This window comes from Pseudomonas sp. GM21, from assembly GCF_000282215.1.
Classification (GTDB): domain Bacteria; phylum Pseudomonadota; class Gammaproteobacteria; order Pseudomonadales; family Pseudomonadaceae; genus Aquipseudomonas.
In genome coordinates this window covers 1-56,544 of record NZ_AKJS01000138.1, presented here as the reverse complement: position 1 = coordinate 56,544, position 56,544 = coordinate 1, and the positions used below count along the sequence as shown (strand labels likewise).

Below are 56,544 nucleotides of genomic sequence, written 5' to 3'. Positions count from 1 at the left end.
AAACTGCGCGCTAAGTGAACACCTGATCCCAATTGCGCCACCTTTTGGCGCGTCGCTTACAGATAAGCGCCTTTCCCGAGATCAGGGATCCAAAACAACCCTGACCACCCGTCACCCGTGCCTGCGGTGACACTCGTTCCCGGCAGCTCGCAGCCCTGTTCCCACAAGTGCTACCGATTTGCTCACCGCCAACGGGGCGGGGCGCTTGCCTCGCCTAATGGCACTTTTATCCTCTGCTCCACGCATGTCATATGCAGACACATTCCGACGTCGTTTTCAGGAGTTATTGAACGCGCATTCAATTTTAGGCATGGCAATTGCTCTGTCATTACAAAGCCCGTCTCCCACCCGAGAACGATGGCAATAAAAAGAGCCTCCGCCTGAGGCCATCACCCGCTTTGTGTGAGGAGATACCGCGATGACGACGTTCAACTCCGGGGCCCAACCCCAGAACCGTGCGCCTCAATCCATTGGCTTTTTGCTGCTGGACAATTTCACGCTGATTTCTCTGGCCTCCGCAGTAGAACCCCTGCGCATGGCCAACCAATTGTCCGGACGCGAGCTGTATCGCTGGACCACTATGACAGTCGATGGCGGCCAGGTCTGGGCCAGTGACGGCCTGCAGATCACCCCCGACTGCTCCATGCATAAAGCGCCGGCCCTGGACACCATCATCGTCTGCGGCGGTATCGGTATCCAACGCACTGTTACCCGTGAGCACGTGTCATGGCTGCAAAGCCAGGCACGTCAGTCCCGTCGTCTGGGCGCGGTCTGTACCGGCAGTTGGGCCCTGGCCTGTGCCGGCCTGCTGGACGGTTTTGATTGCAGCGTGCATTGGGAATGCCTGGCCTCGATGCAGGAAGCCTTCCCGCGGGTGGTCATGAGCACGCGTTTGTTCACCCTGGACCGTAACCGTTTCACCAGTTCCGGCGGCACCGCGCCACTGGACATGATGCTGCACCTGATCAGCCGCGATCACGGCCGTGAACTGTCCGCCGCGATCTCGGAAATGTTTGTCTACGAACGTATCCGCAACGAGCAGGATCACCAGCGCGTGCCGCTCAAGCACATGCTCGGGACCAACCAGCCGAAGTTGCAGGAAATCGTGGCGCTGATGGAGGCCAACCTCGAAGAGCCGATTGACCTTGATGAATTGGCGGTGTACGTCGCTGTTTCGCGTCGACAGCTTGAGCGGTTGTTCCAGAAATACCTGCACTGCTCGCCTTCGCGTTACTACCTGAAACTGCGCCTGATCCGCGCCCGGCAGTTGCTCAAGCAAACGCCGATGTCGATCATCGAAGTGGCGTCGGTGTGCGGCTTTGTTTCCACGCCGCACTTCTCCAAGTGCTACCGCGAATACTTCGGCATTCCACCGCGTGACGAACGTGTAGGTTCCAACACCACGCAACAGGTGGCGATGATGCCGCTGCCGCAAGCACTGGTGCTGTCACCTCTGTCCGGGCCGTTGTCGGCGTTGAGTCAGGCGCGGAACGAGTCGACTTTCGCTAGCGTACGGCTTTAAACCGAGCGGGCTTCATCGCGAGCAGGCTCACTCCCACATTGACCGAGTTCTCTCAAAGGAATGCGGTCAACTGTGGGAGCGAGCCTGCTCGCGATTGGATCTATCAGGCACTGCGACTCTGCTGATACTCCGCCAATGCCGGCAGCAATTGCCTATCGATGGCCTGACGCACCGCCGGCAGGATGGTCGCGCTGCTGGTGTACATCTGCTTGACCATGGTCCGCAGCTCAATTGCCCTTTCGTTATTCAGGCCCCGTACCGCGCATTCGCAAGCTTGCTCGGCGGTGGCCCCCGGGGGCACTGCAAATCCCAACGCCTTGAGCTGGCCCAACAGGTCTTCCTGGTCGATCAAATCGGCGTACATCATGACGCAATCCTTCTTCAGGGAACGGTGTCTTGGCTCGATTCTCGTAGGGGGATGCGGTGGCGGCAAGGGCGATTTGTCGCAATGGCCGCAATACCTATGAGCATGTCGTTTTCGGCTAACTCGCGAGTCAAGGGAGTGGGCACACTGGACTCAGCTGGCAACACGAAGGTTTGGTCACCCTCGCGCAACGGCTCCTCGACAGTACCCTCCTCAGCCCCGATCTTGTCACGGCTTGATCGGGGTTTTTTTTGCCTGTAAATCAGTTGGGAATATGTTGTCTGGACGGACGCCATCGCGAGCAGGCTCACTCCCACACTCAACCGCACTCCTCTGAAAGAACTCGGTCAATTGTGGGAGCGAGCCTGCTCGCGATGAACGATGACGCGGTCTAGCGTTGCAGCACAAGGATCCGCGACAACAACTCATCACGGTCAACGTAGCAGCCTTGGAAATGCCGGGCGCCGCTGGCGGGGTCGAACGCATTGCGGGCATGCAGCGTGCGGCGATTATCAAAGCACCACAGTTCGCCGGGATTGAGCCGCGTCATCACCCGGTACCGCGCTTCTCGGGTCATCGCAATGAAACGCCGGTAGGCGTGATACAACTTGGGCATCTGCTCCACGGAGGCATCAAACGGCCCGCGCAGAAAATTCGCCATGCGGATTTCCGATACCTGTCCCAACGCATCCAGCGCAATGATCGGCGCCAGGCAGCGGTAGTCGCTGTGACGGTCCTTGTTGCGGAATTCCACAGGGATTTCGCAAAGACTGTTAAACGCCTCTGGATCCTCTTCACGCAGGGCGTCGGCAATGGCAAAACCGTCGACAAAAATACTCTCGCCACCGTCGGCGTCATTGACCAGGCAATGCAGAAATTGCAACCCCGGTTGCAGCTCCCGGGTGGGCAGATCGCTGTGCAACGGCAGGTTGAAAGCGGTGTAGGCATTGCTGTCGGCATCGGCCTTGGATTGCACGTTGAACAGCACACCGAAATTGCTCTCGCGGATGAAGGAAATTCGCTGGGCAATCAGTTTCAGCGAGCCCGGCTCAGTCGGTACACCGCGAACCTGGGTCAGACCGACATCGCGCACCGCCAGCAGCCATTGCAGCAGGGCGTTGTTGTCGTTCATCAACGCCTGGTAATCGAACACCGGCAACTGCAAATCGCTGCGCCAAAGCCGTGCTTTGGGTTTGCCGGCCTGGCGTTCGGCGCGGGATTCATCGTCATAGGCATGGGCGCGCAACCAGCCCGGGTCGTAGCGGCTGAGATGGCCATCTTCCCACTCGACGCTGAGACAACCTTCAATATCGACGCTAGCCCCGCTCGGTATCAGGTTTTGCGCGACATCGACGATTTCCAGCACTTGCTCGCGGGTCACGGTATAGACGCATTTCGGGCACGGGCAATTGTCCCGCAACCATTGGTGATGAAAGGGGCTGACGCGATGATCGGCCCACTTCACCAGAATTCGGTCCGCCAAGGATTGCACGCCTACGAGCGCGCTGATCAACGGATAAGTACGGAAGTCGGCAAAAGCAGCGGCGGTGTTCAATGGCGATCTCCTTGTTATTTTTTTTTGGGTAAAGCGATCACTCGGCCAATGTACTCAGGGGCAGGCAGGTCGGCTTGCTCGGCAACGATGGCTTGCAGCTTGCTCAGTGACAGTTCGCTGAACGGTGCGGATCGTGGCCCGGCGAGCTCGACGTGAAGCAGCATCTGCTCATTGCCGGCCAGTTCCTTGTCATCTCCCACAAGATGGAGGCTGTGATAGAGGTGCAAGCGTTTGCTGTCGTGGCCAATGATCTGCGTATGCACTTCGACGTCGGCGTCGAGCTTCACTTCGTGCAGGTAATTGAGGTGCAGTTCCAAGGTAAACAGCGAGTGGCCGCTGGCTTCGCGGTTATTGCTGTCCATGCCGAGGCGATCCATCAGCGCGTCGGTAGCGTAGCTGAAAATCAGCAGGTAGAACGCGTCGCGCAAGTGGCCGTTATAGTCGACCCAGTCGGGGATGATGCGGGTCTGGTAGGTGGTGAGGGTGGGCATGTTTCTCTCCAGGCATGATCGGGATGATCGTCCCCACGCTCCGCGTGGGGATGCAGCCCGGGACGCTCTGCGTCCCAAGAGCGGACGCAGAGCGTCCATTGAGGCATTCCCGCGCGGAGCGTAGGAACGATCAGTGCGGCGGGTTACTCGCTGAAGGTCATCCCATGCTTCTCTTTGGTGGTCTTCACCGCCTCAAGCACCGCCAGCAAACAATCATCACGATAGCGCTCCAGCGCCGAAATACTGTGGGTCCCCAGCTGATCAGTGGTGCCATCCACCACATCATCAATCAATTTGTCGGTCAGCTCCGGCGCGGGCAGGTAGGTCCACGGCAACTGCAAGGCCGGCCCGAACTGTGCCATGAAGTGGCGCATCCCGGCATCGCCACCCGCCAGGGTGTAGGTCAGGAACGTGCCCATGAACGACCAGCGCAAGCCCGCGCCAAAACGAATCGCGTCATCGATTTCACCGGTGGTCGCCACACCGTCGTTTACCAGATGCAGCGCCTCCCGCCAGAGCGCTTCGAGCAAGCGGTCGGCGATAAATCCGGGGACTTCCTTGCGCACATGCAGCGGACGCATGCCCAAGGATTCATACACTTTCATTGCCGCTTGAATCGCTTCAGGCGCGGTGTTTTTGCCGCCGACCACTTCCACCAGCGGCAGCAGGTAAACCGGATTGAACGGGTGCCCGACCACGCAGCGTTCAGGGTGTGTCGCACTTTCGTAGAACTCGCTCGGCAACAGGCCCGATGTGCTGGAGCCGATCAAGGTATTGGGCTTGGCCGCCGCGCTGATTTTGCTGTGAAGTTCCAGTTTCAGCTCGAGACGCTCGGGGGCGCTTTCCTGAATGAAGTCGGCATCGCGCACGCATTCTTCAATCGTCGCGACAAAGCGCAAGCGATCCTGGGAAGCGCCCGGTGCCAGGCCTTGTTTCTCCAGTGCGCCCCAGGCATTGGCGACGCGTTTGCGCAGGGCGGCTTCGGCACCCGGCGCGGGGTCCCAGGCGACGACGTCGAGACCATGGGCGAGGGCGCGGGACACCCAGCCGCTGCCGATGACACCGCTGCCCAGGGCTGCGAAGGTTTTGATTTCGGTGATGAAGGTCATGGCGACGTCCTGAAAGTATTCGGTGATCCCCTGTGTGAGCGAGCCTGATCGCGATTGCGCAGTGTCAGTCGGCAGAGATGCCGGATGTGACGGCCCCATCGCGAGCAGGCTTGCTCCCACAGTTGGAAAGAGTTGTTAGCAGTTAACCGCGCTTGGTCAGCCCCATTTTTATGCGACCTTCCGCCGGGGTCAGCACGCGGGCACCAAGTCGGCTGAGAATTTCGCTGGCACGCTCGACCAGTTGGCCGTTGGTCGCCAGTACGCCTTTGTCCAGCCAGATGTTGTCTTCCAGGCCGACCCGCACGTTGCCGCCGAGCAACACCGCTTGCGCGGCCATTGGCATCTGCATGCGACCAATGCCGAACCCTGCCCACACCGCATTGGCCGGCAGGTTGTCGACCATGGCTTTCATGGTCGTGGTGTCCGCCGGCGCGCCCCACGGGATGCCCAGGCACAGCTGGAACAGCGGGTCGTCGAGCAGGCCTTCCTTGATCAACTGTTTGGCGAACCACAGGTGACCGGTGTCGAAAATTTCCAGCTCGGCTTTCACGCCCAGCTCTTGAATGCGTTTGGCGCCGGCACGCAGCTGGGCCGGGGTGGACACGTAAATAGTGTCGCCATCGCCGAAGTTCAGGGTGCCGCAATCGAGGGTGCAGATTTCCGGCAGCAGTTCTTCGACATGCGCCAGACGGGTCAGCGGGCCGACCAGGTCGGTGTTCGGGCCGAACTCCATCGGGTTCTCGCCGGCGCCGATTTCCAGGTCGCCGCCCATCCCAGCGGTAAGGTTGACGATGATGTCGACGTCGGCCTCGCGGATGCGCTCCATCACTTCACGGTACAGCGCCACGTCGCGGCTGAACTTGCCGGTTTCGGGGTTACGCACGTGGCAGTGGACCACGGTGGCGCCAGCCTTGGCGGCTTCCACGGCGGCGGCGGCGATTTGTTTCGGGGTGACCGGCACGTGTGGGCTCTTGCTGGTCGTGTCGCCAGCACCGGTGAGTGCGCAGGTGATGATGACGTCGTGGTTCATTGGGCGGTTCCTTACAGGCAAGTGCTTTTTAGGAGAAAGGCAGGGCGTAATGACCCCGTTCGCAGCCCGGTCGGGCTGCGAATCGGTGGTTCGATTCAGGTTTATTTACTGGTCAGTTTCAGGTTTTCAGCCGCCGGTTTGCCGTCGAAGGTGGTGACGCCTTCGAGCCAGCGCTGTTTGTCTTGCGGGTGATCTTTCAGCCATTGCCTGGCCGATTCGAAGGCGTCCTTGTGATCCAGCAGTGGCTGCATCATCCGGCTCTCGTCTTCGGCGGTATAGGTCAGGTTGCTCAGCAAGCGGCCGATGTTCGGGCATTGCTCGGCGTATTTCGGTGCAGTGACGGTCCAGACGGTGGCCATGCCTTCGTTCGGGCCCAGGGCGTCGTCGCTGCCGGTGAGATAGGTCATCTTGACGTTGACGTTCATCGGGTGTGGCGCCCAGCCGAAGAACACCACGGCCTCGTTACGGCGCACGGCGCGATCCACTGCCGCGAGCATGCCGGCTTCGCTGGACTCGACCAGCTGGAACTTGCCCAGGCCAAACTGGTTCTTGGCGATCATCGCCTTGATCTGGGTGTTGGCGCCCGAGCCTGGTTCGATGCCGTAGATCTTGCCGCCCAGTTCTTTCTCGAACTTGGCGATGTCGGCGAAGGTTTTCAGGCCCTTGTCGGCGAGGTAAGTCGGTACGGCGAGGGTGGCGCGGGCGTCTTTGAGGCTTGGCGCTTCAAGCACTTTGACCTGGTTGCCATCGACGAACGGTGTGATGGTCTGGGTCATCAGCGGGTTCCAGTAACCGAGGAACAAGTCCAGACGCTGGTCGCGGATCCCGGCGAAGATGATTTGCTGCGACGCACTGGTTTGTTTGGTGTTATAGCCGAGGCCGTCGAGCAGGACCTGGGTCATGGCGCTGGTGGCGATTACGTCAGTCCAGTTCACTACGCCCATGCGCACGTTCTGGCACGACGCGGGTTCGGCGGCCATGACACTGGCGCTCAGCAAAGCGGTACCGCTGAGTGCAAGAACACAGCTGCTGATCAGTCGTTTCATCTCAGGTTCCTCGGCAGTTCGTTATTGTGGGTCCGGTCATCTTTGCGCGCCGGTGATGCCACGTTACGCAGCTCAGGCCCTATGAACACGCACTACGGCGACCAGCTATTGCACTGCAGCGACCTGTCCTCTTGAATGCCTGTTGCAAGTGGGGTATCAACGTCCCTACGCTGCCCGCCCTCTCGTTACCTGGCCTCTTGTTACCTGCTAAGCGAGTGCGCTCCATGTCCCAGGATTTCTACTTCTTGTTGATGCCGGGTTTCTCGGCCATTGGATTTATTTCGGCCATCGAACCGCTGCGGGTCGCCAACCGCTTTCGCGGCGAGCTGTATCGCTGGCACGTATTGAGTGCTGACGGTGGGGCGGTGCTGGCCAGCAACGGTATGTCGGTCAACGCCGACGCGACGCTGGAGCCACTGAAGAAAGGCGCGATCCTGCTAGTCGTGGCAGGTTTCGAACCACTGAAATTTGCCACCCCGGCGCTGGAGCACTGGTTGCGTCGCCTCGACAACGAAGGCGTGACCCTCGGCGCCATCGACACCGGCAGTTTTATCCTCGCCGAAGCCGGTCTGCTCGACGGCCATCGCCTGACCCTGCACTGGGAAGCCATCGACGCGTTCAAGGAATCCTATCCGCAGCTCAGCGTCACCCAGGAGCTGTTCGAAATCGACCGCCGCCGCATCACCTCGGCTGGCGGCACCGCCTCCATCGACCTGATGCTCGACCTCATCGCCCAGGCCCACGGCCCGGAACTGGCGATCCAGGTCAGCGAACAATTCGTGCTCGGCCGCATCCGCCCACGCAAAGACCACCAACGCATGGAAGTCGCCACGCGCTATGGCATCCGCAACAAGAAGCTGGTGCACGTCATCGGCGAGATGGAACAGCACAGCGAGCCACCACTGAGCACGCTTGCGCTGGCGGAATCGATCAAGGTGACGCGGCGACAGCTGGAGCGATTGTTTCGGCTGCACCTGAACGATACGCCGAGCAATTTTTACCTGCGTTTACGGTTGGAAAAGGCGCGGCAGTTGCTGCGGCAGACGGATATGAGTGTGCTGGAGGTAAGCATTGCGTGCGGGTTTGAATCGCCGTCGTATTTCACGCGTAGCTATCGGGCGAAGTTTGAGCGGTGTCCGCGAGAAGACCGGCGCACCGCCAAAGCGTAGTTGATCGTTGATCGTTCCCACGCAGAGCGAGGGAACGATCGGTGGAGGGCGTTACTTCTTCATCAAGGCCGAGCAGGCTGCTTTGTAGGCTTCATGCTGATACTTGTTCAGCGTCGCCGGCAGCTCAAAATCAAACTTCTTGCTCTGCGCATTGATCGTCTGTGGCGACAGCAGCGTCACCTCGCAACTCTCCAGCAACTGAACAATCCCTTCGATCTTGAACGTGGTCGGCCCACCGGCAAACTCGCCTTTCTTGCTGCGCTTCTTGATCGCGATCCGGTCGATGGAATTCTCACGCACAAACGACGCGACCTGAGCGGCAAAGACTTTTACGTTCGCCGCGTCCTCGTCATCGTCGAGGGCTATTTTCTTGGTGGCCAGAGCGACGTGGGTCAGCACCTGATCGTCGAGGGAGGCCAAGGCGATGATCGCTTCGCTGCCTTTGATTTCGATGCCGCAGATTTTCATTTGAGTCCCTTTCCCGGTTGATGATGTGCAGCTTATAGCTCAAAGAATAAACGTAACGGGTGCGTAATAGGTAGGAAGGTGTTTTTGAATATGAATAAAGGTTCAAATGTTGTCTATTAAGTAATTATTTACGATATATAAGTCAAAATATTATCCTTTAAATGTTGATTGCCGATCGCGCTGCTACACTTGCTCACACTCCACTTGAGGTCGAATCATGGCCCTTACCCATATCCTCTACTCCCCTGGAGAGATCGCTTTACAGATTGCCGGGAATGCCAAGCGTCTGAGACTCGGAAAAAACCTTTCGCGACGCACGCTCGCGCAAAAATCAGGTGTCCCTGAGTCGAATATCAAGCGTTTTGAAACGACCGGAAAGATCTCCCTTGATGGCTTGTTGCTGATCGCAATTTGCCTCGGGGCGGAGGAACCGCTAACGAATTTGTTTGCCTCAACCCAGTCGCTGACACTCCAGGAACTGAAAAACTACGAAAGGGCTCGTGGCCGACAATGAAAAACGTCAATGCACTCAGCGTTATGCTTCAAGGATCACGCGTCGGTGAGCTTGTCGCCATTCCTCGTAGGGGGGTGTTCTTTTCTTATGATCCCGGCTGGCTGGCAAAAGGATTTAACCTCGCGCCGTTTCATATGGATTTTTCGGTCAAGCCCCAGAGTGCGGCTGACCCCTTGCTGTTCGACAGCTTGCACGGCGCGTTCAGCGATTCTTTGCCCGACGGCTGGGGATTGCTACTCATGGATCGCTTCTTTCGCAGTCAGTTGGGCGTCGAGCGTCACAAAATTGGCCCGCTGGATCGACTGGCCTATATGGGCAATCGCAGCATGGGCGCGCTTGAATACGCGCCGATGTTCGAAGCCGTTGAAGCAGACGAAGACCTCGACTTGGCTGCTCTATACGAGGCTTCACAAACGATACTTTCAGGCAGCACTGACGAGGTCATCAGTTCTCTGCGATTGGCGGGCGGTTCCCCCGGTGGTGCACGACCTAAAGCGGTGATTGGTCTTTCACCGGACAAACATCGCGCTATTTCGTCGTTTGGCGAAATGCCCGTGGGTTATGAACACTGGTTAATCAAGTTTCGCAGTGAAGAGGAGCATCGTGACAGCGGCGCCATAGAGCAGGTTTATGCATTGATGGCCCATCGGGCAGGGATCGAAATTTCCGAGTCGCAATTGTTTCAGGTAGAAACCAATAAGGGCGAAGAACGATTCTTTGCCACCAAACGCTTTGATCGGGCAGAAGGTACCAAGCGCCACATGCTGACCGCGGCGGCGATTCTGTACGCCGATTTTCGTAAACCTAGCCTCGATTACAGTGACTTACTGCGAGCGACCTGGGCAATGACCAAGGACGCGGCCGAGGTCGAGAAAATGGCCCGACTGATGGTGTTCAACGCTCTGGCTCATAACCATGACGATCACGCGAAGAACTTCTCTTTTTTCGGCGGCAAGGATGGCTGGAAAATGGCGCCGGCGTACGACCTGACATTTTCCAGTACCGCAGGGCGCGGCAACGAACACACCACAGCCTTCGCGGGAAGAGGCAAACCCACACGCAAGGCTCTCATTGAGGTGTGCAAACCTTTCAGTTTCCTTGCGCCCGAACGCTACATAGAACAAACGCTAGATGCTTTTTCCGAGTGGAGAGTCTGTGGCGCCGATCTGGAAATCGATAAAACGGCCAGCAAAAAACTGCTGACCACTCTTGAGTCGGTGTGGCAGGCGCTTTAACGCATCACTCCTGCCCAATCGACTCCAAAAATTCCGACCGCTCATCACTCATCCGCGCCACGCAATCATTCTGCGCAATCGTGAATGCCTTGCTACCGCTCGTCGCTGGAAAAACCTCAACCGCGCAATCCGCATCCCGGGTCTTCAGCCATTGCTGCTGGGCGACCTTGAGCTTGGCGGTGATGTCGGCCAGTTGTGCCGGGTTCTTGCCGTAGGCCGTTTGCATGCGCTCGGCCAGGCTTTGGTAGTTGTTCTTCAACAAGTCTTCGGCGGCGGTTCTGCTGTAGGCCGAGCATTCCAGGGTCTGGATGTCGTTTTCGACTTTGTCGCAAGGGTTGTCTTCGGACTCTTCAACCGCGTGTACGCTGGTCGCTATCAGTGCCAATGCCAGGAAGATCGATTTCATTGCGCCGCCGCCCCAATCCAATAGTGCATTCAGTAAAGCAGCGAATTCTGGCCGATGCGCAGGTCCTTGAACAGGTGGCCCGAGATGTCCGATGGCGACCCTTTGTCGCGGATTGACGCTTTCGGCAAACCCCCTGTCGTTTTTGCACCCGGCTACCAAGGCACCGAGGCATATGCTGGCCCCAAAGCGCCGGCACACGATTCGGCGCATGAATCGCTAATAGGGGACAGCCTGATGAGCCCAGCCGAATTGCACGCCGACAGCATCGTTATCGACGGGCTGATTATTGCCAAGTGGAACCGTGAACTGTTCGAAGACATGCGCAAGGGCGGTCTGACCGCGGCCAACTGCACCGTTTCGGTGTGGGAGGGCTTCCAGGCGACTGTCAACAACATCGCCGCCAGCCAGAAGCTGATTCGCGAGAACAGCGACCTGGTGATTCCGGTGCGCACCACCGCCGACATCCGCAAAGCCAAAGAGCAGGGCAAGACCGGGATCCTGTTCGGCTTCCAGAATGCTCACGCCTTTGAGGACCAGATCGGTTATGTCGAGGTGTTCAAGCAGCTGGGCGTCGGTATTGTGCAGATGTGCTACAACACCCAAAACCTGGTCGGCACCGGCTGCTACGAGCGCGATGGCGGCTTGTCCGGTTTCGGTCGTGAAATCGTTGCCGAGATGAACCGTGTTGGCGTCATGTGCGACCTGTCCCACGTTGGCTCGAAAACCTCAGAAGAAGTCATTCTCGAATCGAAAAAACCGGTGTGTTACTCCCATTGCCTGCCATCGGGTCTGAAAATTCACCCGCGCAACAAGTCCGATGAAGAACTGAAGTTCATCGCCGATCACGGCGGTTTCGTCGGCGTGACCATGTTCGCGCCGTTCCTGGCCAAAGGCATCGATTCGACCATCGACGATTACGCCGAAGCCATCGAGTACGTGATGAATATCGTCGGCGAAGACGCTATCGGTATCGGCACCGACTTCACCCAGGGCCACGGCCAGGACTTCTTCGAATACCTGACCCATGACAAGGGCTACGCCCGCCGCCTGACCAGCTTCGGCAAGATCATCAATCCGCTGGGCATCCGCACCGTGGGCGAGTTCCCGAACCTGACCGAAACCCTGCTCAAGCGCGGCCATTCCGAGCGCGTGGTGCGCAAGATCATGGGCGAAAACTGGGTGAACGTCCTCAAAGACGTCTGGGGCGAGTAAGCCCACTTACAAACATCGATTCCTGTAGCAGCTGCCGAGGTACGAGGCTGCGTTGCGGTCCGCAGGACCGCCCTCGGGGCCGCTTCGCAGCCCAACGCAGCCTCGCAGGCTCGCCAGCTGCTACATATCGCCTCAAAACATCGAATTCTGGAGCTTTACCCATGGCTAAAATCGCCCCGCAATTGCCAATCGAAGTCGACAGCGAAACCGGTGTCTGGACCTCCGACGCCCTGCCAATGCTGTACGTGCCGCGTCATTTCTTCGTCAACAACCACATGGGCATCGAGGAAGTGCTGGGCGCCGAAGCCTACGCCGAAATCCTCTACAAGGCCGGCTACAAATCCGCCTGGCACTGGTGTGAAAAAGAAGCTGAATGCCACGGCCTGGAAGGCGTTGCTGTATTCGAGCACTACATGAAGCGCCTGTCGCAACGTGGCTGGGGTCTTTTCAAGATCCAGGACATCGACCTCGACAAGGGCACTGCCAGCGTCAAGCTCGAACACTCCGCATTTGTCTACGTCTACGGCAAGGTCGGGCGCAAGGTCGACTATATGTTCACCGGCTGGTTTGCCGGTGCCATGGACCAGATTCTGCAAGCCCGTGGCAGCAAGATCCGTACGGTTGCCGAGCAAGTCTACGGTGGCTCCGAAGAAGGCCACGACGACGGCCTGTTCACCGTCAAGCCGTTGTAAGTCGAGGAACCCGCCATGGCTTTCGAAGCAATGTTCCAGCCGATCCAGATCGGCAAACTGACCATCCGTAACCGCGTGATGAGCACCGCGCACGCCGAGGTCTATGCCACCGACGGCGGCATGACCACCGACCGGTACGTCAAGTATTACGAAGAGAAAGCCAAGGGCGGGATCGGCCTGGCGATTTGCGGCGGTTCCTCCAGCGTGGCCATCGACAGCCCGCAAGGCTGGTGGAAATCGGTCAACCTGGCCGACGACCGGATCATTCCGCACTTCCAGAACCTGGCCGATGCCATGCACAAGCATGGCGCCAAGATCATGATCCAGATTACCCACATGGGCCGTCGCTCGCGCTGGGACGGTGAACATTGGCCAACCCTGCTGTCGCCATCGGGCATCCGTGAGCCGGTGCACCGTGCGACCTGCAAAACCATCGAACCGGAAGAAATCTGGCGGGTGATCGGCAACTACGCCAGCGCTGCTGCGCGGGCCAAGGCCGGTGGCCTGGACGGCGTCGAACTGTCGGCAGTGCACCAGCACATGATCGACCAGTTCTGGAGCCCACGGGTCAACAAACGTACCGACGAATGGGGCGGCAGCTTCGAAAACCGCATGCGTTTCGGCCTCGAAGTGATCAAGGCTGTGCGGGCGGAAGTCGGCCCGGATTTCTGCGTCGGCATCCGTCTGTGCGGTGATGAATTCCACCCGGACGGCTTGTCCCACGAGGACATGAAGCAGATCGCCAAGTACTACGACGACACCGGCATGATCGACTTCATCGGCGTGGTGGGCTCGGGTTGCGATACCCACAACACCCTGGCCAACGTTATCCCGAACATGAGTTATCCACCGGAGCCATTTCTGCATTTGGCGGCCGGTATCAAGGAAGTGGTCAAGGCCCCGGTTTTGCACGCGCAGAACATCAAGGACCCTAATCAGGCAACCCGAATCCTGGAGGGCGGCTACGTCGACATGGTCGGCATGACCCGTGCCCACATCGCCGACCCGCACCTGATCGCCAAGATCAAAATGGGTCAGGTCGACCAGATCAAACAATGCGTCGGCGCCAACTACTGCATCGACCGTCAGTACCAAGGGCTGGACGTGCTGTGCATCCAGAACGCCGCGACCTCCCGTGAATACATGGGCGTGCCGCATATCATCGAGAAGACCACCGGCGTGAAGCGCAAAGTTGTGGTGGTCGGTGCCGGTCCTGCCGGGATGGAAGCCGCTCGCGTGTCGGCCGAACGTGGCCACGACGTGACCCTGTTCGAGAAAAAAGAATTCATTGGCGGGCAGATCACCACCGCCTCGAAAGCCCCGCAACGGGACCAGATCGCCGGTATCACTCGCTGGTTCCAGCTGGAACTGGCGCGGTTGAAAGTCGATCTGCGCCTGGGCGTGGCGGCCGATGCGGCAACCATTCTCGACCTGCGTCCGGACGTGGTGGTACTCGCCGTCGGCGGTCATCCGTTCCTGGAGCAGAACGAGCACTGGGGCGCGGCTGAAGGCCTGGTGGTCAGCAGTTGGGACATCCTCGACGGCAAGGTCGCACCGGGCAAAAACGTGCTGGTCTACGACACCATTTGCGAGTTCACCGGGATGTCCACCGCGGACTTCCTCGCCGATAAGGGCAGTCAGGTCGAAATCGTCACCGACGACATCAAACCGGGCGTTGCGATTGGCGGCACCTCGTTCCCGACGTACTACCGCAGCATGTACCCCAAAGAAGTGATCATGACCGGGGACATGATGCTGGAGAAGGTCTACCGCGAAGGCGACAAGCTGGTGGCGGTGCTGGAAAACGAATACACCGGCGTCAAAGAGGAGCGGGTGGTGGACCAGGTCGTCGTCGAAAACGGCGTGCGTCCGGACGAAGAAATCTACTACGCCCTGAAGGAAGGCTCGCGTAACAAAGGCCAGATGGACATCGAAGCCCTGTTCGCGATCAAGCCGCAACCTTCACTGAGCCAGGCGGGCGACGGCTATTTGCTGTTCCGCATCGGCGACTGCGTGGCGCAGCGCAACACACACGCCGCCATTTATGACGCACTCCGGCTCTGTAAGGATTTTTGACGGCTTAGCTGCAAGCCGTAAGCTGCAAGCTACAAGTAAAAGCTCAGCCTCACCGCAGCTTTTTCTTGCAGCTTGTAGCCTGTCGCTTGCACCTCGCCAGAGGTGACTCTGATGTTAAACACCCTTCTTCCAATCCTGTTGTTCGCTGCCTTGGGCCTGGCTGTCCTGGGCGCGTTGCGGCGGGTGGCCATGTGGCGTCAGGGCCGGGCTTCGAAAGTCGACCTGATCGGCGGTCTGTTCGCCATGCCCAAGCGTTACATGGTCGACTTGCACCACGTCGTCGCGCGGGACAAATATATCGCCAACACTCACGTCGCCACGGCTGGCGGTGCGGTGGCGTCCATCGTGCTGGCGATACTGGTGCACGGTTTCGGCCTGCATAACCGCATTCTTGGTTATGCGCTGCTGTTGATGACGGCAGTGATGTTCGTCGGCGCGATCTTTGTCTACCTGCGTCGGCGCAACCCGCCAGCGCGATTGTCCAAAGGCCCGTGGATGCGCCTGCCGAAAAGCCTGCTGGCGTTCTCGGCATCGTTCTTCCTGCTGACTCTGCCGGTCGCGGGCATCCTTCCGGAAAACTTCGGGGGGTGGCTGGTGGCTGCGATCCTCGGCGTCGGTGTGCTGTGGGGCGTCTCGGAACTGTTCTTTGGCATGACCTGGGGCGGGCCGATGAAGCATGCCTTCGCCGGTGCGCTGCACCTGGCCTGGCACCGTCGCGCCGAGCGTTTTAATGGTGGCCGTTCCACCGGTTTGAAACCGCTTGACCTTAACGACCCGACCGCGCCGCTGGGCGTGGAAAAGCCCAAGGATTTCACCTGGAACCAACTGCTCGGTTTCGACGCCTGTGTGCAGTGCGGTAAGTGCGAAGCCGCGTGCCCGGCATTCGCCGCTGGTCAGCCGTTGAACCCGAAAAAGCTGATCCAGGACATGGTCGTCGGCCTGGCCGGTGGTACTGATGCGAAATTCGCCGGTAGCCCTTATCCAGGCAAGGCGATCGGCGAACACGCCGGTAATCCCCATCAACCGATCGTCAACGGTCTGGTGGACGCCGAAACCCTGTGGTCCTGCACCACCTGCCGCGCCTGCGTCGAGGAATGCCCGATGATGATCGAGCACGTCGACGCCATCGTCGACATGCGCCGCCATCTGACCCTGGAAAAAGGCGCGACTCCGAACAAGGGCGCCGAAGTCCTGGAAAACCTGATCGCCACCGACAACCCGGGCGGCTTTGCGCCGGGCGGGCGGATGAACTGGGCAGCGGACTTGAACCTCGCGCTGATGAGCGAAAAGAAATCTGTCGACGTACTGTTCTGGGTCGGTGATGGCGCCTTCGACATGCGCAACCAGCGCACCCTGCGCGCCTTCGTCAAAGTACTGAAAGCGGCCAAAGTCGACTTCGCCGTGCTCGGGCTGGAAGAGCGCGACAGCGGTGACGTCGCCCGGCGTTTGGGCGATGAAGCAACCTTCCAGTTGTTGGCCAAACGCAACATCCAGACCCTGGCCAAGTACAGCTTCAACCGTATCGTCACCTGCGACCCGCACAGCTTTCACGTGCTGAAAAACGAGTACGGCGCCTTCGACGGCAACTACCTCGTGCAACACCACAGCACCTACATGGCGCAAATCATCGGCGCTGGCGCCCTGAACCTAGGTCAGCACAAAGGCAGCAGCGTGACCTATCACGATCCGTGCTACCTCGGTCGCTACAACGGCGAATACGAGGCGCCGCGTGAAGTGCTGCGCGCCCTCGGAATTGAAGTGAAAGAGATGCAACGCTCCGGTTTCCGCTCGCGCTGCTGCGGCGGCGGTGGCGGTGCGCCGATCACCGACATTCCGGGCAAGCAACGGATCCCCGACATGCGCATGGAAGACATCCGCGAAACCGGCGCCGAACTGGTGGCCGTGGGTTGTCCACAATGCACCGCGATGCTCGAAGGCGTGGTCGAACCGCGTCCGCTGATCAAGGACATCGCCGAACTGGTGGCCGATGCATTGCTCGAAGATGCCGCACCGAGCAAACCGGCTGCACCGGCCCAACGTGAACCCGCGGAGGCCCACTGATGAGCGACATTATCCGCCGTGACCCACGCGCCGAATGGATTGCCCGTAACCGCTTGCATCCGCTGCACGCGGCCATGCAACCGGCGCAACACAGCTGGATGGGCCCCAATGGCGTCATCCGCAAGAATCTGCATGGCATCGGTTTTATCGGCCCCAACGGCATCAAGCGCATTGACCGCAGCGGCGCTCAGCAGGGCGGGGCGACTAAACGAACCGCCGCCGTTGAGGTGCAATTGCCGCTGCATTCAGTGCCGGCACCGGCGTTCTACATCAGTGTGGTGCCGGACATGGTTGGCGGTCGCTTGAGCAGCCACGACCGCGACTTGTTAGGTCTGGCCCATCAATTGGCCGGCAAGGACGGCGCGGTATTGGCCGTGGTCTTCGGTGAACACAAAGAAAACACCTTCGTCACCGCAGGTGTTGATCGCTTGCTGGTATTGGAGGGCGACGAATTCAACGGTTATGCACCGGAACAACGGGTCCAGGGCCTGCGGGCTGTGGATAACCAGTTCAGCCCGCGTCACTGGCTGCTGCCGGACAGCCGCAGCGGTGGTGGCGAACTGGGTCGACGCTTTGCCGCCGCACTGGGCGAACGCCCGGCCACGCGGGTCTGGCAGGTCAAGGACCAGGAATGCATCGGCCGGGCCGGTGCCGGTTTGCAAGACCTCGCGCGTCCTGTCGCCCGGTTGATTCTGGCCGCTGCCGAATGCGCCGAACCGGTCAGCGAAACCCGTCACGAAGCCTTGCCGGTGGAGTTATCCACAGCCGTTGCGCGCAGTTTGTCGCGTATCGAGGACTTGGGCGCGGTGGCGGTGGACCCGGCGGCGATTCCAATGGCCGAAGCCGAATTCATCTTCTCTGGCGGCAACGGGGTCAAGGACTGGGGACTTTTCCACAGGACCGCCGAAGCACTGGGCGCCACCGAAGGCGCGTCCCGCGTGGCAGTGGACGATGGCTTCATGGCGCGTGACCGTCAGGTCGGTGCGTCCGGCACCTGGGTCACCGCGCGGGTTTACGTCGCGGTGGGCATTTCCGGGGCGATCCAGCACCTGCAGGGCATCGGTGCCTGCGACAAGGTGGTGGCGATCAACCTCGATCCTGGCTGCGACATGATCAAACGGGCCGACCTGTCGGTAATCGGCGAGAGCGCCGAGATTCTTCAAGCCTTGATCGATGCGGTGGCGGCTTACCGCAACGACGCCAAGCGCGATGCGGCTTAAGAGAAGGAAAGGGTTATGAGCACGAAAATCATCAGCCTGGTGTCCATCGGCGCCCACCCGACCTCTGGCCGGCCACGTCGCGCGGAGCAGGATGCGCGGGCGGTGGAACTGGGCCTGCAACTGGCCGGGGATAACCTGCAAGTGCTGCACGCTGGCGACGTCGCGGAACCGGCGTTGCGCGCTTACCTGGGCATGGGCCTCGACCAGCTACACGTGCTGGAACAACCATCGGGCGCCGATGCCTTGCCGGCGTTGACCGCTTATTTGCGCGATGCGGGGGCGCAGGTCGTGCTGACCGGCAGTCAGGCGGAAACTGGTGAGGGTTCGGGCATGTTGCCGTTCCTGCTGGCGGAAAGCCTCGGCTGGCCGCTGGTGGTGGGGTTGGCGCAGGTGGAATCCATCGACGGCAATTCAGCGCTGGTGCTTCAAGCCTTGCCGCGTGGTCAGCGCCGTCGCTTGAAAGTGCGCCTGCCGTTTCTCGCCACTGTGGATAACGCTGCGCCGAAGCCTCGGCAGAGCGCCTACGGACCGGCGCGTCGGGGTGTGTTACACGCCGATGACGTGGAAGTCGTCGACGATGAATTGCTGGCGGTCGCTACTCTGCAACCGGCCAAACCACGGCCCAAACGCTTGAAAGTGATCAAGGCCAAGAGCGGCGCCGATCGCATGAAGGCGGCGACGGCAAAGGCCAGCGGGGGCGGGGGGCAAGTGCTCAAGGGCGTTACGGCGCAAGCGGGGGCTGACGCCATTCTCAAATTGTTGATTGAAGAAGGAGTGGTCCGCTAACGGACCGTTGGGGGAAGTCTATGGCTGTTGAGTTTCGCTCTGCCCGGCGCAGCGACGCGCGGGAGATTGCGCGGTTGTTCCAGATTTCATCGGAGGGGGCTTCGGATTACATCTGGAGCCAGATAGCAGAGCCCGGCCAGGACCTGCTGGACGTTGGCGCCATCCGTTATGCCCGCGACGATGTGGATTTTTCCTATCAAAACTGTCTGATCGCCGAGTCAAACGGGGAAATCGTCGGCATGATGCACTGCTATGTGATGCGCCATGATCCGCTGGCGGCGCCGGTGACCGATCCGGTCTTGGCGCCCTACGCAACGATGGAAATCCCCGACACCCTCTATATCTCCAGCCTCGCGCTGCATGAGGGCTGGCGCAACCTCGGTCTGGGCAAGCAATTCCTCGCGTTCGCCTACGACCGGGCCAACCAGTTGGGGCTCAATGGCCTGAGCCTGATCGACTATGCCGCCAACACCGGTGCCCGGCGGTTTTACGAGCGACATGGCTTTCGTATCGTCGATACCTGCCAGATCACGCCCCACCCGATGATTCGGGTTACGGGGGAGGCCTATCTGATGTACCGGCCATAAGGGCTGCCGATCGCTCTGCCGCGCAGTGAGCTAAAGTTTTGCTGTGCGCTGGTTAAGGGTTTACGGAGCTTTCAGAGGTTCAGCGCTGAGTCATAAACCTGGTTTTTATGCGTGGGTTGAACATGAAGGTTCTGCGTAGGCGTGCAACGTGGTTGCTCAGTGCGGTGATGTGCGAGCCTGCGGGGTTGATGGCGGCTTCCAAAACTGAGTCCGATCAGGATTTTTACCAGTGGCTAGAGTCGGAGCCAGGGCAAACAGCGTCGTTGGCCCAACTGCGCCAGCAGTGCGACAAGGTGCTGGACGCCGAAAATAACCTCAATTGCTCCGTGTCCGTTTTCGCCCGAATGTTCGAGGCCAAAGCCGCCAATCAGTTGCCTGATTACTACCTGGCGATCAAGCGCCGCCATGCCCGGGCCATCGCGAGTGATTCCGAGCTCAACATCCTGTTTTCCATGTTTGGCCGCCAATCGCTCGCCACCCTGCGCGCGGTCGGTGATTTCTCGGTGACCCGCTCCCGACGGCACGAGGTGCTGCCGATTTATCCACGTCCCGGTGAGGGATACGTCACAGACGAAGTGCTGCCCTACATCGACGTCAAAGCGGCCAATGGTGTCTCGACACGCTTTATCTTAGACACCGGCGCCCCGCAAACCCGGGTCAACGACAAAACTGCCAAGCGGATGGGCATCACGTTATTGACCGACTCCCATTACGGCTATAGCACCTATTATGGCGAGCACAACCTGCCTGCCAAACTCGGGATCTTCGATTCTTTGAAGATCGGCGGGAGCGAGTTCAAGAACGTCCTGGTGTTTGTCAGTGACCGGGATAACCTGTTGGGGCTTGATCTGATCGGTAAGCTGGGGCGTCTGAAGCTCAAAAAAAAGACCCTGGCACTTAATGCTGAACCTCCTGCGCGATGCGATTCCCCCATTACCTATTCGCGTGCGGACATCAATCAAAGACTGACCATTGCCGCACGGCTGGATCGTCGGGAGACGCTGGCGATTGTTGATACAGGGAATGTGGATTACCTGACGTCGGCCTCACCGGGTGATCACCCGATTCACGTCGCCGAAAAATCGCGCCACCAGATCTTCAAGGGTGAGTTGGATTTGTCCGGGCACATCAGGTTAATGACCTACAAATACTACCCGGGCTTCACCATTCCTCCGTCGTTGGTGTCGGGTCAGTATGTGCCTTCGATTCTGTTGGGGTGGCGGGCATTCAATGATTATGAATTGAACCTGGACACTGAAGCGGGTCGTTCGTGCCTGAATAGAATCTGATTTACCCACAAACCCTGTTAGCGTTTCTGTGGATAACGTGTTTGCCCCTCGCTACACCCCATACATTTCAAGCCCTGTAAGCCTTCGTACAAAAAACAACCAGCCTAACTCGCGGTTTTTACAGGCTTTTTGCGGTGGATAAGGTTTCTCGCTTTCCAATACTTGCCCCCAATCTCTGTTGGCGCTTCTGTGGATAAGATGTTCGCTAACCGCTACAGGCCATGTAAACCGGGTGTCATAGGTGGTTGATTAAAAAACGATCAATCCATCGTATTGGACCGGTAAACTGCCCGCAAACCCCGATTTGTCGCGGCTTTCAACGGTTTCCCACAGAACCGCAGAAGTTGCCCCCAAACTCTGTTGGCGCTTCTGTGGATAAGGTGTTCGCCATCCTCTGCAAGCCATATAGAACGTGCCCTGCAAGCTTTTGATCAAAAAACGATCAGACGCTGTTAAAAACCCTGCTTCTGGATAAGTCACGGATTTTCTTCGGTTTCTGTGGAGAAAGTTATCTGTAACAGCACACTTGTCCCCAATAGCTGTGGGTGGAGGTGTGGATAACTTGTTTGCGGAAGGCTGGAAGGTGCGTGTGGCATAGCGCTGAACGGAATAGGTCATATTTCGTACAGTTCTGAATAAGGGGAGGGATATCGGGGAAGAATGTGTTGTTAGGGAGGGCGCTATCGCGAGCAGGCTCGCTCCCACAGGGGATTTGTGAACGACACAGATCAAATGTGGGAGCGAGCCTGCTCGCGATGCTTTTAGCTCTGTCAGCCTTGAACTGGAATCCCTTTGAGGTACGGCGCAGGCTCGGCCCCAAGGTTGTTCAGCAAGCGCTCGCTGTACCAGTCCACAAAGTTCACCACGCCAAACTCATAGGTCTTGGAGTAAGGCCCTGGCTGGTACGCCGTGGAATTGATGCCGCGCTGGTTCTCTTCGGCCAGGCGACGGTCCTGGTCGTTGGTGGCGTCCCAGACTTTGCGCATACGCTCCACGTCGTAGTCCACGCCTTCGACTGCGTCCTTGTGAACGATCCACTTGGTGGTGACCATGGTTTCCTGAGCGCTGATCGGCCACACGGTGAAGACGATGATGTGATCGCCCATGCAGTGGTTCCACGAGTGTGGCAGGTGCAGGATGCGCATCGAACCCAGGTCCGGGTTTTTGATGCGCCCCATGAGTTTGGCGCAGCCCTGTTTGCCGTCCAGGGTCATCGACACGGTGCCTTTGAGCAGCGGCATGCGCACGATGCGGTTACGCAGGCCGAAGCTGGCGTGGGCGTAAGGGATCTTTTCGGCTTCCCAGGCGGCGGCGGAGGCGGCGACGTGGTCCTTGAAGGCCTGGTCGGCACGCGGATCGGTGACGTCGTCCCATTCCAGCAGGGTTTTCAGCAGTTCCGGGTGCGATGCGTTGCAGTGGTAGCACTCGCGGTTGTTTTCCAGCACCAGTTTCCAGTTGGCCTTTTCCATCAAGGTGGTGGTAATCGCCACCTTGGTGTTCTCCATGTCGTACGGTTCCATGTAATGGTTCAGCGTCGACAGGAAGTCATCAATGGCGGGCGGATTTTCCGACAGGCTGATGAAAATGTAACCGCCAGCGGTTTTCACGTTCACCGGCTTGAGGCCGTACTGATTCATGTCGAAGTCGGCGCCCATTTCGGTGCCGGCGAACAGCAGACGACCGTCCAGCTCATAGGTCCACTGGTGGTAGTGGCAGACCAGTTTGGCGACTTTGCCTTTTTCACTGGTGCACAGACGCGAACCACGGTGGCGGCAGACGTTGTGGAACGCATGCACCACGCCGTCGGCGCCGCGAATCACGATGATCGGGTTCTTGCCGACTTGCAGGGTCAGGTAGTTGCCCTTGGTCGGGATCTCGCAGGTCATGCCGGCGATCAACCACTCTTTCTGAAAGATTTCCTGCATGTCGATATCAAACAGCCGCTCGTCAGAGTAAAACGGCTGCGGCAGCGAGAAGGTACGCTCGCGCTCTTGCAGCATCTGCGCGGTGGCCTTGCGTGCGGGTTCCAGTGGATCGCCCAGACTGATTTTTGCGGTGACGTCCATCGATTTGATCCTCATGGCCATTCTGTGTGGCCGGCGAAAGTGGCTAATCAGGTGTACTGCTAGAGGTTGCTACGCAAGGTGTAAAGGATGTGTCTTGGTATGGGGCGAGTGTGGGGCCGGCGCCGGCCAGAACCTTATCCACGAGCGACATGGCCCACTCTGTTCCCGACGCGCAACCCCCGGTAGCTGCTGGCTGGTCGCGATAAGTATGTGAATGTCGCAGATAGGTAAATGGGTGGTCCGCGCGTTACGCAGAATCGCCAACATAAGGCCGAGCATCGGCGGTGGAGAACAGCATGTCCAACAGCTTCCTGAATCCGGTAACGACCCAGACCTGGGCCAATGGTCGACACATCGTCCGTTGCGTCAAAGTCATCCAGGAAACCTGGGATGTGCGCACCTTCTGCTTCATGGCCGACCAGCCGATCATGTTCTTCTTTAAACCGGGGCAGTTCGTCACCCTGGAGCTGGAAATCGAAGGCGTGCCGATCATGCGCTCCTATACCATTTCCAGCTCGCCGTCGGTGCCGTACAGCTTTTCGGTGACCATCAAGCGTGTGCCGGGCGGCAAGGTTTCGAACTGGCTGCATGACACCCTGCATGAAGGTCAGGAGCTGGCGGTACACGGCCCGGTCGGGCTGTTCAACGCCATGGACTTCACCGCGCCGAAAGTGCTGTACCTCAGCGGCGGCGTCGGCATCACGCCGGTCATGTCCATGGCGCGCTGGTTCTACGACACCAACGGTAACGTCGACATGGTGTTTATCCACAGCGCCCGCTCGCCCAAAGACATCATTTACCACCGCGAACTGGAACACATGGCGTCGCGGATCGATAACTTCAGCCTGCACCTGATCTGCGAGAAGCATGGTCTGGGCGAACCATGGGCCGGTTATCGCGGGTACCTGAACCACAAGATGCTTGAGCTGATGGCGCCAGACTTCCTTGAGCGCGAAGTGTTCTGCTGCGGCCCGACGCCGTATATGACGGCAGTCAAACGCTTGCTGGAAAACGCCGGTTTCGACATGAAGCGCTATCACGAGGAATCCTTTGGCGCCACGCCGCCGGAAGCCCGTGCCGATGCGGTGGAACAAGCCGAGCAAGCGGCGGATGCGCCGGAAGTCGATCTGGCGGACCTGCATCAAGTGGAATTCACCGCGTCCGGCAAAAGCATTCGCGTGGCGCCGGGTGAAACCGTTCACGCCGCCGCGGCCAAGCTCGGGCTGTTGATTCCGAAAGCGTGCGGGATGGGGATCTGCGGGACGTGCAAGGTGATGAAGCTGGGTGGCGAAGTCGAGATGGACCACAACGGCGGGATCACCGAAGAAGACGAGGCCGAAGGGTTCATCCTGTCGTGCTGCAGCGTGCCGAAGGGTGACGTGCGGATCGAGTTCTGACGGTTGCACAACTACCTTGTAGGAGCTGTCGAGTGAAACGAGGCTGCGATCTTGATCTTTTGAAATCAAAGTCAAAAGATCGCAGCCTCGTTTCACTCGACAGCTCCTACAGGGGGGGTGGAGATTTCAGTCAATAAACAAGTCCGGCATCAACTTGTCGTTGGTGCCGGGCTCAAAGCGGTAGTGATCGAATTCGGTCACGCCATGCTCCCGCAGAATTTCCTCATCAATCAGCAATCGCCCGGTGATGCTGCGCCCGCTGCTGTCCAGAATGACGTGGGCGGCATCCGCCATGATTTCCGGCGTGCGCGCGTGTTTGAACGATTCCCGTGAGCCGAGCTGAAACTCAATGGCGGCAGTGGCGATCATGGTCTGTGGCCACAGCGAGTTGACGCTGATGCCGTAATTCTTGAATTCCTCGCTCATGCCAATCGTCAGCATGCTCATGCCGTATTTGGTCACGGTGTAGGGGCTGTATTGCGCGAACCACTGGGTCGCCAGATTCAATGGCGGCGACAGGTTAAGAATGTGCCCACCGGTTTTTTTCAGATAGGGCAGGGCGGCCTGGCTGCACAGCAGGACGGCGCGGGTATTGATTTGGTGCATCAGGTCGAAACGCTTGAGTTCGATGTGTTGAACCCCGGTCAGCTTGATCGCCCCGGCGTTGTTGATCAGCGCATCGATACCGCCGAAATGTTCGTTGGCTTGGGCCAGGGCTTTTCGTACCGCGTCTTCGTCACGCACATCCACCTGCAATGCCAGCGCCTTTGCGCCCGCCGCTTCAACTTCCTGCGCCACGCTGAAAATCGTGCCCGGTAGCTTGGGGTGCGGCTCGGCGCTTTTGGCCGCAATCACAATGTTGGCCCCGGCACGCGCCGCGCGCAGCGCGATCTCACGACCGATCCCGCGGCTGGCGCCGGTGATGAAAAGGGTTTTGCCTTTCAATGACATGCGTGCGCTCCCGATTATTGTTATGAGAGCGGATCAAAACCGCTCGCAGACAATGTAGACCAAGAGTTGCGTCACGCTCAGAGGCACTTTTTGTATCGGGAGGGCGACAGCGCTTTTATGTAGCAGCTGGCGCAGCCTGCGTTCGGCTGCACAGCAGTCGTGAATTCGGCCAACGCGGTATGTCATGCACACCGCGTTATAGGGTTTACGACTGCTTCGCAGCCGGACGCAGGCTTCGCCAGCTGCTACAGGGACTGTGTCGTTTCTGGCTGGTGGGAGATCAGCGGGACATGACTTCGCGAATGTCTGCGGCCAATTCCCGTACGCGCTCTTCTTCGGTGTCCCACGAGCACATGAAGCGGGCGCCACCGTTGCCGATGAAAGTGTAGAAGCGCCAGCCCTTGGCGGTCAGGGCGGCGATGGCCGGTTCCGAGAGTTGCAGGAATACGCCGTTGGCCTGCACCGGAAACATCAGTTCCACTCCCGTAATGTCGCTCACCAGTTCGGCTAGCAACTGCGCGCAATGGTTGGCGTGGCGGGCGTATTTGAGCCAGGCGTCGTTTTCCAGGATCCCGACCCAGGGCGCCGAGAGGAAGCGCATTTTCGAGGCCAGCTGCCCGGCCTGTTTGCAGCGGTAGTCGAAGTCTTCAGCCAGTTTTTGGTTGAAGAACAAAATGGCCTCACCGACCGCCATGCCGTTTTTCGTGCCGCCGAAGCACAGCACGTCGACGCCGGCCTTCCAGGTCAGGTCCGCTGGCGAGCAGCCGAGGAACGCGCAAGCGTTGGAGAAACGCGCGCCGTCCATGTGCAGGTTCAGGCCCAGCTCTTTGCAAGTAACGCTGATGGCACGGATTTCTTCCGGGGTGTAGACGCTGCCGACTTCAGTGGCCTGGGTCAGGGTCACAACGCGCGGTTTTGGGTAGTGAATGTCCTGGCGCTTGAGGGCGACTTCGCGGATCGATTCCGGGGTCAGCTTGCCGTTTTCAGTGCGGGCGATCAGCAGCTTGGAACCGTTGGAGAAGAATTCCGGTGCGCCGCATTCGTCGGTTTCGACGTGGGCTGTTTCCGAGCAGATCACGCTGTGGTAACTCTGGCACAACGACGACAGGGCCAAGGAGTTGGCGGCAGTGCCGTTGAAGGCGAAGAACACTTCGCAGTCGGTTTCGAACAGTTTGCGGAAATAGTCGGAGGCGCGAGCGGTCCATTCATCGTCGCCGTAAGCGCGCTGGTGGCCGTGGTTGGCCTGTTCCATGGCCGCCCAGGCTTCAGGGCAGATACCGGAATAGTTGTCGCTGGCGAATTGTTGGCTCTTATCGGTCATAGCCCTGCTTTCCGTGGTCGAGACGCCTATGGTGAAGCGACTCGTGGTCAATGATGGTGCGCACTTTACCGAAGATCATCCGGGGAGCACACGCGATGCGTCTGACAGAAAAACACAAAGACGACGGGCAATTATGCACATGACGCAACGGGATGGGGCACTGGATCTGCTCAAGTGGCTGGCGCTGTTGAGCATGGTGCTCGATCACCTGCGATATGTCGGTTATTCCGTCGATCTGCTGTATGTCCCGGGACGGTTGGCGTTTCCGTGGTTTTGCCTGGCGATGGCGGTGAACCTTTCCCGTGCACGGGAAGTTACACATCAATGGCGGTATTTGGGCTGGTTGCTGCTGTTCAGTGCCGTCAGCGAAATACCTTACCGGCTGTTCATCCCTCATCTTTCCACCTTGAATGTGATGCCAACGCTGGCGCTCGGTCTGTTGGTTGCGCGTGGGTGGCAGCACCCGACGCTGTCATCGCGGCTGCTGGCGATTGGCGCGCTGTCGCTGGCGGCATTGTTCCGCGAACACGTGATGTTTGGTTTCTTTGGGGTGCTGTTGCCGTTGGCGATGGTGCTGGTGATTCGGCGTCCCTGGTATTTCGCGCTGCTACCGGGGTTGGTCTGTCTGGCAGCCAACGAATTGCACGTGCTGTATTACGCCGCGAAGCTGGGCAACAGTGCTGCCGTTCCTGGCATCGTCGCTTGTCTGATTGCGCCACTGCTTGGAATGTTGCTATTGCGACATGCCAGAGGCGTTCATCCGCCGCCGATGCGGCGCTGGGCATATGCCCTGTATCCGCTGCATTTCCTGCTGTTGCTCGCAGTCCGCCAAGTCTTCACATAACCCCTGTGGGAGCCAGCCTGCTGGCGATTGCGGAGGTTCAGCCACCTTCAGTGTCGCCTGTGCCGCCGTCATCGCCAGCAGGCTGGCTCCCACAGGGGATTTGCGCAGATTAGGAGGGTGTGTCTGTCAGAGCATTTCCCGCCATGTCGTAAACGCACCTTTGCGTGGCGTGCGTAGGCATTTGATCTGCCAGCGCCGGTCATACCATCGCATTCAAAGGGCACAGCCGAAAGGCGCATGCCTCACCGAGACGAATGGCGCACCACCGCCGCTGGGAGAGACGCGATGTTCAGCAAGCAAGACCAGATCCAGGGTTACGACGATGCACTGCTGGCGGCGATGAATGCCGAGGAGCAACGCCAGGAAGATCACATCGAGCTGATCGCGTCCGAGAACTACACCAGCAAACGCGTCATGGAAGCGCAAGGCAGCGGCCTGACCAACAAATACGCCGAAGGCTATCCGGGCAAGCGCTACTACGGTGGCTGCGAGCACGTCGACAAGGTTGAAGCCCTGGCCATCGATCGCGCCAAGCAACTGTTTGGTGCCGACTACGCCAACGTCCAGCCGCACTCCGGTTCTTCGGCCAACAGCGCCGTCTACCTGGCACTGCTGCAAGCGGGCGACACCATTCTCGGCATGAGCCTGGCTCATGGCGGTCACCTGACCCACGGCGCCAAAGTGTCGTCCTCGGGCAAGCTGTATAACGCCGTGCAGTACGGCATCGACACCAAAACCGGGTTGATCGACTACGACGAAGTCGAGCGTCTGGCCGTCGAGTGCAAGCCGAAGATGATCGTTGCCGGTTTCTCGGCCTATTCCAAGACCCTCGACTTCCCGCGCTTCCGTCAGATTGCCGACAAAGTCGGTGCCCTGCTGTTCGTCGACATGGCGCACGTCGCCGGTCTGGTCGCCGCCGGTTTGTATCCGAACCCGCTGCCTTACGCCGACGTGGTCACCACCACCACCCACAAGACCCTGCGCGGTCCGCGTGGTGGCCTGATCCTGTGCAAGTCCAACGAAGAAATCGAGAAGAAACTCAACGCTGCGGTATTCCCGGGTGCCCAGGGCGGCCCGCTGATGCACGTGATCGCCGGTAAGGCGGTGTGCTTCAAGGAAGCGCTGGAGCCTGGCTTCAAGGCCTATCAACAACAAGTGATCGACAACGCCCAGGCCATGGCCGGCGTGTTTATCAAACGCGGCTACGATGTAGTGTCCGGCGGCACCGATAACCACCTGTTCCTGGTCAGCCTTATCCGTCAGGGCCTCACCGGCAAAGAGGCGGATGCAGCACTCGGTCGCGCCCACATCACCGTGAACAAGAACGCTGTCCCGAACGATCCACAGTCGCCGTTCGTGACCTCCGGCCTGCGCATCGGCACCCCGGCGGTGACCACGCGCGGCTTCAAGGTGACCCAGTGCGTGACGCTCGCCGGCTGGATCTGCGACATCCTCGACAACCTCGGCGATGCCGATGTCGAGGCCAATGTCGCCGAGCAGGTTTCGGCCCTGTGCGCGGACTTCCCGGTTTATCGCTGAGCGCGGTTTTGGAGTAAATGACTATGCAACGCTACTCGGGCTTTGGCCTCTTCAAACACTCCCTCAGCCATCACGAAAACTGGCAGAAAATGTGGCGCACGCCGACCCCTAAAAAGGTCTATGACGTGGTCATCGTCGGCGGTGGCGGGCATGGTCTGGCGACCGCCTACTACCTGGCCAAGGAACACGGCATCACCAACGTGGCCGTGGTCGAGAAAGGCTGGCTGGGCGGCGGTAACACCGCGCGCAACACCACCATCGTTCGCTCCAACTACCTGTGGGACGAGTCGGCGCACCTGTACGAACACGCGATGAAACTGTGGGAAGGTCTGTCCCAGGACCTGAACTACAACGTGATGTTCTCCCAGCGCGGCGTCTACAACTTGTGCCACACCCTGCAAGACATTCGTGATTCCGAGCGTCGGGTCAGCGCCAACCGCCTCAACGGCGTGGACGGCGAATTGCTCGATGCCAAGCAAGTGGCCGATGAGATTCCGTACCTCGACTGCTCCAAGAACACTCGCTATCCGGTGATGGGCGCGACCGTCCAGCGTCGCGGCGGCGTGGCCCGTCACGATGCCGTGGCATGGGGCTTTGCCCGTGCCGCTGACGCACTGGGCGTGGACTTGATTCAACAGACCGAAGTGATCGGCTTCCGCAAGGAAAACGGCGTGTGCATCGGTGTGGAAACCAACAAGGGCTTCATCGGTGCCAAGCGCGTCGGTGTCGTGACCGCCGGTAACTCCGGGCACATGGCCAAGCTCGCCGGTTTCCGTCTGCCGATCGAATCCCACCCGCTGCAAGCGCTCGTGTCTGAGCCGATCAAACCGATTATCGACAGCGTGATCATGTCCAACGCCGTGCACGGTTACATCAGCCAGTCCGACAAGGGTGACCTGGTGATCGGCGCCGGTATCGACGGCTACAACGGCTACGGCCAGCGTGGTTCGTACCCGGTGATCGAGCACACCATCCAGGCCATCGTCGAGATGTTCCCGGTACTGTCCCGCGTACGCATGAACCGTCAGTGGGGCGGCATCGTCGACACTACCCCGGATGCGTGCCCGATCATTTCCAAAACCCCGGTACCGAACATGTTCTTCAACTGCGGTTGGGGCACCGGCGGCTTCAAGGCCACACCTGGCTCGGGCAACGTATTTGCCGCAAGCCTGGCCAAGGGTGAAATGCACCCATTGGCCGCACCTTTCTCCATCGACCGTTTCCACAACGGTGCGTTGATCGATGAACATGGCGCTGCTGCGGTTGCCCACTAACAGGAGAAATCCCCATGTTGCATATCTTCTGTCCTCACTGCGGCGAACTGCGCTCCGAAGAGGAATTCCATGCATCCGGCCAGGCGCACATCCCGCGTCCACTGGATCCGACCACCTGCACCGACGAGGAGTGGGGCGACTACATGTTCTTCCGCGATAACCCTCGCGGTCTGCACCACGAGCTGTGGGATCACGTTGCCGGTTGCCGTCAATACTTCAACGTCACCCGTGACACCGTGACCTACGAGATTCTCGAGACCTACAAGATCGGCACCAAGCCGCAGTTCACCGACAAGACTGAAAGTCCGAAAGCGGCCGCGCAGGCTCTGGGAGCGAAGGTATGAGCCAGATCAATCGCCTGTCCAACGGTGGACGGATCGACCGCAACAAAGTGCTGAACTTCACCTTCAACGGCCAGAGCTACAAAGGCTTTGAAGGCGATTCGCTGGCCGCCGCCCTGCTGGCCAACGGTGTGGACATCATCGGTCGCAGCTTCAAATACTCCCGTCCGCGCGGCATCTTCGCCGCCGGTGCCGAAGAGCCGAACGCCGTGCTGCAGATCGGCGCGACCGAAGCCACGCAGATCCCGAACGTACGCGCCACGCAACAAGCGCTGTATCAAGGTTTGGTCGCCACCAGCACCAACGGCTGGCCAAGCGTGAACAACGACATGATGGGGATTCTCGGCAAGGTCGGCGGCAAGCTGATGCCGCCGGGCTTCTACTACAAAACCTTCATGTACCCGCAATCGTTCTGGATGACCTACGAGAAGTACATTCGTAAGGCCGCCGGTCTTGGCCGCTCGCCGACCGAGAACGATCCGGACACCTACGACTACATGAACCAGCACTGCGACGTGCTGATCGTCGGCGGTGGCCCTGCTGGCCTGGCCGCTGCATTGGCAGCAGCCCGCAGCGGTGCCCGCGTGATCCTCGCTGATGAACAGGAAGAGTTCGGCGGCAGCCTGCTCGACTCCCGCGAAAGCCTCGACGGCAAGCCTGCCGCCGAATGGATCGCCAGCGTCATCGCCGAACTGAAAGACACCCCGGACGTGCTGCTGTTGCCGCGCGCCACGGTCAACGGTTACCACGACCATAACTTCCTGACCATCCACGAGCGCCTGACCGATCACCTCGGCGACCGCGCCCCGATTGGCCAGGTGCGTCAGCGCATCCACCGGGTTCGCGCCAAGCGTGTGGTTCTCGCCACCGGGGCTCACGAGCGTCCACTGGTCTACGGTAACAACGACGTGCCGGGCAACATGCTCGCTGGCGCCGTCTCGACTTACATTCGTCGTTACGGCGTGGCGCCGGGCAAAAAACTGGTGCTGTCGACTAACAACGATCACGCCTACCGCGTGGCGCTGGACTGGCTCGACGCCAGCCTGCAAGTCGTCGCCATCGCCGATGCCCGCAGCAATCCGCGTGGTGCCCTGGTTGAAGAAGCACGTGCCAAAGGCATCCGCATCCTGACCGGCAGCGCCGTGATCGAGGCCCGTGGCAGCAAGCACGTGACCGCTGCTCGTGTCGCTGCGATTGATGTCAAAGCCCACGCCGTGACCAGTCCTGGCGAGTGGCTCGACTGCGATCTGGTGGCGAGTTCCGGTGGTTACAGCCCGGTGGTTCACCTGGCTTCGCACTTGGGCGGCAAGCCGATCTGGCGTGAAGACATCCTCGGTTTCGTGCCGGGCGAAGCACCGCAAAAACGCGTGTGCGTCGGTGGCATCAACGGCGTCTACGGTCTTGGTGATTCTCTGGCCGATGGTTTTGAAGGGGGCGCTCGCGCCGCTGCTGAAGCCGGGTTCCAAATGGTTGAAGGCGTACTGCCAAAAGCCTTGAGCCGTCTGGAAGAGCCAACGCTGGCGCTGTTCCAGGTGCCTCACGAAAAGAACACCGCACGGGCGCCGAAGCAATTCGTCGACCTGCAAAACGACGTCACCGCTGCCGCCATCGAACTGGCGACCCGCGAAGGCTTCGAGTCGGTCGAGCACGTCAAACGCTACACCGCATTGGGTTTCGGAACGGACCAGGGCAAGCTCGGCAACGTCAATGGCCTGGCCATCGCCGCCCGTTCGCTGAACGTGACCATCCCGCAGATGGGCACCACCATGTTCCGCCCCAACTACACGCCGGTGACGTTCGGCGCTGTGGCCGGTCGTCACTGTGGGCACATCTTCGAGCCGGTGCGTCACACCGCGCTGCATCACTGGCACGTGAAAAACGGCGCCGAGTTTGAAGATGTCGGTCAGTGGAAACGTCCGTGGTACTTCCCGAAAACCGGAGAAGACATTCACGCCGCCGTGAAACGCGAATGCAAAGCCGTGCGCGACAGCGTCGGCCTGCTGGACGCATCGACACTGGGCAAGATCGATATCCAGGGTCCGGATTGCCGTGAGTTCCTCAATCGCATCTACACCAACGCCTGGACCAAGCTCGATGTGGGCAAGGCGCGCTACGGCCTGATGTGCAAAGAAGACGGCATGGTCTTCGACGACGGCGTAACCGCTTGCCTCGCCGACAACCATTTCGTGATGACCACCACCACTGGCGGCGCTGCACGCGTGCTGCAATGGCTGGAAATCTACCACCAGACCGAATGGCCGGAGCTGAAGGTGTACTTCACTTCCGTGACGGATCACTGGGCAACCATGACCCTGTCCGGGCCGAACAGCCGCAAGCTGCTCAGCCACGTCACCGACATCGACCTGAGCAACGAAGCCTTCCCGTTCATGACCTGGAAAGAAGGTTTGGTCGGCGGTGTGCCGGCGCGGGTGTTCCGGATTTCGTTTACCGGTGAGCTGTCGTACGAAGTCAACGTGCAAGCCGACTACGCCATGGGTGTGCTGGAAAAAATTGTCGAGGCTGGCAAGCAGTACAACCTGACGCCATACGGCACCGAAACCATGCACATCCTGCGGGCCGAGAAAGGTTTCATCATCGTTGGGCAGGACACTGACGGCTCGATGACCCCGGACGACTTGAACATGGGCTGGTGCGTCGGTCGCACTAAACCTTTCTCATGGATCGGCCAGCGTGGCATGAACCGCGAAGACTGCGTGCGTGATCAACGCAAACAGCTGGTGGGTCTGAAGCCGATCGATCCGACCAAGTGGCTGCCGGAAGGCGCGCAACTGGTGTTCAACACCAAGCAAGCGATCCCGATGACCATGGTCGGTCACGTGACCTCCAGCTACCTGCACAACTCCCTTGGCTATTCGTTTGCCATGGGCGTGGTCAAAGGCGGGTTGAAGCGCATCGGTGAGCGAGTGTTCGCACCGCTGGCGGATGGCAGCGTGATCGAGGCGGAAATTGTTTCTTCGGTGTTCTTCGATCCGAAAGGTGATCGCCAGAACGTGTAAGTCGATCGTTCCCACGCTCTGCGTGGGAATGCATCCCGGGACGCTCCGCGTCCCTCTAACAGCCGAACGCGGAGCGTCCGTAGAGGCATTCCCACGCAGAGCGTGGGAACGATCATTCAGGAAAGGTGCTTTATGACCGCAGCCAATGTTTACCAACAACGCCCAACCACCGGGGCCAAGGCCGAGTCGTCGCTGCATCATGCCGACCTCGCCAGCCTGGCGGGCAAGGGCCGCAAAAACGCCGGCGTGATCGTGCGTGAGAAAAAACTCCTCGGCCACCTGACCATCCGTGGCGATGGCCACGATGCCGCGTTTGCCGCCGGCGTGCACAAAGCCCTCGGCATCGAATTGCCGGGTGCGCTGACCGTCGTCATCAAAGGCGAAACCAGCCTGCAATGGATGGGGCCGGATGAGTGGCTGCTGATCGTGCCGACCGGTGAAGAATTCGCCGCCGAGCAAAAGCTGCGCGAAGCGCTGGGCGACCTGCACATCGCAATCACCAACGTCAGCGGCGGCCAGCAGATCCTCGAACTGAGCGGTCCGAAGGTGCGTCAGGTGCTGATGAAGTCCACCAGCTACGACGTGCACCCCAACAGCTTCCCGGTGGGCAAGGCTGTGGGCACGGTGTTCGCCAAGTCGCAACTGGTGATCCGCCATACCGCTGAAGACACCTGGGAACTGCTGATTCGTCGCAGCTTCTCGGATTACTGGTGGTTGTGGTTGCAGGATGCGGCCGCCGAATACGGCCTCAGCGTTCAGGCTTGATGCGATCCCTGTAGCAGCTGCCGAAGGCTGCGTTCGACGACGAAGTCGTCGCCATCATGCAGGCAGCCCGGTTTCTATTCAGTATCCGGGCTTCAGGTTTTACGACGGCTGCGCCACCGAACGCAGCCTTCGGCAGCTGCTACACGGGCAAGGTTGCCCACCAAAAGGAGTCACCGCACTATGAGCCGCGCCCCAGACACATGGATTCTGACCGCCGACTGCCCAAGCGTTCTCGGCACCGTGGACGCGGTGACCCGCTTTTTGTTCGAGCAGGGCTGCTACGTCACCGAGCACCATTCCTTCGATGATCGGCTCTCGGGCCGTTTTTTCATTCGCGTGGAATTCCGTCAACCCGACGGTTTCGACGAGCAGGCCTTTCGCGCCGGTCTCGAAGAGCGTGGTGCCAATTTCGGCATGATTTTCGAGCTGACCGCGCCGAATTACCGGCCAAAAGTAGTGATCATGGTCTCCAAGGCCGATCACTGCCTAAATGACTTGCTCTACCGCCAGCGCATCGGCCAATTGTCGATGGACGTGGCCGCCGTGGTTTCCAATCACCCGGACCTCAAGCCGCTGGCCGACTGGCACCAGATTCCTTACTACCACTTCCCGCTGGACCCGAACGACAAGCCGTCGCAGGAGCGTCAAGTGTGGCAGGTGATCGAAGAGTCCGGCGCCGAACTGGTGATCCTTGCGCGTTACATGCAAGTCCTGTCGCCAGAGCTGTGCCGCAAGCTCGACGGCAAGGCGATCAATATCCATCACTCCCTGCTGCCCGGTTTCAAGGGTGCCAAACCGTATCACCAGGCCTACAACAAGGGCGTGAAACTGGTCGGCGCCACGGCGCATTACATCAACAACGACTTGGACGAAGGGCCGATCATTGCCCAGGGCGTGGAGGCGGTGGACCACAGTCATTACCCGGAAGACCTGATCGCCAAGGGGCGGGATATTGAAGGGCTGACGTTGGCGCGGGCGGTTGGTTATCACATTGAACGACGCGTGTTTTTGAACGCGAACAGAACCGTCGTTCTGTAGATCGCCATCGCTGGCAGGCCAGCTCCCACAGGGATTTGTGTCTGCCCACAGATCTCAGTCACATCAAAGATCAACTGTGGGAGCTGGTCTGCCAGCGATGAGGCCTTAAAGGACAACACAAGACACAGGCAATAACCCGAGCAATCAACGCGCCGCCGATCCATGGCGACGCGACCGCTACATAAAAACAACAGCGAGGTGAAAGCATGTCTGGCAATCGTGGTGTGGTGTATCTCGGCAATGGCAAAGTCGAAATACAGAAAATCGACTATCCAAAAATGCAGGACCCGCGCGGCAGGAAGATTAACCACGCTGTCATCCTGCGTGTGGTTTCCACCAACATCTGTGGTTCCGACCAGCACATGGTGCGCGGCCGTACCACCGCTCAGACCGGTCTGGTGCTGGGCCACGAAATCACTGGCGAAGTCATCGAGAAGGGCAGCGACGTCGAGAACCTGCAAATCGGCGACCTGGTGTCCGTGCCGTTCAACGTGGCGTGCGGGCGCTGCCGTTCCTGCAAGGAAATGCACACCGGTGTCTGCCTCAGCGTTAACCCGGCGCGTCCGGGCGGTGCCTACGGTTATGTCGACATGGGCGACTGGACTGGCGGTCAGGCCGAATACGCGATGGTGCCCTACGCCGACTTCAACCTGCTGAAACTGCCGGACCGCGATCGCGCGATGGAAAAAATCCGCGATCTGACCTGCCTCTCCGACATCCTGCCCACCGGTTACCACGGCGCAGTGACCGCTGGCGTTGGCCCAGGCAGCACCGTATACATCGCCGGCGCTGGCCCGGTTGGCCTGGCCGCAGCTGCTTCCGCTCGACTATTGGGCGCAGCGGTGGTGATCATCGGTGACGTCAACACCGTTCGCCTGGCCCACGCCAAAGCCCAGGGTTTCGAAATCGCCGACCTGTCCCTGGACACGCCGCTGCACGAACAAATCGCTGCGCTGCTGGGCGAGCCGGAAGTGGATTGCGCCGTCGACGCCGTAGGCTTCGAAGCACGCGGTCATGGCCATGACGGGGTGAAGCACGAGGCTCCGGCCACTGTGCTCAACTCGTTGATGGGCGTGGTACGTGTGGCCGGCAAAATCGGTATCCCTGGCCTGTACGTGACGGAAGACCCAGGTGCCGTGGACGCCGCCGCAAAAATGGGCAGCCTGAGCATTCGCTTCGGCCTGGGCTGGGCCAAATCCCACAGCTTCCACACCGGCCAGACGCCAGTGATGAAGTACAACCGCCAGCTGATGCAGGCGATCATGTGGGACCGTATCCATATTGCCGACATCGTCGGCGTGGAAGTCATCAGCCTGGATGACGCGCCGCGCGGTTACGGCGAGTTCGATGCGGGCGTGCCGAAGAAGTTTGTGATTGATCCGCATAAGTTGTTTAGTGCGGCGTAAGTTTCAGTCATATACAAAGGGCAACCCGTCGGGTTGCCCTTTTTATTCTTGAGTCAAACTGGCTATTTAAATGCGCACTTGCTGGCGTCGCCGTCTTTGGTTGCGCAATCATCGCCTTTCCAATTGCTTACAGTGCCTTGTACCGGAGCACCGGTCCTGATACCAGAAGAGGCGCCCAGGTCGTCCTTGCCTTCATATCGGCAGATGACTACCGAATTGGCATTGTCTTTGTCTTGAAGGCGTGCAGAGGTGAAGGTGAGATCTTCGGCGCCTTGACCATTGGTTACCGAGAGTGTGGGGCAGGTTGCTGCATAGGCGGTGCTCATCATAGCCAGACTAACCAGGGCACTAGCGACAATTTTCAGCTTCATCATTTGTATTCCGTTACTTAAAAGGAGCAAAAATCTTGGCTTTGTTTGTGGTTGGTGCCAACTGTCAGATCTGACAGATTTTTATATCGTTTTATTATGATTTTTAGGCTTTTAATGCCTTTTAGCTTGAGGGCGATAGCACTTGTAAAGCTTCGCTTCGGAACAAGGCAGTAAATGCCGGGTCAAACCGGCAGTTTTCCCGCCCGCTCACGGGTGGTTTTCATGGCACAAGAGGATGTCTGGATGAAGATTTCACGCGGTTTTGCACTGGCTTCGCTGATGAGTCTGGCGGCCAGCCCGGTCTTTGCTCAGTTCAGCCTGAACGATGCGGCCAATGCCATCTCCGGCATGAAGGGCGATAACGCAGCCGCTGCAGCCGCGCCGACCCCGCAGACGGCCGATCTGCTGAGTGCGCTGAGCGAATTGAACGTGACGCCACAACAAGCCGTTGGCGGCGCCGGGGCGATGCTCGGGTTGGCCAAGAATCAATTGAGTTCGACCGATTACTCCGAGTTGGCCAAAAGCGTACCAGGCATCGACATTTTGTCGGGCGGTGGTGAGTTGGGTGCCCTCGCGGGCTTGCTCGGTTCGTCCGGCAAAGCCGCCGGTCTGGATAACGCCCTGGGCAACGTGAAGAACACCAACGACCTGAACGATGCGTTCAGCGCATTGGGGATGGACGGCGGAATGATCGGCCAGTTTGCCCCGGTGCTGCTGCAATACCTCGGTCAGCAAGGCGTTGGCGGTTCGTTGCTGGAAAATCTGGGCGGGATCTGGGGCGCCGGCACCGGCATTTGATTTAACGGCGTTCGGCACGTAGTGCGTCGGTAAACGTACGCAACTAGAAAAAGGCGAGAGTGAATTTCGCCCTTTTTTTATTCTTCAGTGATGTTATTTATTGGTTATGGTGAAGGAGCATTCACTGATGGATTCCGTACAGTTATTGGACGTGTCCCACGCCATCGAGCTCGACTTCCAACCCGTCACGTTGTCGAGAACCAAGGCGATTTTTTTGTAACGACAGCTCAGTTGACTCACGTTGATGGGGCCGGTTTCATCTTCGTCTTCGGTGATGTAGGTTGCGCTTTCAAAAACGAAAGCTGTGTTGTCGATTGTTTGAATGCCCGGATTTTCACCTTTCCAGATCCGCCCGGAACTGTCCTTGGCAAAAAAAATACCGTCATATCCAACTTTGATTTCAGCGCTGTCCGGGCAGGTGTCCGCATAAACATGGCCTGCCAAAGCCAAAAGCAGAAAAATACTGGCGATTTGTTTATTTAACATTCGGCGTACTTCCTTGTGTGTTGATTACTTTCAGGTCTGACGAGTCAGGGGCGAGTTAGCCATTAGGATTTAACCCGATTGGGTTGACGAAAACGTCCTGCATTTAATTTTGCCCGCAATAAAACTCATTTGAACTTGCACCCGTTTGGTTCTTCCGATGTGCAATCAAGTGTTCCGACTGGTGCGGTGGCTTCGCCACTGGCATCTAGTGCAGGCGTCTTCCAATTATCGGAGTCGGCTTCTATCCGCCTGCCAGGTTTGAGCACCATCGTTGCATTGGCCTCCTCATTTCCTTTCCCTTGCCCTTCATAGCGACAGATAACGGCCCACTGTTTGGTTTTTTTGGGGTCGACTCTATCTATGGTCTCTGGCTGGATACGTACCGATGTGAAGGCGAGAGTTTTGATATCTCCCTCGCCAGTCCACTTATCACCACCCGTCCAATTGATGAGTGTTCCTGTTGGGAATGGCGCTTGGTATGAGAACCCGCCGCCAGACATCGGGGATTGGATGATTTCCGAGACTTCGGGGCATGTTGCCGCATAAGAATTGTTCGCTAATGCAGCCAAAACTAATGCCCCTACAACGAATATCCTTTTCATGATCTGCTCTCCATATGCTATTTCAGCTCATGTTCGCTGTAGCTGGAAAAGACAGCCACTGTCAGATGTGACAGTTTTATATGGCATTTTTTTATAACTGAATGAAGTTGTGGAGGAAGGGGGTATAAGGAGCGGTAATATGAATGTCGGAAAGGTGCATGACACCGCACTTACACGCGGTTTTCCGGGGTGCCGGCACCGGCGGTCAATTCAACGGCGCTCGGCGCGCAACGTGTCGATGCGCTGGTCCTTCTCGATCCATAGCTGGTTGACCCAGTTCTGGATTTTTTCGCGAAACAGCGGATCGTTTTCGTAATCGCCTTGCCACAGCTCGGAGTCGAGTTCGCGGGTTTTGATGTCGATGATGACTTTAGGCACGTTGCCGCTGATCAAATCCCAGAACCCCGGAATCGTCGGCTGCGGATACACCACCGTCACATCGAGCACGGCGTCCAGCTGTTCGCCCATCGCCGCCAGCACGAACGCCACACCGCCGGCCTTGGGCCGAAGCAGGTGAGTGAAGGGTGATTGTTGTCGGGCGCTTTTCGCGGCGGTATAGCGTGTGCCTTCCAGGTAGTTGACCACCGTCACGGGCTGGCGCTTGTACAACTCGCACGCCGCTTTGGTGATCTCCAGATCCTTGCCGGCCAGCTCTGGATGTTTGGCCAGGAAGGCCTTGGTGTAGCGCTTCATGAACGGGTAATCCAGTGCCCACCATGCCAGCCCCAGGAACGGCACCCAGATCAGCTCTTTCTTGAGGAAGAACTTGAAGAACGGTGTGCGCCGATTCAGGGCCTGGATCAAGGCGGGGATATCGACCCAGGACTGATGATTGCTGATCACCAGATACGACGTATCGACACGCAGGCCATCGCCGCCACGGATGTCCCACCGGGTCGGAATGCACCACCGGAAGATCAGCTTGTCGATCTCCGCCCAGGTCTCGGCGATCCACATCACCGCCCATGAGGCGTAGTCGCGAAAGCGACCGGGCAGCACCAGTTTGAGCAGGGCAAACACCATCAGCGGCCCGATCAGGACCAGGGTATTGAGCAACAGCAGCAGGACAACGAAACAGCCGGTGAGCAGGCGGCGCATAAGTAACTCTTGGAATCATTTTGGGCGCGCCATGATAAGCAGCTTGGGGCGACAGGCCAAATCGGGGGTGACGAATGTTTCACCTTTGAGGCGTTAACCTTGTGACACGATCGTTCCCACGCTCTGCGTGGGAACGCCTCAATGGACGCTACGCGTCCGCGTCCGCTTCTGGGACGCAGAGCGTGGGAACGATCTACTCGACAACGGTCTAAAATCCCGCTGCCCACTCCTTATGGATGCCCATTACGTGAAATCGATCCTTGCACTGCTTTCCCTGGTGGCCCTGCCAATTATGGCTGCCGAGCCGACCCTGTACGGGCGTTACGAATACATCGCGCTGCCGGAAATCGGCGGTGAAGTGCTCAAGGCCAAGATGGACACCGGTGCCCTGACCGCGTCGCTGTCGGCCAAAGACATCGAGACCTTCACCCGTGACGGTGAAGAGTGGGTGCGTTTCCGCCTCGCTACCAAGGACGCCAGCAACAAGGTCTACGAACACAAAGTCGCGCGGATCAGCAAGATCAAGACCCGCTCCGAAGAAGATGAGGAAGACGCGGATGTGGTCGCGCCCACCAAGCGCCCGGTAGTCGATCTGGAGCTGTGCCTGGGCAATGTCAAGCGCACCGTCGAGGTCAACCTGACCGACCGCAGCAGCTTCAATTATCCGCTGCTGATCGGCGCCAAGGCTTTGCGTGAGTTCGGTGCGGCGGTGAACCCGGCGCGACGGTTTACCGCCGACAAACCCGACTGCTGAATTCAAGCGGTTTCCAGCGCAGATCTAAACCTTGGGCATCGTCGCCAACATCGAAGGCCGCTGACTCACCTCGAAATACCACGCCGCCAACTGCGGATTCGCCTCGCGCCACGCCAGATCCGGATGGCGCAAATCGATGTAACCCAGGGCACAGGCAACGCTGATCGCCGCGACATCGAAATGGCTGGTCAGCTCGGCAATCGCATCTTTTTCCAGCAACGCCAACCCGCGACGAATCTTGTCGCGCTGGGCTTCCAGCCATTCGTCCCAATGCTTCTGCGGATCGCGCAGGACCATCTCATAACGAACCATTACCGATGCGTCCATGATCCCGTCGGCCAGGGAGGCCAGGGTCAGGCGCCGCCAGCGCGCCGAACCGTCGCGTGGAATCAGCGGGTTACCGACGTGCTGGTGATCGAGGTAGTCGAGGATCACCCGGCTGTCATGGATGACGGTGCCGTCGGCCAGGCGTAGCGCAGGGATTTTGCCCAGCGGGTTGTCTTCGTTGAGTGACTGATCGGGGCTGACCGGTGTGAGCACACAATCTTGCAGCGCCACGCGGCCGATCTGACCGGTCTCGTGCAGCAGCACCATGACTTTACGAACGAAGGGCGATAGAGCGTTGTGGTACAGGGTCATGCTGGGGGCGGACATGGCAGCGTCTCGGTCGGTGGCAGTGTCGGCAGCATAGCGCGTTGACCCGATAGCTCAAGGTCGACCCCTGTAGGAGTGAGACCGGCTTGCTGGCGATAGCGGTGAAACAGGCAACAAGAATGTTGAGTGTGGCGGCCTCATCGCGAGCAGGCTCACTCCTACACAGATCAGCGGCGTTGCAGCAGGCCGCGCAGAGCGAAGAAGGCGGGAACGCCCAGGCCAAGCCAGCTCAAGGCGTCCCACACGCCATCACCCAGCAGCGCCGCGAATAACCCGGCGGCGCTGAGCAAGGCGATAACCGTGGGCGTGCCGAAGACCTTCCAGAAGTTCGATTGCCTTGGCTTCATGCTTGAGCCTCGGCGGATTCGAGCACCGGTTTTGCCGCTTTGCGCCGCACCACCCACAGGTAAACCCCGCTGCCGAGCACGATGATGGTCAGCACATCGAGGGTCGCCCACAGGATCCGCATCGGCATGCCGCCGTAATCACCGAAGTGCAGGGGTTGTGACATGCCCATGACGTCCATGTACCACGGTCGTTCCGCCACGGCGGTGACTTGCAGGGTGCTGGCGTCGATCAGCACCGGTGTCAGCAGGTGCGAAGTCAGGTGGGTGTTGCCTTTCATGAACACCGCGTAATGGTGCTCGCTGGAAAACCGCGTACCGGGGAAGGCGATGAAGTCCGGCGTCATGTCCGGCGCAACTTCCTTGGCGATGTCGAACAGGCGGGTCGCCGGCGCGAGTTGCGTCAGGGGTGGCACGTCGCGGTACGGCGCGACCATCGCGTTCAGGCTCTCGTAGCGCCAGGCGGCAATCAGCAGGTCGGCGCAGGCGCTGATAACGCCTGTCACGCCCACCACCAGCGCCCAAGTCAGCGTGACCACACCGATCAGGTTATGCAGATCAAGCCAGCGCAGGCGGGTGGATTTGTCCTGGCGGACGGTGGCGAACTTCAGGCGGCGCATGAACGGCAAATACAGGACCGCCCCGGAAATGATGGCGATCACAAACAATAGCCCCATGAACGCCAGGAACAACTTGCCCGGCAGACCGGCAAACATGTCCACATGCAGGCGCAGCATGACCATCATGAAACCGCCGTTGGCCGAGGGCATTTCCAGGGCTTCGCCGGTGCGGGCGTCGAGCATGAAAGTATGTGACGAATTCGGCTCGGCACCGGCAGTAGCGGCCATGATTGCAAAGGCGCCGTTGGGCTCATCTTCGTCAAAACCGAAATACTGCATGACCTCACCGGGGCGATGCTTTTCAGCCGCCAACACCAACTGCTGCAAATCGAGCAATGGCGTGTCCGCCGGCATTTGCTTCAATTCGGGGGCATCGCCCAGCAGGTGATCGATCTCATGGTGGAAGATCAACGGCAGCCCGGTCACTGCCAGCATCAACAAAAAGACCGTGCAAATCAGGCTGCTCCAGGTATGGGCAAAGGACCAGCGTCGTATTGTTTTACTTTTCATATCCAGGCCTTCAGAAATACCAAAGCCGTCCTGAAGAGGACGGCCTGGTGTTGGGGTATGCCGGTCAGACAATTACCACTTGTAGCTTGCACTGGCGACGACGCTGCGCTGGTCGCCGTAGTAGCAGTAGAAACTGTCGCAAGTGGAGATGTAGTCCTTGTCGAACACGTTGGTGGCGTTCAAGGCCAGGGACGCGCCTTTCAGGCTGCTGTCCAGACGACCGAGGTCGTAGTGCACGGCCGCATCGAACACGGTGTAGGCATCGGCCTTGCCCAGTTCGGTGTTGGCCTGATCGCCGTAGGTATTGCCGGTGTAGCGAGCGCCGGCACCGACGCCGAAGCCGTCCAGCAAGCCGTTGTGCCAGGTGTAGTCAGCCCACAGCGACGCCTGTTGGTTAGGCATCAGTTGCAGGCGATTGCCCTTGAACTCGCCATCCTGTACTTCGGATTTGGCCAGGGTGTACGCCGCGACGAGCTTGAGGTTTTCAGTTACATCGGAAACCGCTTCCAGTTCCAGGCCTTTGACTTTGACTTCGCCGGTCTGGCTGGTGATCGATGTGCCGCCAACGTTGGTGGTGACCGAGACGTTTTTCTGGGTCAGGTCATAGATTGCGGCAGTCAGCAGGGTGTCGCTGCCGGGTGGCTGGTACTTGATACCCAGTTCCCACTGATTGCCTTCGGTAGGTTTGAACGATTCGGTGGCCGAGGCCGATGCACCGGTCGTGGGCTGGAAGGACTCGGCGTACGACAGGTACGGCACAAAGCCCGAGTCAAACACGTAACTGATAGCCGCGTTGCCACTGAAGTTCTTGTCACGTTCGGTGTTGGTGGCATCGCCTTTGTTGAAGAACTTGGTGCCGGTGTGCACCCAGTCCTCACGTCCGCCGAGGGTGAAAAGCCAATGGTCGAGGGCCATCTGGTCCTGCAAGTACAGACCGGTCTGGTAGGTCTTCTGGTCGTAATCGTAGAACGCGGTGGAACGGTCCGGACGCTCGATCGGCAAACCGTATATCGGGTTGTTGACGTTGGTCGGTGGTGCGGTTCCGAAGATGGAGAGGTAGTTGGTATTGCTGCGCTGGTGATCGAGACCCACCAGCACGGTGTGACGCACGTCACCCGTTGCAAAATCGGCCTGGAAGTTGTTATCCACGGCGAACTGACTGATGTCTTCATCGACGCTGGTGGTAGTGCGGCCAACGTTGCCCGCATCATCAACCTGGGTGAACGGATACGCGCCGACGGTGATGCCCTGGAACGACAGGTCCGTCTTGGTATAACGCAGGTTCTGCTTGAACTGCCAGACGTCGTTCAGACGATGTTCGAACGCATAGCCCAGCGCGTAGTAGGTGCGGTCGTAATATTCCCAGTCCGGATCGCCAAGGTTCTTGTGATGTGAAATATCACCAAACGGCATGTCGATTTTAGTGCCTTGTATCGGCAGGAACTGGCTGGTGATGCCGGTATCGTCGCGGGTGAATTGCGTCAGCAAGGTGAACTGGGTGTCCGGGTTGATGTTCCAGGTCAGGCTCGGCGCAATGTTGTAGCGCTTGTTGTCGACGTGGTCGATCTGCGTGCCGGCGTCGCGCACTACGCCGCTGAGGCTGTAAAGAAACTGGCCTTCGTCATCAATCTTGCCGGTGTTGGCGAAGTTGATCTGACGATAATTGTCGCTGCCGTATTGCAGGTCGATCTCGTTGCTCTCTATCGCCGTTGGACGGCGGCTGACCATGTCCAGCAGGCCCCCCGGCGGGGTCTGGCCGTAAACTGAAGAAGCCGGGCCGCGCAGTACGGACAGGCGGTCGAGGTTCCAGGTTTCCTGTTTCGGATTGGCGTACACGCCTTTAGGCAGAGGCAGGCCGTCGAGGAACTGGGTCGGTTCAAAACCGCGAACGCGCAGCCAGTCGGCGCGGGTGTCGCTGCCGTAGCTGCTGGCGGTGACACCGGGCATGTAGCGCACGGCGTCATCGAGGTTTTGCACGTTGCGATCGTCCATCTGGTCGCGGGTAACGACCGAAATCGAACGCGGTACGTCCACCAGCGCTGTATCGGTCTTGGTGCCGGCGGCGGTGCGAGTGGCCAGGTAGCCTTCTACCGGGCTCCAGGCGGTTTCGCCATTGTCCACGCCGATGACGGCGGTTTCCGGCAGGGCCAGTGTGCCCTCGGGAATGGCGACCAGGCTGTAGGTGCCGGCGCTGCTCTGTTCCAGTTGCAGGCCCGTGCCGCGCAAGGCTTCACGCAGGGCACCAGCGGCGTCGAACTGGCCCTTCACCGGTGCCGAGGATTTGCCTGCGGCGAGCGATGGATTCAACGACAGCGCCAGACCGGCCTGGCTCGCAATCTGGTTAAGGGTGCTGGCCAACGGTGCGGCCGGCAGGTTGTAGGCGCGAACGCTCAATGCCTGTTCAGCGGCGATCAGTTGGCTACTGGCCAAGGGCGTACAAAAGGCAATGGCGACAGCCAGCAAGCTGGGGCGCAACAGGGTATAGAGCGAACGGGGCATGCAGCGGCTCCTGAATGGAAATATTTCTCAATTGCTTAGGTGCCGTACGAGAATCAAAAAGTGATAGGGCTGGATGAAAATAATTTAGATTCAGATAGTTGATTGAGTCTGATGGCCTCATCGCGAGCAGGCTCGCTCCCACAGGGGATCTCCAGTGGGCTCAAATTCTGTGTACACCTAAGATCAAACTGTGGGAGCGAGCCTGCTCGCGATGGCGGCAGATCAGACACCGCAGGACTTAAGGTTTGGTATCAGCTTTCGCCACCGTTACCCACCACGGCGTGTACTGTTCAATCTGCACCGGCAGGGTTGGCAGCAGGGTGCTCAGGGCTTTGTCGGTGTCGTGCAGCGGAAAACTGCCGGTAATGCGCAGGTCGGCAATCTCCGGCGCTACGCCTAAATGCCCGTGCCGATAACGAGCGAGCTCCTGCACCAGATCTTCCAGGCGAGCGTTGTCGACCACCAGCATGCCGCGGGTCCAGGCATCGGCGCCGAGGTCGACGGCGACAACCGGCCCAAGGCCATTGCTGTGCATCAACACTTGCTGACCTTCGTGCAGAACCTGCTCCTCGGAGCTGGATTGTGGATGCGCCGCCACCGCGGACTTCAACACGCTCAGGCGCGTGCCTTGTTCCTCGCGCTTGACCAGGAAGAGCGTCCCTAGCGCTTGCATGCTGCCTTCGCGGGTTTCGACGATAAACGGCCGGGCATCACCGTGACCGGTCTCGACGAGGATTTCGCCTTCTTGAAGGATGATCCGCCGTTGCTTCTCATCAAAACGGATGTCCACGGCGCTGTGGGTATTGAGGTTGATCAGCGTACCGTCTGCCAGGCGCACGGTGCGCTGCTCACCGGTGGCGGAGCGCTGGTCGGCCAGCCAATAGTCGAGAGGCAGATAACGCTCACCGGCAAACAGGGCCAGCCCGATCACCGCGACCACGCTGGCCACGCCGCTGCCCAGTTTGCGCACGCGACGGCGAATGCTTTCACGCGATTGCAGCAACGCCGTACGCGCGGGGCCGTTGGCGACGCTGAAACGCTGGTCGAGCATGCCCAGTTGGCGCCAGGCTCGGGCATGTTCCTCGTGGGCCGCGTGCCATTGCCTGAACGCTTCGCGCTCCAGCGGATTGCCGGAGTCCAGGGACAATTGCCAGGCAATCGCCGCATCCAGCACTTTTGCCGACACCGGTTTGGAACTGACCGGGCTCATACCGGCTCCCCGTACAACGCGATGTAGCACTGACGAATCCCCTGGGCCAGGTATTGCCGAACACGCGGCACCGAGACGCCCAGTCGCTGGGCAATTTCGGCATGACCAAGACCGTCGAGTCGGTTGTAGAGAAACGCGGCCCGGGCCTTGCTCGACAGCTGACCCAGCAGGCGGTCGATGGCTTTGAGGTCTTCGAGGATCAGTTGCTGCTCCTCGACCGACGGTTGTTCGCCTTCGGGGATCAGCATCAGTTCGGCGAGGTAAGCCTGTTCCAGCGCGGCGCGACGGAAATAGTCGAACAGCAGGCCTTTGGCAATTGCCACCAGGAATGCCCGCGGCTCGCGAGGCTCATTCAGTTCATCCCGGCCCAGCAAGCGCACGAAAGTGTCCTGACTCAGGTCTTCTGCACGTTGCGGACACGCCACGTTGCGTCGCAGCCAAGCCAATAGCCAACCGCGATGGTCGCGATATAACGCACCAACGAGCTCACTGTGGGGGCTTTGGATTGACGACACGCAGCATCACCGATTGGGAAGTGTTAACTAACGAGAATTGTTCGCGATTGTGGCAGAGGCGGGGACGGTAAGCAATCGGCGCTGGTCGGGTGGATTGAGTTGTATGCATGCAGTTTCCCGCGTCATCGTTCATCGCGAGCAGGCTCGCTCCCACCAGGTTCCGTGTAATCCCTGTGGGAGTGAGCCTGCTCGCGATGGCGTCAGTCGATGCAGTGAAGATCTAAAAGGAAGGTGCCCGCTGCCGGCGTTTCCACTGACTCAGCCGCTGTTGCAGGTTCAGCGGGCTATGAATCTGCTGCTGCCGCGCCCGGCTGAACAGGATCAATGCCAATTCGGCCGTCGCCAGCGCGTCGGCACTGGCGTTATGTCGCTCGAACACTTCCAGTTTGAACCAGTCGATCCACTCATCCAGCCCGGCGTCTCGTATGTGAGCCTGTGGGCACAGCAGCGGCGCGATGTCTGCCACATCCAGAAACGGATGGGCCAACTTGTAGCCCAAATGGTCTTTCAGTGCGCGGCCAAGCATGTGCTGATCGAAGGGGGCATGAAACGCCAACACCGGGCTGTCACCAACGAACTCCATGAATTCCAGCAAGGCCTGCGCCGGGTCGCTGCCGGCCGCAATGGCGCTTGGGCCCAACCCGTGAATCAGCACGCTGGGTGCCAGCTTCAAGTCGGCGCATTGCAGCGTGCGTTCGAACTGATGGCTGAAATCGATGGCGCCGTCTTCGATCACCACGGCACCGATGGACAACACCCGATCTTTATTCAGGTTCAGCCCGGTGGTTTCCAGGTCGAGCACTACCCAACGCTGTTCGCGCAGGCTGCATCCACCGAGCTCGGCTACCGCGGGCAAGCGCTGCAAACGTTGTTGCCATTCACCGGACAGGAGGGGCGTGGCCGGGCGCAGCCATGAAAACAGGCTCATAGCTGATACCGCAGGGTCAGGCTGCTTTGCAGGCGTTGCGCCTGGCGCAGGGATTCACGCAGGATCCGTCGGTCCAGATGATTCAGGCTGTCTGGATCAACCCGGTTGGAATAGGGCAAGTTCTCCCGGGTCTGTAACTGATGTTGCTGCATGCGGGTTTGCTGAATGAAGTGGTACGCCTCTTCATAGGCCGCACCGTCCAGTGGCTGAATGATTTCCTTGGCCACCAGTTGGCGAAATCGCTCCAGGGTATTGTTGGTTTCGATCCCGTGAGCCAATGCCAGCAACCGGGCGCCGTCGACGAAAGGTGTCAGTCCCTGCACCTTCAAGTCCAGCGTGGCTTTTTCACCGTTCTTGCGCGCCAGGACGAACTCACGGAAACGCCCCACAGGCGGACGATTGCGCAAGGCGTTCTCGGCCAGCATCCGCTGGAACAGCCGGTTATCGCCGACCTGATCGAGAATCCCCCGACGCAATTGCTCGCACCCTTGCTCATCACCCCAGACCACCCGCAAGTCGAAATAGATGCTCGAACCCAGCAGGTTCTCCGGCGTCGCCTCGCGGATGAACGCCGCAAACCGTCGCGCCCATTCGGCACGCGACAAACACAGCTCCGGGTTGCCTGCCATGATGTTGCCCTTGCACAGCGTGAAGCCGCACAGCGCCAGGCTTTGGTTGATCTGCTGGGCAATCGGCAACAGCTTGCCGCGTATTTCTGCCGCCTGCGCAGCATCCCGAGCCTCGAACAAAATGCCGTTGTCCTGATCGGTGTGCAGCGTCTGCTCGCGACGGCCTTCGCTGCCGAAGCACAACCAACTGAACGGCACACCGGGATCGCCTTTCTCGGCGAGAGTCAGCTCGATCACTCGGCACACGGTGTGGTCGTTGAGCAAGGTGATGATGTGAGTGATTTGTGTCGATGACGCGCCGTGCGCCAGCATGCGTTCGACCAGTTGGCCGATCTCGCCGCGCATCAACACCAGGTTTTCCACGCGCGGGGCGTTGCGAATCGTCCGTGCCAGGTGCACCAGATCAACCCGTTGCAGGGAAAACAGGTCACGCTCTGAGACCACGCCGCACAGCCGCTGATCTTTGACCAGGCACACGTGGGCGATGTGCCGCTCGGTCATGGCGATGGCCGCGTCGAAAGCGCTGTGGTCCGGCGTCAGGAAAAACGGCGCCCGGGTCATGTGCTGCTCGATAGCTTCGTTGAAGTCGTTGATTCCTTCGGCCACGACATGGCGCAGGTCGCGCAGGGTGAAAATCCCCTGCGGGGCTTTGTGTTCATCGACCACGACGATGCTGCCGACCTGCTGCTCGTGCATCAGCGTCACCGCTTCACGCAATGGCGTCGCCGGGCTGCAGGTCACCGGGTGGCGCATCGCCAATTCGCCCAGGCGCGTGTTCAGCGAATACTGGGTGCCGAGGGTTTCCACGGCTTTTTGCTGGACTTGCTGGTTGACCTGATCCAGCAAGCTGCTGACGCCGCGTAGGGCAAAGTCGCGAAAGGTGCTGGAAAGCGCGAACAGTTTGATGAACGCCAGCTTGTTCAGCTGCAGGCAAAAGGTGTCTTCGGCGGCGAGGTGTTCGGTGCGGGTTGCCCGCTCACCCAGCAGCGCTGCGAGAGGGAAGCACTCGCCGGTGGTGATTTCGAAGGTGGTTTCGGTGCCGCCCTTGGCGGTGTGCGGGCGCTCACCGACGACGCGGCCCTGTTTGACGATGTAGAAGTGCTCAACCGGCCCATCGGCAGGCTTGATGATGCTTTCGTCGGGGGCATAAAAACGCAGCTGACATTGCTCAACCAGGTACGCCAGGTGAGCGTGTTCCATCTGATTGAAGGGCGGGAAACGCTGAAGGAATTGCATCGTGCCCTGGATGTTCTGCAACACCGCGGTTTTCCCTGCCTGTGTGAAGGCGTCCGCTTTACTCATAACCATTACCGCAGTCGTTTGGAATTATCATTGTCGGATGACTCAGCCATGGTCGGCCCCTGCGCACAGGGTGCCCATTGGACGTAAGTCTAGGTTGGCCTTCCGAGCGACGCGATTTGGCCAGCGCCTGACACAATTCAACGAAAAACCGCTCAACTTGCCTCTTGGAAATCTTTCCGACGGAGTGCACATTGAGGGTCTGCATAGCGATGTCTGACGAATGTGCCAGGTGCTAGATCTGAAAACGTAGAGAACGCCATGTCCGACCAAGATATTTTGAGTGATGCCGAGCGCGAGGCGCTGAGTGCCGTCATGCTCGAACCCGATTTGCCAACGCAGCGGGTGCTGATCGTCGATGACGATAAAGATGCGCGCGAGCTGTTGTCGCAGCTTCTTGGATTGGGTGGAATTCGCTGCATTACCGCTGACAGTGGTGAAAGCGCGCTCAAACTTTTGATTGCTGAAGATGAGGTGAAAAAGCTTTCAATCGGTCTGGTGATCACCGACTTGCGCATGGGCAATGTCGATGGCCTCGACCTTATCCGTCAGATACGTGAATCAGTTCGGGCGGCGTTGCCTATCATCATCGTTTCCGGCGACGCTGACGTGAAAGATGCCATCGCGGCGATGCATTTGAGTGTGGTGGACTTTCTACTCAAGCCTATCGATCCCGAGATATTGCTGGGGTTGGTCAAGCATGAACTGGGCATGAATTTGTAGCGTTCTATCCCAAAACGAAAAAGGCCCTGATCTTTCGATCAGGGCCTTTTTTTGTCCGGTGTTATCGCTTAGTTACAGGCCATTGGCTGCCTTGAACTCGCGACGACGACGGTGCAGAACCGGCTCGGTGTAGCCGTTCGGCTGTTTGGTGCCTTCGACCACCAGTTCGACCGCCGCCTGGAAGGCGATGTTGCTGTCGAAGTTCGGTGCCAGCGGACGGTACAGCGAGTCATTGGCGTTCTGACGGTCAACCACTGGTGCCATGCGCTTGAGGCTTTCCATCACTTGCTCTTCGGTAACGATGCCGTGGCGCAGCCAGTTGGCGATGTGCTGGCTGGAAATACGCAGCGTCGCACGGTCTTCCATCAGGCCGACGTCGTTGATGTCCGGCACTTTCGAGCAGCCGACACCCTGGTCGATCCAGCGCACGACATAACCGAGAATGCCCTGGGCGTTGTTGTCCAGTTCGTTCTTGATCTGTTCTGCGGTCCATTGCGGGTTCACCGCCAACGGAATGGTCAGGATGTCGTCCACCGAGGCGCGAGCACGTTTGGCCAGTTCGGCCTGACGGGCGAACACGTCAACCTTGTGGTAGTGCAGCGCGTGCAGTGCAGCGGCGGTCGGCGATGGAACCCAGGCAGTGTTGGCACCGGCCAGCGGGTGAGCGATTTTCTGTTCGAGCATCGCGGCCATCAGGTCGGGCATGGCCCACATGCCTTTACCGATCTGCGCGCGACCTTGCAGGCCGGTGCTCAAACCGATATCGACGTTCCAGTTTTCGTAGGCGCCAATCCACTTCTCGGCCTTCATGTCGGCCTTGCGCACCATCGGGCCGGCTTCCATGGAGGTGTGGATTTCATCGCCCGTACGGTCGAGGAAACCGGTGTTGATGAACACCACGCGCTCGCTGGCCGCCTTGATGCAGGCCTTGAGGTTGACCGTGGTACGACGTTCCTCGTCCATGATCCCGACTTTCAGCGTGTTGCGCGGCAGACCGAGAACGTCTTCGATGCGACCGAACAGCTCGTTGGTGAACGCGGCTTCTTCCGGGCCGTGCATTTTCGGCTTCACGATGTAAACCGATCCGGTGCGGCTGTTCTTGCGTGAGCTGCTGCCGTTGAGGCTGTGGATCGCCGCGAGACTGGTCACCAGACCGTCGAGGATGCCCTCCGGCACTTCGTTGCCGTCTTTGTCGACGATGGCGTCGATGGTCATCAGGTGACCGACGTTACGCACGAACAACAGCGAACGACCGTGCAGGCTCAGTTCCTTGCCATCGACACCGGTATAGGTGCGGTCGGCGTTCATGGTGCGGGTAAAGGTCTGGCCGCCCTTGGAGACTTCTTCCGACAGATCGCCCTTCATCAGGCCGAGCCAGTTGCGGTAGATCACCACTTTGTCATCGGCATCGACAGCAGCGACGGAGTCTTCGCAGTCCATGATGGTGGTCAGCGCGGCTTCCATCAGGATGTCTTTGACGCCGGCAGCGTCGGTCTGGCCGACCGGGGTGCTGGCATCGATCTGGATTTCCAAGTGCAGGCCGTTGTTCTTCAGCAGGATCGCGGTCGGAGCGCTGGCGTCGCCGTGGAGGCCGATCAGCTGCGCGTCGTTGCGCAGGCCGGTGTTGCTGCCACCCTTAAGGGCGACCACCAGTTTGCCGTCTACGATTTTGTAGCCGGTGGAATCGACGTGGGAGCCGGCAGCCAACGGCGCGGCTTCGTCGAGGAAAGCACGGGCGAAGGCAATGACCTTGTCGCCGCGAACCTTGTTGTAGCCTTTGCCTTTTTCCGCGCCATTGGCTTCGCTGATGGCGTCGGTGCCGTAGAGCGCGTCGTACAGCGAACCCCAGCGGGCGTTCGAAGCATTGAGCGCGAAACGGGCGTTCATCACCGGGACCACAAGTTGTGGACCGGCCATGCGGGCGATTTCGTCATCGACGTTTTGCGTCGTTGCCTGGAAATCGGCTGCTTCTGGCAGCAGATAACCGATGTCTTGCAAGAAGGCTTTATAAGCCACGGCATCGTGTGATTGACCGGCACGGGATTGGTGCCAGCCATCGATACGAGCCTGGAAATCATCGCGTTTGGCGAGTAGGGCTTTGTTCTTCGGCGCCAGGTCATGAATGACCTTGTCGGCACCGGCCCAGAACTTATCGGCGGTGAGACCGGTACCGGGAATGGCTTCGTTGTTCACGAAGTCGAACAGGACTTTGGCGACCTGCAGGCCACCGACTTGAACGTGTTCAGTCATTGCTTGCCTCACTCTGCTCAGCTATTTCGCTTTTCAGCTCTTCAATTTTGACAATGAAGCCTATGGCCATTTAAACCACAAACCTGTCCTCCAGTACATGCCCAAACGGGCGGCTGGGTTCGGTCCGATCAACGGCTTTTAGGCCTTGCTGACTGGGCTTTTAAGGGTTGCGAGTATGGCCGTGGCGGACATCGATCCAACGTTATGTAGTGCGCGCTGCGGCATACTACATGATGAATTGCGCTTGTGAAAATCAGACTAATTACGTCGTTCTGCGACCCCGTGACGCATTGCAGTCACGTCGAGGTACGGGATGTTCTCAAAAAACTATTGGATTGTTCCAGTTAAATATAAAAACTTGTACACGATTTGTGGTTTTCAGTTCATTTGGCGTTGCCTTCAATCGCGGGCAGCCCGCTCCCACAGGGCTATGCGCTGTCCTTCTGGGAGCGGGCTTGCCCGCGAAGGCGTCAGACGATTCATTGCAGGATCAAGCCTTGCCTATACTTCTGTTTCTATAACAAAAGAGGGCTGCGCCATGGACCACCTCGTACTCACAGTGTTTGCTCCAGACAAGCCCGGGCAGGTCGAGCGCATCGCCCAGTGCATTGCCGAGCACGGCGGCAACTGGCTGGAAAGCCGCATGTCGCGTATGGCCGGGCAGTTCGCCGGGATACTTCGGGTGGGCGTGCCGGCCGAGGCCTACGATGAATTGGTCGATGCCCTACAGGCGTTGTCCGCCCACGGCATTCGCGTACTGATTGCCGAAAGCGGTATCGAACAATCCTGCACCTGGAAGCCGATCGCGATGGAGTTGGTGGGCAATGATCGCCCGGGGATCGTGCGTGACATCACCCGTCTGCTCAGCGAGCAAGGCGTGAACCTTGAACGGTTGGTCACAGAAGTGCGCCCGGCGCCGATGAGCAGCGAGCCGCTGTTCCACGCTGAGGCGATCCTCGCAGTGCCGCTGACCTTGTCGCTGGACGTATTGCAGTCGCGCCTGGAAACCCTGGCGGACGATTTGATGGTGGAACTGGTGTTGCGCAGTGAGCCTTGACCGGGTTATTCAAGAAGGGTTATCCAAGTTTAACGTGCACCCGCCTGTGGATAACCTGTAGAGACGGCCCGCCAGCCCACGCCGGCCGGGCTTCTTCAGGATCTGATCAAAAAACCATCAGTTTCAATGAGTTGCGCACAAACGCCGGGGATCACGCTGTGGATAACCTTGGGAAGGATCGGTGCAGGCCACGAGGGGCGTGGCCTGTAGAGGTTTGTGTGTTTTTTGATCAGGTGCGGCGACGCAAACTTATCCACGCATCAACGCTGTAAACCGCAAGGCCCGCCCAAATAAAGATGAACGCGACCAATGTGCTGGACGACAGGTGTTCGCCAAACAGCAGAACGGCTTGCAGCAGCACCAGCGTCGGCGCCAGGTACTGGAGGAATCCCAATGTCGTGTAGGGGATATGCCTCGCGGCGGCGTTGAAACAGATCAGCGGTACCAGCGTGATCGGACCGGCGGCGACCAGCCACCAGGCTTCGGAGGTGGTCCAGAATTCAGGTTGCGCGCTGGCCGCTGTCGGGTTGAACAGCAGCCACGCGACCGCAATCGGCACCAGCATCCAGGTTTCCACCACCAAACCAGGCAGCGCTTTGACGGGCGCCTGCTTGCGGATCAATCCGTAGAAACCAAAGGACAACGCCAGCACCAGCGACACCCACGGCAGGCTGCCGACTTGCCACACCTGTTGCGCCACGCCGACTGCCGCCAGACCTACGGCGATCCACTGCATGCGCCGCAATCGTTCGCCGAGGATCAGCATGCCCAGCAAGACGTTCACCAACGGATTTATGTAATAGCCGAGGCTCGCTTCAAGCATCCGCCCGGCATTCACTGCCCACACGTAAGTCAGCCAGTTGGCCGCGATCAGCGTGCCACTCAGGGCCAGGATCGCCAGACGTTTGGGGTTGTCACGCAACTCGCGCCACCAGCCTGGATGTTTCCACACCATCAATAACAAGGCACCGAACAGCGCGGACCACAGCACGCGATGGATGATGATCTCCACGGCGGGCACGCTGGCGATGGCTTTGAAGTAGAGCGGGAACAGTCCCCAGATGATGTAGGCAGTAAGACCCAAAATGTACCCGCGACGCGGGTTGGCGACTTGCATGCAGAATCCTTGCTTAGGCAGCTAACAAAAAGGGGATTGTAAGGAGATTTGTCTGTGGATGTCCTGCCTGAATAGGTTGAGCAATTGTGAACACACAACCCTGTGGGAGTGAGCCGGCTCCGGGCGGCGTTCCGACGATAGCTGTGTGTCAGCCACTGATGTGCTGAATGTTTCGCAGCCATCGCGAGCAGGCTCACTCCTACAGGCAGGGCTGTGTGTCAGAAAAGTTTTAGCGGTTCTTCATTCAGCGCCGCAAGCTGCTCGCGCAACGCCAACACCTGATCACCCCAATAACGCTCACTGCCAAACCACGGAAAACTGTGCGGGAACGCCGGGTCGTCCCAGCGACGGGCGAGCCAGGCGCTGTAGTGCATCAGGCGCAAGGCGCGCAACGGTTCGATCAACGCCAGTTCTCGCGGATCGAAATCGTGAAACTCGTTGTAGCCGTCCATCAGTTCCGACAACTGACCGAGACATTCCTGACGATCACCGGCCAGCATCATCCAGATGTCCTGCACCGCCGGGCCCATGCGGCAGTCGTCAAGGTCGACGATGTGGAACATTTCGTCGCGGCACATCATGTTGCCGGGGTGGCAGTCGCCGTGCATGCGGATGTTCTGGTGCGGCGTGGCCTTGTAGACCTCTTCGACTCGCTTGAGCAGATCACGGGCCACGGACTCGTAGGCGGGCAGCAAGCTTTTGGGTACAAAGTTGCCTTCGAGCAAGGTGGTCAGCGAGTCATGACCGAAGTTCTTCACGCCTAGCGCTTCACGGTGATCGAACGGTTTGGTGGAGCCCACGGCGTGCAGGCGTCCCAGCAACTGACCGAGGCGATAGAGCTGATCGAGATTGCCCGGCTCCGGCGCACGGCCACCCCGGCGGGGGAACAGGGTGAAACGAAAGCCGTTGTGTTCGTGCAGGCTGGCGCCGTTGTGAATCATTGGCGCAACCACTGGCACGTCGCATTCGGCGAGTTCGAAGGTGAACTGGTGTTCTTCGAGAATCGCTTCGTTGGTCCAGCGCTGCGGGCGATAGAACTTGGCGATCAGCGGCTCGGAGTCTTCGATACCGACTTGATAAACGCGGTTTTCGTAGCTGTTGAGCGCCAGAATGCGCGCGTCGCTGAGAAAGCCAATGCTTTCGACGGCATCGAGCACGAGGTCTGGGGTGAGGGTTGCAAACGGGTGGGCCATGCTGACTCCTGCGCGCAGCAGGCTGCCGCGTCCGGCCAAGCATGGTAGCGCAGACGGGCTGACTTTAGGGGATGGGATCGTTCCCACGCTCCGCGT

The 56,544-nt window shown here is 59.3% G+C and carries 51 protein-coding genes; 25 read left to right on the top strand and 26 right to left on the bottom strand.

What is annotated here, in order from left to right:
- The first annotated feature begins 418 nt into the window (after positions 1 to 418).
- Entirely contained in the window at positions 419 to 1,522 is a 1,104-nt protein-coding gene (locus tag PMI22_RS07140) for a GlxA family transcriptional regulator (protein ID WP_007947769.1), read from the top strand.
- Between the two features lie 103 nt (positions 1,523 to 1,625).
- On the opposite strand, the gene PMI22_RS07145 is transcribed toward PMI22_RS07140, so the two are convergent.
- From PMI22_RS07145 to choX, 6 genes are all read right to left on the bottom strand, one after another.
- Positions 1,626 to 1,889 (bottom strand): hypothetical protein, encoded by a 264-nt coding sequence (locus tag PMI22_RS07145; RefSeq protein ID WP_007947768.1) that lies wholly within the window; start codon positions 1,887 to 1,889, stop codon positions 1,626 to 1,628.
- A 388-nt stretch (positions 1,890 to 2,277) separates the two neighbouring features.
- A complete protein-coding gene (locus tag PMI22_RS07155) occupies positions 2,278 to 3,441 on the bottom strand; it encodes a gamma-butyrobetaine dioxygenase (protein WP_007947765.1) in 1,164 nt (387 codons plus the stop codon).
- Between the two features lie 14 nt (positions 3,442 to 3,455).
- On the bottom strand, positions 3,456 to 3,932 hold the full coding sequence (locus PMI22_RS07160; RefSeq protein WP_007947764.1) for a thioesterase family protein: 477 nt from the start codon (positions 3,930 to 3,932) through the stop codon (positions 3,456 to 3,458).
- 143 nt (positions 3,933 to 4,075) lie between these two features.
- Complete coding sequence (locus PMI22_RS07165) at positions 4,076 to 5,041, bottom strand: L-carnitine dehydrogenase (RefSeq protein WP_007947762.1); 966 nt, start codon at positions 5,039 to 5,041, stop codon at positions 4,076 to 4,078.
- A 142-nt stretch (positions 5,042 to 5,183) separates the two neighbouring features.
- The gene (locus PMI22_RS07170; protein WP_007947761.1) at positions 5,184 to 6,071 is read right to left on the bottom strand and encodes a 3-keto-5-aminohexanoate cleavage protein; all 888 of its coding nucleotides are present in this window, start codon (positions 6,069 to 6,071) and stop codon (positions 5,184 to 5,186) included.
- A gap of 101 nt (positions 6,072 to 6,172) precedes the next feature.
- Entirely contained in the window at positions 6,173 to 7,117 is a 945-nt protein-coding gene (choX, locus tag PMI22_RS07175) for a choline ABC transporter substrate-binding protein (protein WP_007947759.1), read from the bottom strand.
- 224 nt (positions 7,118 to 7,341) lie between these two features.
- On the opposite strand from choX, the gene PMI22_RS07180 reads away from it, so the two are divergent.
- Positions 7,342 to 8,286 carry a GlxA family transcriptional regulator gene (locus PMI22_RS07180; RefSeq protein ID WP_007947758.1) on the top strand — a complete coding sequence of 315 codons (945 nt, stop codon included), beginning with the start codon at positions 7,342 to 7,344 and terminating at the stop codon, positions 8,284 to 8,286.
- A gap of 51 nt (positions 8,287 to 8,337) precedes the next feature.
- On the opposite strand, the gene PMI22_RS07185 is transcribed toward PMI22_RS07180, so the two are convergent.
- On the bottom strand, positions 8,338 to 8,754 hold the full coding sequence (locus tag PMI22_RS07185) for a DUF3010 family protein (RefSeq protein ID WP_007947757.1): 417 nt from the start codon (positions 8,752 to 8,754) through the stop codon (positions 8,338 to 8,340).
- A 217-nt stretch (positions 8,755 to 8,971) separates the two neighbouring features.
- Here PMI22_RS07185 and PMI22_RS07190 point away from each other — a divergent pair, with 217 nt between their 5' ends.
- Complete coding sequence (locus tag PMI22_RS07190; protein WP_007947756.1) at positions 8,972 to 9,268, top strand: helix-turn-helix domain-containing protein; 297 nt, start codon at positions 8,972 to 8,974, stop codon at positions 9,266 to 9,268.
- Positions 9,265 to 10,503 (top strand): type II toxin-antitoxin system HipA family toxin, encoded by a 1,239-nt coding sequence (locus PMI22_RS07195; protein WP_007947755.1) that lies wholly within the window; start codon positions 9,265 to 9,267, stop codon positions 10,501 to 10,503. Before PMI22_RS07190 ends, PMI22_RS07195 begins: the two co-directional genes overlap by 4 nt.
- A 4-nt stretch (positions 10,504 to 10,507) precedes the next feature.
- Here the strand turns inward: PMI22_RS07195 and PMI22_RS07200 are convergent, their stop codons facing one another.
- Positions 10,508 to 10,909 carry a lysozyme inhibitor LprI family protein gene (locus PMI22_RS07200; RefSeq protein ID WP_007947754.1) on the bottom strand — a complete coding sequence of 134 codons (402 nt, stop codon included), beginning with the start codon at positions 10,907 to 10,909 and terminating at the stop codon, positions 10,508 to 10,510.
- 234 nt (positions 10,910 to 11,143) lie between these two features.
- Between PMI22_RS07200 and PMI22_RS07205 the strand changes: the two genes are divergently transcribed.
- The 8 genes from PMI22_RS07205 (at position 11,144) to PMI22_RS07240 (ending at position 20,832) form a co-directional block, all read left to right on the top strand.
- Entirely contained in the window at positions 11,144 to 12,121 is a 978-nt protein-coding gene (locus tag PMI22_RS07205; protein ID WP_033049556.1) for a dipeptidase, read from the top strand.
- Positions 12,122 to 12,282: 161 nt separating this feature from the next.
- Positions 12,283 to 12,813: a DUF5943 domain-containing protein gene (locus PMI22_RS07210; RefSeq protein WP_007947752.1), complete on the top strand. Its 531-nt coding sequence runs from the start codon at positions 12,283 to 12,285 to the stop codon at positions 12,811 to 12,813.
- Positions 12,814 to 12,828: 15 nt separating this feature from the next.
- On the top strand, positions 12,829 to 14,889 hold the full coding sequence (gene dgcA / locus PMI22_RS07215; protein ID WP_007947751.1) for a dimethylglycine demethylation protein DgcA: 2,061 nt from the start codon (positions 12,829 to 12,831) through the stop codon (positions 14,887 to 14,889).
- Positions 14,890 to 15,000: 111 nt separating this feature from the next.
- Positions 15,001 to 16,950: a dimethylglycine demethylation protein DgcB gene (gene dgcB, locus PMI22_RS07220; RefSeq protein ID WP_007947750.1), complete on the top strand. Its 1,950-nt coding sequence runs from the start codon at positions 15,001 to 15,003 to the stop codon at positions 16,948 to 16,950.
- Positions 16,950 to 18,170 (top strand): electron transfer flavoprotein subunit alpha, encoded by a 1,221-nt coding sequence (gene etfA / locus PMI22_RS07225; RefSeq protein ID WP_007947749.1) that lies wholly within the window; start codon positions 16,950 to 16,952, stop codon positions 18,168 to 18,170. The genes dgcB and etfA overlap by 1 nt, the downstream gene beginning before the upstream one ends.
- A 15-nt stretch (positions 18,171 to 18,185) precedes the next feature.
- On the top strand, positions 18,186 to 18,956 hold the full coding sequence (etfB, locus tag PMI22_RS07230; RefSeq protein ID WP_007947746.1) for an electron transfer flavoprotein subunit beta: 771 nt from the start codon (positions 18,186 to 18,188) through the stop codon (positions 18,954 to 18,956).
- Between the two features lie 20 nt (positions 18,957 to 18,976).
- Positions 18,977 to 19,543 (top strand): GNAT family N-acetyltransferase, encoded by a 567-nt coding sequence (locus tag PMI22_RS07235; RefSeq protein WP_007947744.1) that lies wholly within the window; start codon positions 18,977 to 18,979, stop codon positions 19,541 to 19,543.
- A gap of 122 nt (positions 19,544 to 19,665) precedes the next feature.
- Positions 19,666 to 20,832, top strand: coding sequence for a retropepsin-like aspartic protease (locus PMI22_RS07240; RefSeq protein WP_007947743.1), 1,167 nt, complete (start codon positions 19,666 to 19,668; stop codon positions 20,830 to 20,832).
- Between the two features lie 770 nt (positions 20,833 to 21,602).
- Here the strand turns inward: PMI22_RS07240 and gbcA are convergent.
- Positions 21,603 to 22,898, bottom strand: coding sequence for a glycine-betaine demethylase subunit GbcA (gene gbcA / locus PMI22_RS07245; protein ID WP_007947742.1), 1,296 nt, complete (start codon positions 22,896 to 22,898; stop codon positions 21,603 to 21,605).
- 296 nt (positions 22,899 to 23,194) lie between these two features.
- On the opposite strand from gbcA, the gene gbcB reads away from it, so the two are divergent.
- Positions 23,195 to 24,295, top strand: coding sequence for a glycine-betaine demethylase subunit GbcB (gene gbcB, locus PMI22_RS07250; protein WP_007947741.1), 1,101 nt, complete (start codon positions 23,195 to 23,197; stop codon positions 24,293 to 24,295).
- Positions 24,296 to 24,421: 126 nt separating this feature from the next.
- Here gbcB and PMI22_RS07255 read toward each other — a convergent pair whose 3' ends face one another.
- On the bottom strand, positions 24,422 to 25,246 hold the full coding sequence (locus PMI22_RS07255) for an SDR family oxidoreductase (RefSeq protein ID WP_007947740.1): 825 nt from the start codon (positions 25,244 to 25,246) through the stop codon (positions 24,422 to 24,424).
- A 280-nt stretch (positions 25,247 to 25,526) separates the two neighbouring features.
- Entirely contained in the window at positions 25,527 to 26,567 is a 1,041-nt protein-coding gene (locus PMI22_RS07260; protein WP_007947739.1) for a threonine aldolase family protein, read from the bottom strand.
- Between the two features lie 133 nt (positions 26,568 to 26,700).
- Here PMI22_RS07260 and PMI22_RS07265 point away from each other — a divergent pair, with 133 nt between their 5' ends.
- The 8 genes from PMI22_RS07265 (at position 26,701) to fdhA (ending at position 36,791) form a co-directional block, all read left to right on the top strand.
- On the top strand, positions 26,701 to 27,411 hold the full coding sequence (locus PMI22_RS07265) for a TraX family protein (RefSeq protein ID WP_033049554.1): 711 nt from the start codon (positions 26,701 to 26,703) through the stop codon (positions 27,409 to 27,411).
- 285 nt (positions 27,412 to 27,696) lie between these two features.
- Positions 27,697 to 28,950, top strand: a complete 1,254-nt coding sequence (gene glyA / locus PMI22_RS07270) for a serine hydroxymethyltransferase (protein WP_007947736.1) — start codon at positions 27,697 to 27,699, stop codon at positions 28,948 to 28,950.
- Positions 28,951 to 28,973: 23 nt separating this feature from the next.
- Positions 28,974 to 30,224: a sarcosine oxidase subunit beta gene (locus PMI22_RS07275; protein ID WP_007947735.1), complete on the top strand. Its 1,251-nt coding sequence runs from the start codon at positions 28,974 to 28,976 to the stop codon at positions 30,222 to 30,224.
- A 14-nt stretch (positions 30,225 to 30,238) separates the two neighbouring features.
- Positions 30,239 to 30,568, top strand: a complete 330-nt coding sequence (locus tag PMI22_RS07280) for a sarcosine oxidase subunit delta (protein WP_007947734.1) — start codon at positions 30,239 to 30,241, stop codon at positions 30,566 to 30,568.
- Positions 30,565 to 33,582 (top strand): sarcosine oxidase subunit alpha, encoded by a 3,018-nt coding sequence (locus PMI22_RS07285; protein ID WP_007947733.1) that lies wholly within the window; start codon positions 30,565 to 30,567, stop codon positions 33,580 to 33,582. The genes PMI22_RS07280 and PMI22_RS07285 overlap by 4 nt, the downstream gene beginning before the upstream one ends.
- 132 nt (positions 33,583 to 33,714) lie before the next feature.
- A complete protein-coding gene (locus PMI22_RS07290) occupies positions 33,715 to 34,347 on the top strand; it encodes a sarcosine oxidase subunit gamma (RefSeq protein ID WP_007947731.1) in 633 nt (210 codons plus the stop codon).
- Between the two features lie 180 nt (positions 34,348 to 34,527).
- On the top strand, positions 34,528 to 35,385 hold the full coding sequence (purU, locus tag PMI22_RS07295; protein ID WP_007947730.1) for a formyltetrahydrofolate deformylase: 858 nt from the start codon (positions 34,528 to 34,530) through the stop codon (positions 35,383 to 35,385).
- A gap of 206 nt (positions 35,386 to 35,591) precedes the next feature.
- The gene (gene fdhA, locus PMI22_RS07300) at positions 35,592 to 36,791 is read left to right on the top strand and encodes a formaldehyde dehydrogenase, glutathione-independent (protein ID WP_007947729.1); all 1,200 of its coding nucleotides are present in this window, start codon (positions 35,592 to 35,594) and stop codon (positions 36,789 to 36,791) included.
- 62 nt (positions 36,792 to 36,853) lie between these two features.
- On the opposite strand, the gene PMI22_RS07305 is transcribed toward fdhA, so the two are convergent.
- A complete protein-coding gene (locus PMI22_RS07305; RefSeq protein ID WP_007947727.1) occupies positions 36,854 to 37,165 on the bottom strand; it encodes a hypothetical protein in 312 nt (103 codons plus the stop codon).
- 240 nt (positions 37,166 to 37,405) lie between these two features.
- Between PMI22_RS07305 and PMI22_RS07310 the strand changes: the two genes are divergently transcribed.
- Positions 37,406 to 37,960, top strand: coding sequence for a DUF2780 domain-containing protein (locus tag PMI22_RS07310; RefSeq protein ID WP_033049555.1), 555 nt, complete (start codon positions 37,406 to 37,408; stop codon positions 37,958 to 37,960).
- Positions 37,961 to 38,053: 93 nt separating this feature from the next.
- Here PMI22_RS07310 and PMI22_RS07315 read toward each other — a convergent pair whose 3' ends face one another.
- From PMI22_RS07315 to PMI22_RS07325, 3 genes are all read right to left on the bottom strand, one after another.
- Positions 38,054 to 38,446, bottom strand: a complete 393-nt coding sequence (locus tag PMI22_RS07315) for a DUF3757 domain-containing protein (RefSeq protein ID WP_007947724.1) — start codon at positions 38,444 to 38,446, stop codon at positions 38,054 to 38,056.
- Between the two features lie 125 nt (positions 38,447 to 38,571).
- On the bottom strand, positions 38,572 to 39,048 hold the full coding sequence (locus tag PMI22_RS07320; protein ID WP_007947723.1) for a DUF3757 domain-containing protein: 477 nt from the start codon (positions 39,046 to 39,048) through the stop codon (positions 38,572 to 38,574).
- Between the two features lie 210 nt (positions 39,049 to 39,258).
- The gene (locus tag PMI22_RS07325; RefSeq protein WP_007947722.1) at positions 39,259 to 40,146 is read right to left on the bottom strand and encodes an acyltransferase; all 888 of its coding nucleotides are present in this window, start codon (positions 40,144 to 40,146) and stop codon (positions 39,259 to 39,261) included.
- A gap of 247 nt (positions 40,147 to 40,393) precedes the next feature.
- Here PMI22_RS07325 and rloA2 point away from each other — a divergent pair, with 247 nt between their 5' ends.
- Complete coding sequence (gene rloA2 / locus PMI22_RS07330) at positions 40,394 to 40,900, top strand: retropepsin-like aspartic peptidase RloA2 (RefSeq protein ID WP_033049553.1); 507 nt, start codon at positions 40,394 to 40,396, stop codon at positions 40,898 to 40,900.
- 24 nt (positions 40,901 to 40,924) lie between these two features.
- On the opposite strand, the gene PMI22_RS07335 is transcribed toward rloA2, so the two are convergent.
- From PMI22_RS07335 to PMI22_RS07365, 8 genes are all read right to left on the bottom strand, one after another.
- Entirely contained in the window at positions 40,925 to 41,554 is a 630-nt protein-coding gene (locus tag PMI22_RS07335) for a glutathione S-transferase (protein WP_007947720.1), read from the bottom strand.
- Positions 41,555 to 41,721: 167 nt separating this feature from the next.
- Complete coding sequence (locus PMI22_RS07340) at positions 41,722 to 41,901, bottom strand: hypothetical protein (protein ID WP_007947719.1); 180 nt, start codon at positions 41,899 to 41,901, stop codon at positions 41,722 to 41,724.
- Positions 41,898 to 43,028 carry a PepSY-associated TM helix domain-containing protein gene (locus PMI22_RS07345; protein ID WP_007947718.1) on the bottom strand — a complete coding sequence of 377 codons (1,131 nt, stop codon included), beginning with the start codon at positions 43,026 to 43,028 and terminating at the stop codon, positions 41,898 to 41,900. Before PMI22_RS07345 ends, PMI22_RS07340 begins: the two co-directional genes overlap by 4 nt.
- A 72-nt stretch (positions 43,029 to 43,100) precedes the next feature.
- The gene (locus tag PMI22_RS07350) at positions 43,101 to 45,527 is read right to left on the bottom strand and encodes a TonB-dependent siderophore receptor (protein WP_007947717.1); all 2,427 of its coding nucleotides are present in this window, start codon (positions 45,525 to 45,527) and stop codon (positions 43,101 to 43,103) included.
- A 238-nt stretch (positions 45,528 to 45,765) separates the two neighbouring features.
- The gene (locus PMI22_RS07355; RefSeq protein WP_007947716.1) at positions 45,766 to 46,737 is read right to left on the bottom strand and encodes a FecR domain-containing protein; all 972 of its coding nucleotides are present in this window, start codon (positions 46,735 to 46,737) and stop codon (positions 45,766 to 45,768) included.
- Positions 46,734 to 47,252 (bottom strand): RNA polymerase sigma factor, encoded by a 519-nt coding sequence (locus tag PMI22_RS0129655; protein ID WP_033049552.1) that lies wholly within the window; start codon positions 47,250 to 47,252, stop codon positions 46,734 to 46,736. Before PMI22_RS0129655 ends, PMI22_RS07355 begins: the two co-directional genes overlap by 4 nt.
- Positions 47,253 to 47,472: 220 nt before the next feature.
- Positions 47,473 to 48,180: a 3'-5' exonuclease gene (locus PMI22_RS07360; protein ID WP_007947714.1), complete on the bottom strand. Its 708-nt coding sequence runs from the start codon at positions 48,178 to 48,180 to the stop codon at positions 47,473 to 47,475.
- The gene (locus tag PMI22_RS07365) at positions 48,177 to 50,117 is read right to left on the bottom strand and encodes a DUF294 nucleotidyltransferase-like domain-containing protein (RefSeq protein ID WP_007947713.1); all 1,941 of its coding nucleotides are present in this window, start codon (positions 50,115 to 50,117) and stop codon (positions 48,177 to 48,179) included. Before PMI22_RS07365 ends, PMI22_RS07360 begins: the two co-directional genes overlap by 4 nt.
- 252 nt (positions 50,118 to 50,369) lie before the next feature.
- On the opposite strand from PMI22_RS07365, the gene PMI22_RS07370 reads away from it, so the two are divergent.
- A complete protein-coding gene (locus PMI22_RS07370; protein ID WP_007947712.1) occupies positions 50,370 to 50,831 on the top strand; it encodes a response regulator in 462 nt (153 codons plus the stop codon).
- A gap of 72 nt (positions 50,832 to 50,903) precedes the next feature.
- Here PMI22_RS07370 and PMI22_RS07375 read toward each other — a convergent pair whose 3' ends face one another.
- Entirely contained in the window at positions 50,904 to 53,081 is a 2,178-nt protein-coding gene (locus PMI22_RS07375) for a malate synthase G (protein ID WP_007947711.1), read from the bottom strand.
- A 538-nt stretch (positions 53,082 to 53,619) separates the two neighbouring features.
- Between PMI22_RS07375 and PMI22_RS07380 the strand changes: the two genes are divergently transcribed.
- Complete coding sequence (locus tag PMI22_RS07380) at positions 53,620 to 54,138, top strand: glycine cleavage system protein R (protein ID WP_007947710.1); 519 nt, start codon at positions 53,620 to 53,622, stop codon at positions 54,136 to 54,138.
- A gap of 229 nt (positions 54,139 to 54,367) precedes the next feature.
- Here PMI22_RS07380 and rarD read toward each other — a convergent pair whose 3' ends face one another.
- Positions 54,368 to 55,255 carry an EamA family transporter RarD gene (gene rarD, locus PMI22_RS07385; RefSeq protein WP_007947708.1) on the bottom strand — a complete coding sequence of 296 codons (888 nt, stop codon included), beginning with the start codon at positions 55,253 to 55,255 and terminating at the stop codon, positions 54,368 to 54,370.
- Positions 55,256 to 55,473: 218 nt separating this feature from the next.
- The gene (locus PMI22_RS07390; RefSeq protein ID WP_007947707.1) at positions 55,474 to 56,448 is read right to left on the bottom strand and encodes a serine/threonine protein kinase; all 975 of its coding nucleotides are present in this window, start codon (positions 56,446 to 56,448) and stop codon (positions 55,474 to 55,476) included.
- Positions 56,449 to 56,544 lie beyond the last annotated feature (96 nt).

What these genes read in the sequence shown, in the direction of transcription:
- dgcA (WP_007947751.1), top strand. Translation starts at nt 12,829, where the DNA reads ATGGCTTTCGAAGCAATGTTCCAGCCGATCCAGATCGGCAAACTGACC.
- PMI22_RS07240 (WP_007947743.1), top strand. Translation starts at nt 19,666, where the DNA reads ATGAAGGTTCTGCGTAGGCGTGCAACGTGGTTGCTCAGTGCGGTGATG.
- PMI22_RS07390 (WP_007947707.1), bottom strand. Translation starts at nt 56,448, where the DNA reads ATGGCCCACCCGTTTGCAACCCTCACCCCAGACCTCGTGCTCGATGCC.
- PMI22_RS07355 (WP_007947716.1), bottom strand. Translation starts at nt 46,737, where the DNA reads ATGAGCCCGGTCAGTTCCAAACCGGTGTCGGCAAAAGTGCTGGATGCG.
- choX (WP_007947759.1), bottom strand. Translation starts at nt 7,117, where the DNA reads ATGAAACGACTGATCAGCAGCTGTGTTCTTGCACTCAGCGGTACCGCT.
- PMI22_RS07345 (WP_007947718.1), bottom strand. Translation starts at nt 43,028, where the DNA reads ATGAAAAGTAAAACAATACGACGCTGGTCCTTTGCCCATACCTGGAGC.
- PMI22_RS07275 (WP_007947735.1), top strand. Translation starts at nt 28,974, where the DNA reads ATGCAACGCTACTCGGGCTTTGGCCTCTTCAAACACTCCCTCAGCCAT.
- etfB (WP_007947746.1), top strand. Translation starts at nt 18,186, where the DNA reads ATGAGCACGAAAATCATCAGCCTGGTGTCCATCGGCGCCCACCCGACC.
- PMI22_RS07165 (WP_007947762.1), bottom strand. Translation starts at nt 5,041, where the DNA reads ATGACCTTCATCACCGAAATCAAAACCTTCGCAGCCCTGGGCAGCGGT.
- PMI22_RS07140 (WP_007947769.1), top strand. Translation starts at nt 419, where the DNA reads ATGACGACGTTCAACTCCGGGGCCCAACCCCAGAACCGTGCGCCTCAA.
- rarD (WP_007947708.1), bottom strand. Translation starts at nt 55,255, where the DNA reads ATGCAAGTCGCCAACCCGCGTCGCGGGTACATTTTGGGTCTTACTGCC.
- fdhA (WP_007947729.1), top strand. Translation starts at nt 35,592, where the DNA reads ATGTCTGGCAATCGTGGTGTGGTGTATCTCGGCAATGGCAAAGTCGAA.
- PMI22_RS07315 (WP_007947724.1), bottom strand. Translation starts at nt 38,446, where the DNA reads ATGTTAAATAAACAAATCGCCAGTATTTTTCTGCTTTTGGCTTTGGCA.
- PMI22_RS07365 (WP_007947713.1), bottom strand. Translation starts at nt 50,117, where the DNA reads ATGGTTATGAGTAAAGCGGACGCCTTCACACAGGCAGGGAAAACCGCG.
- PMI22_RS07335 (WP_007947720.1), bottom strand. Translation starts at nt 41,554, where the DNA reads ATGTCCGCCCCCAGCATGACCCTGTACCACAACGCTCTATCGCCCTTC.
- PMI22_RS07340 (WP_007947719.1), bottom strand. Translation starts at nt 41,901, where the DNA reads ATGAAGCCAAGGCAATCGAACTTCTGGAAGGTCTTCGGCACGCCCACG.
- PMI22_RS07180 (WP_007947758.1), top strand. Translation starts at nt 7,342, where the DNA reads ATGTCCCAGGATTTCTACTTCTTGTTGATGCCGGGTTTCTCGGCCATT.
- PMI22_RS07380 (WP_007947710.1), top strand. Translation starts at nt 53,620, where the DNA reads ATGGACCACCTCGTACTCACAGTGTTTGCTCCAGACAAGCCCGGGCAG.
- PMI22_RS07185 (WP_007947757.1), bottom strand. Translation starts at nt 8,754, where the DNA reads ATGAAAATCTGCGGCATCGAAATCAAAGGCAGCGAAGCGATCATCGCC.
- PMI22_RS07280 (WP_007947734.1), top strand. Translation starts at nt 30,239, where the DNA reads ATGTTGCATATCTTCTGTCCTCACTGCGGCGAACTGCGCTCCGAAGAG.
- PMI22_RS07370 (WP_007947712.1), top strand. Translation starts at nt 50,370, where the DNA reads ATGTCCGACCAAGATATTTTGAGTGATGCCGAGCGCGAGGCGCTGAGT.
- etfA (WP_007947749.1), top strand. Translation starts at nt 16,950, where the DNA reads ATGAGCGACATTATCCGCCGTGACCCACGCGCCGAATGGATTGCCCGT.
- PMI22_RS07290 (WP_007947731.1), top strand. Translation starts at nt 33,715, where the DNA reads ATGACCGCAGCCAATGTTTACCAACAACGCCCAACCACCGGGGCCAAG.
- PMI22_RS07375 (WP_007947711.1), bottom strand. Translation starts at nt 53,081, where the DNA reads ATGACTGAACACGTTCAAGTCGGTGGCCTGCAGGTCGCCAAAGTCCTG.
- PMI22_RS07190 (WP_007947756.1), top strand. Translation starts at nt 8,972, where the DNA reads ATGGCCCTTACCCATATCCTCTACTCCCCTGGAGAGATCGCTTTACAG.
- PMI22_RS07360 (WP_007947714.1), bottom strand. Translation starts at nt 48,180, where the DNA reads ATGAGCCTGTTTTCATGGCTGCGCCCGGCCACGCCCCTCCTGTCCGGT.
- PMI22_RS07235 (WP_007947744.1), top strand. Translation starts at nt 18,977, where the DNA reads ATGGCTGTTGAGTTTCGCTCTGCCCGGCGCAGCGACGCGCGGGAGATT.
- purU (WP_007947730.1), top strand. Translation starts at nt 34,528, where the DNA reads ATGAGCCGCGCCCCAGACACATGGATTCTGACCGCCGACTGCCCAAGC.
- PMI22_RS07255 (WP_007947740.1), bottom strand. Translation starts at nt 25,246, where the DNA reads ATGTCATTGAAAGGCAAAACCCTTTTCATCACCGGCGCCAGCCGCGGG.
- PMI22_RS07205 (WP_033049556.1), top strand. Translation starts at nt 11,144, where the DNA reads ATGAGCCCAGCCGAATTGCACGCCGACAGCATCGTTATCGACGGGCTG.
- PMI22_RS07260 (WP_007947739.1), bottom strand. Translation starts at nt 26,567, where the DNA reads ATGACCGATAAGAGCCAACAATTCGCCAGCGACAACTATTCCGGTATC.
- PMI22_RS07325 (WP_007947722.1), bottom strand. Translation starts at nt 40,146, where the DNA reads ATGCGCCGCCTGCTCACCGGCTGTTTCGTTGTCCTGCTGCTGTTGCTC.
- PMI22_RS07310 (WP_033049555.1), top strand. Translation starts at nt 37,406, where the DNA reads ATGAAGATTTCACGCGGTTTTGCACTGGCTTCGCTGATGAGTCTGGCG.
- glyA (WP_007947736.1), top strand. Translation starts at nt 27,697, where the DNA reads ATGTTCAGCAAGCAAGACCAGATCCAGGGTTACGACGATGCACTGCTG.
- PMI22_RS07200 (WP_007947754.1), bottom strand. Translation starts at nt 10,909, where the DNA reads ATGAAATCGATCTTCCTGGCATTGGCACTGATAGCGACCAGCGTACAC.
- PMI22_RS07145 (WP_007947768.1), bottom strand. Translation starts at nt 1,889, where the DNA reads ATGATGTACGCCGATTTGATCGACCAGGAAGACCTGTTGGGCCAGCTC.
- PMI22_RS07305 (WP_007947727.1), bottom strand. Translation starts at nt 37,165, where the DNA reads ATGATGAAGCTGAAAATTGTCGCTAGTGCCCTGGTTAGTCTGGCTATG.
- PMI22_RS07195 (WP_007947755.1), top strand. Translation starts at nt 9,265, where the DNA reads ATGAAAAACGTCAATGCACTCAGCGTTATGCTTCAAGGATCACGCGTC.
- PMI22_RS07285 (WP_007947733.1), top strand. Translation starts at nt 30,565, where the DNA reads ATGAGCCAGATCAATCGCCTGTCCAACGGTGGACGGATCGACCGCAAC.
- dgcB (WP_007947750.1), top strand. Translation starts at nt 15,001, where the DNA reads ATGTTAAACACCCTTCTTCCAATCCTGTTGTTCGCTGCCTTGGGCCTG.
- PMI22_RS07320 (WP_007947723.1), bottom strand. Translation starts at nt 39,048, where the DNA reads ATGAAAAGGATATTCGTTGTAGGGGCATTAGTTTTGGCTGCATTAGCG.
- PMI22_RS07210 (WP_007947752.1), top strand. Translation starts at nt 12,283, where the DNA reads ATGGCTAAAATCGCCCCGCAATTGCCAATCGAAGTCGACAGCGAAACC.
- PMI22_RS07170 (WP_007947761.1), bottom strand. Translation starts at nt 6,071, where the DNA reads ATGAACCACGACGTCATCATCACCTGCGCACTCACCGGTGCTGGCGAC.
- gbcA (WP_007947742.1), bottom strand. Translation starts at nt 22,898, where the DNA reads ATGGACGTCACCGCAAAAATCAGTCTGGGCGATCCACTGGAACCCGCA.
- PMI22_RS07160 (WP_007947764.1), bottom strand. Translation starts at nt 3,932, where the DNA reads ATGCCCACCCTCACCACCTACCAGACCCGCATCATCCCCGACTGGGTC.
- gbcB (WP_007947741.1), top strand. Translation starts at nt 23,195, where the DNA reads ATGTCCAACAGCTTCCTGAATCCGGTAACGACCCAGACCTGGGCCAAT.
- PMI22_RS07265 (WP_033049554.1), top strand. Translation starts at nt 26,701, where the DNA reads ATGCACATGACGCAACGGGATGGGGCACTGGATCTGCTCAAGTGGCTG.
- PMI22_RS07350 (WP_007947717.1), bottom strand. Translation starts at nt 45,527, where the DNA reads ATGCCCCGTTCGCTCTATACCCTGTTGCGCCCCAGCTTGCTGGCTGTC.